The organism is Achromobacter sp. (assembly GCF_057314935.1).
In genome coordinates this window covers 1-43,628 of sequence record NZ_DBHKZA010000055.1, presented here as the reverse complement: position 1 = coordinate 43,628, position 43,628 = coordinate 1, and the positions used below count along the sequence as shown (strand labels likewise).

41 protein-coding genes are annotated in these 43,628 nt (G+C 67.3%); 21 read left to right on the top strand and 20 right to left on the bottom strand.

Annotated features, from left to right (window positions below; genetic code table 11):
* From ACO6D5_RS19850 to ACO6D5_RS19815, 8 genes are all read left to right on the top strand, one after another.
* The coding region (locus ACO6D5_RS19850) for a phospholipase D family protein (RefSeq protein ID WP_485826307.1) at nucleotides 1–1,305 on the top strand (1,305 nt) is incomplete at its 5' end.
* 83 nt (nucleotides 1,306–1,388) lie between these two features.
* Nucleotides 1,389–2,099, top strand: coding sequence for a 2OG-Fe(II) oxygenase (locus ACO6D5_RS19845; protein WP_485826306.1), 711 nt, complete (start codon nucleotides 1,389–1,391; stop codon nucleotides 2,097–2,099).
* A 2-nt stretch (nucleotides 2,100–2,101) separates the two neighbouring features.
* The gene (gene alkB, locus ACO6D5_RS19840; protein ID WP_485826305.1) at nucleotides 2,102–2,770 is read left to right on the top strand and encodes a DNA oxidative demethylase AlkB; all 669 of its coding nucleotides are present in this window, start codon (nucleotides 2,102–2,104) and stop codon (nucleotides 2,768–2,770) included.
* 103 nt (nucleotides 2,771–2,873) lie between these two features.
* Nucleotides 2,874–3,881: a formylglycine-generating enzyme family protein gene (locus ACO6D5_RS19835; protein ID WP_485826304.1), complete on the top strand. Its 1,008-nt coding sequence runs from the start codon at nucleotides 2,874–2,876 to the stop codon at nucleotides 3,879–3,881.
* Nucleotides 3,882–3,935: 54 nt separating this feature from the next.
* The gene (locus ACO6D5_RS19830; protein ID WP_006222559.1) at nucleotides 3,936–4,322 is read left to right on the top strand and encodes a VOC family protein; all 387 of its coding nucleotides are present in this window, start codon (nucleotides 3,936–3,938) and stop codon (nucleotides 4,320–4,322) included.
* A 19-nt stretch (nucleotides 4,323–4,341) separates the two neighbouring features.
* On the top strand, nucleotides 4,342–5,151 hold the full coding sequence (locus ACO6D5_RS19825; protein WP_485826310.1) for an AraC family transcriptional regulator: 810 nt from the start codon (nucleotides 4,342–4,344) through the stop codon (nucleotides 5,149–5,151).
* Nucleotides 5,152–5,249: 98 nt separating this feature from the next.
* Nucleotides 5,250–5,618, top strand: coding sequence for a cupin domain-containing protein (locus ACO6D5_RS19820; RefSeq protein ID WP_315844726.1), 369 nt, complete (start codon nucleotides 5,250–5,252; stop codon nucleotides 5,616–5,618).
* Between the two features lie 41 nt (nucleotides 5,619–5,659).
* A complete protein-coding gene (locus ACO6D5_RS19815) occupies nucleotides 5,660–6,406 on the top strand; it encodes an SDR family oxidoreductase (RefSeq protein WP_315844727.1) in 747 nt (248 codons plus the stop codon).
* Between the two features lie 22 nt (nucleotides 6,407–6,428).
* Here the strand turns inward: ACO6D5_RS19815 and ACO6D5_RS19810 are convergent, their stop codons facing one another.
* Nucleotides 6,429–6,962 carry an MgtC/SapB family protein gene (locus tag ACO6D5_RS19810; RefSeq protein WP_315844728.1) on the bottom strand — a complete coding sequence of 178 codons (534 nt, stop codon included), beginning with the start codon at nucleotides 6,960–6,962 and terminating at the stop codon, nucleotides 6,429–6,431.
* A 148-nt stretch (nucleotides 6,963–7,110) separates the two neighbouring features.
* On the opposite strand from ACO6D5_RS19810, the gene ACO6D5_RS19805 reads away from it, so the two are divergent.
* Nucleotides 7,111–7,893 (top strand): SDR family oxidoreductase, encoded by a 783-nt coding sequence (locus ACO6D5_RS19805; protein WP_315844729.1) that lies wholly within the window; start codon nucleotides 7,111–7,113, stop codon nucleotides 7,891–7,893.
* 24 nt (nucleotides 7,894–7,917) lie between these two features.
* On the opposite strand, the gene ACO6D5_RS19800 is transcribed toward ACO6D5_RS19805, so the two are convergent.
* Nucleotides 7,918–8,610, bottom strand: a complete 693-nt coding sequence (locus tag ACO6D5_RS19800) for an HAD-IA family hydrolase (RefSeq protein WP_315844730.1) — start codon at nucleotides 8,608–8,610, stop codon at nucleotides 7,918–7,920.
* Nucleotides 8,611–8,763: 153 nt separating this feature from the next.
* Here ACO6D5_RS19800 and ACO6D5_RS19795 point away from each other — a divergent pair, with 153 nt between their 5' ends.
* Entirely contained in the window at nucleotides 8,764–9,393 is a 630-nt protein-coding gene (locus tag ACO6D5_RS19795) for a 2OG-Fe(II) oxygenase (RefSeq protein ID WP_485826303.1), read from the top strand.
* Here ACO6D5_RS19795 and ACO6D5_RS19790 read toward each other — a convergent pair.
* From ACO6D5_RS19790 to ACO6D5_RS19780, 3 genes are read right to left on the bottom strand one after another with little or no spacing between them, the layout of a single operon-like run.
* Entirely contained in the window at nucleotides 9,332–10,342 is a 1,011-nt protein-coding gene (locus tag ACO6D5_RS19790) for an alpha/beta hydrolase (protein ID WP_485826302.1), read from the bottom strand. The two genes, ACO6D5_RS19795 and ACO6D5_RS19790, sit on opposite strands and share 62 nt — an antisense overlap.
* 2 nt (nucleotides 10,343–10,344) lie before the next feature.
* A complete protein-coding gene (locus ACO6D5_RS19785) occupies nucleotides 10,345–11,229 on the bottom strand; it encodes an alpha/beta fold hydrolase (protein WP_485826301.1) in 885 nt (294 codons plus the stop codon).
* A gap of 17 nt (nucleotides 11,230–11,246) precedes the next feature.
* Nucleotides 11,247–12,302: a sugar phosphate isomerase/epimerase family protein gene (locus ACO6D5_RS19780; protein ID WP_485826300.1), complete on the bottom strand. Its 1,056-nt coding sequence runs from the start codon at nucleotides 12,300–12,302 to the stop codon at nucleotides 11,247–11,249.
* 110 nt (nucleotides 12,303–12,412) lie between these two features.
* On the opposite strand from ACO6D5_RS19780, the gene ACO6D5_RS19775 reads away from it, so the two are divergent.
* The gene (locus tag ACO6D5_RS19775) at nucleotides 12,413–13,027 is read left to right on the top strand and encodes a TetR/AcrR family transcriptional regulator (protein ID WP_485826299.1); all 615 of its coding nucleotides are present in this window, start codon (nucleotides 12,413–12,415) and stop codon (nucleotides 13,025–13,027) included.
* A 12-nt stretch (nucleotides 13,028–13,039) separates the two neighbouring features.
* On the opposite strand, the gene ACO6D5_RS19770 is transcribed toward ACO6D5_RS19775, so the two are convergent.
* Nucleotides 13,040–14,023 (bottom strand): Bug family tripartite tricarboxylate transporter substrate binding protein, encoded by a 984-nt coding sequence (locus ACO6D5_RS19770; protein ID WP_485826298.1) that lies wholly within the window; start codon nucleotides 14,021–14,023, stop codon nucleotides 13,040–13,042.
* An 87-nt stretch (nucleotides 14,024–14,110) separates the two neighbouring features.
* Here ACO6D5_RS19770 and acnA point away from each other — a divergent pair, with 87 nt between their 5' ends.
* From acnA to ACO6D5_RS19755, 3 genes are read left to right on the top strand one after another with little or no spacing between them, the layout of a single operon-like run.
* Entirely contained in the window at nucleotides 14,111–16,735 is a 2,625-nt protein-coding gene (acnA, locus tag ACO6D5_RS19765; protein ID WP_485826297.1) for an aconitate hydratase AcnA, read from the top strand.
* Nucleotides 16,732–17,628 carry a GntR family transcriptional regulator gene (locus tag ACO6D5_RS19760; protein WP_485826296.1) on the top strand — a complete coding sequence of 299 codons (897 nt, stop codon included), beginning with the start codon at nucleotides 16,732–16,734 and terminating at the stop codon, nucleotides 17,626–17,628. The genes acnA and ACO6D5_RS19760 overlap by 4 nt, the downstream gene beginning before the upstream one ends.
* A 52-nt stretch (nucleotides 17,629–17,680) precedes the next feature.
* A complete protein-coding gene (locus ACO6D5_RS19755; RefSeq protein WP_485826295.1) occupies nucleotides 17,681–18,736 on the top strand; it encodes a lactonase family protein in 1,056 nt (351 codons plus the stop codon).
* Between the two features lie 21 nt (nucleotides 18,737–18,757).
* Here ACO6D5_RS19755 and ACO6D5_RS19750 read toward each other — a convergent pair whose 3' ends face one another.
* From ACO6D5_RS19750 to ACO6D5_RS19740, 3 genes are all read right to left on the bottom strand, one after another.
* On the bottom strand, nucleotides 18,758–21,232 hold the full coding sequence (locus ACO6D5_RS19750; RefSeq protein ID WP_485826294.1) for a TonB-dependent siderophore receptor: 2,475 nt from the start codon (nucleotides 21,230–21,232) through the stop codon (nucleotides 18,758–18,760).
* A 98-nt stretch (nucleotides 21,233–21,330) separates the two neighbouring features.
* Nucleotides 21,331–22,302 carry a FecR domain-containing protein gene (locus ACO6D5_RS19745; RefSeq protein WP_485826293.1) on the bottom strand — a complete coding sequence of 324 codons (972 nt, stop codon included), beginning with the start codon at nucleotides 22,300–22,302 and terminating at the stop codon, nucleotides 21,331–21,333.
* The gene (locus ACO6D5_RS19740) at nucleotides 22,299–22,820 is read right to left on the bottom strand and encodes a sigma-70 family RNA polymerase sigma factor (RefSeq protein WP_485826292.1); all 522 of its coding nucleotides are present in this window, start codon (nucleotides 22,818–22,820) and stop codon (nucleotides 22,299–22,301) included. Before ACO6D5_RS19740 ends, ACO6D5_RS19745 begins: the two co-directional genes overlap by 4 nt.
* A gap of 148 nt (nucleotides 22,821–22,968) precedes the next feature.
* Here ACO6D5_RS19740 and ACO6D5_RS19735 point away from each other — a divergent pair, with 148 nt between their 5' ends.
* A complete protein-coding gene (locus ACO6D5_RS19735) occupies nucleotides 22,969–24,612 on the top strand; it encodes an ATP-binding protein (RefSeq protein WP_485826291.1) in 1,644 nt (547 codons plus the stop codon).
* Between the two features lie 13 nt (nucleotides 24,613–24,625).
* On the opposite strand, the gene ACO6D5_RS19730 is transcribed toward ACO6D5_RS19735, so the two are convergent.
* The 4 genes from ACO6D5_RS19730 to ACO6D5_RS19715 all read right to left on the bottom strand — a co-directional run bounded on the left by ACO6D5_RS19730 (nucleotide 24,626) and on the right by ACO6D5_RS19715 (nucleotide 29,693).
* Nucleotides 24,626–27,088 carry a TonB-dependent siderophore receptor gene (locus tag ACO6D5_RS19730; RefSeq protein ID WP_485826290.1) on the bottom strand — a complete coding sequence of 821 codons (2,463 nt, stop codon included), beginning with the start codon at nucleotides 27,086–27,088 and terminating at the stop codon, nucleotides 24,626–24,628.
* A gap of 136 nt (nucleotides 27,089–27,224) precedes the next feature.
* Nucleotides 27,225–28,229, bottom strand: coding sequence for a FecR domain-containing protein (locus tag ACO6D5_RS19725; RefSeq protein WP_485826289.1), 1,005 nt, complete (start codon nucleotides 28,227–28,229; stop codon nucleotides 27,225–27,227).
* 11 nt (nucleotides 28,230–28,240) lie between these two features.
* A complete protein-coding gene (locus tag ACO6D5_RS19720; protein WP_315844746.1) occupies nucleotides 28,241–28,750 on the bottom strand; it encodes a sigma-70 family RNA polymerase sigma factor in 510 nt (169 codons plus the stop codon).
* A gap of 142 nt (nucleotides 28,751–28,892) precedes the next feature.
* The gene (locus ACO6D5_RS19715) at nucleotides 28,893–29,693 is read right to left on the bottom strand and encodes a LysR family transcriptional regulator (RefSeq protein WP_315844747.1); all 801 of its coding nucleotides are present in this window, start codon (nucleotides 29,691–29,693) and stop codon (nucleotides 28,893–28,895) included.
* 112 nt (nucleotides 29,694–29,805) lie between these two features.
* On the opposite strand from ACO6D5_RS19715, the gene ACO6D5_RS19710 reads away from it, so the two are divergent.
* Complete coding sequence (locus ACO6D5_RS19710; RefSeq protein WP_485826288.1) at nucleotides 29,806–30,540, top strand: SDR family oxidoreductase; 735 nt, start codon at nucleotides 29,806–29,808, stop codon at nucleotides 30,538–30,540.
* Nucleotides 30,541–30,544: 4 nt separating this feature from the next.
* Here ACO6D5_RS19710 and fhuE read toward each other — a convergent pair whose 3' ends face one another.
* The 4 genes from fhuE to ACO6D5_RS19690 form a co-directional block, all read right to left on the bottom strand.
* Nucleotides 30,545–33,025: a ferric-rhodotorulic acid/ferric-coprogen receptor FhuE gene (gene fhuE / locus ACO6D5_RS19705; RefSeq protein WP_315844749.1), complete on the bottom strand. Its 2,481-nt coding sequence runs from the start codon at nucleotides 33,023–33,025 to the stop codon at nucleotides 30,545–30,547.
* Nucleotides 33,026–33,107: 82 nt separating this feature from the next.
* Nucleotides 33,108–34,106 carry a FecR family protein gene (locus tag ACO6D5_RS19700; protein ID WP_315844750.1) on the bottom strand — a complete coding sequence of 333 codons (999 nt, stop codon included), beginning with the start codon at nucleotides 34,104–34,106 and terminating at the stop codon, nucleotides 33,108–33,110.
* Nucleotides 34,103–34,606, bottom strand: a complete 504-nt coding sequence (locus tag ACO6D5_RS19695) for an RNA polymerase sigma factor (protein WP_315844751.1) — start codon at nucleotides 34,604–34,606, stop codon at nucleotides 34,103–34,105. The genes ACO6D5_RS19700 and ACO6D5_RS19695 overlap by 4 nt, the downstream gene beginning before the upstream one ends.
* A 104-nt stretch (nucleotides 34,607–34,710) precedes the next feature.
* A complete protein-coding gene (locus ACO6D5_RS19690) occupies nucleotides 34,711–34,953 on the bottom strand; it encodes a hypothetical protein (protein WP_006222529.1) in 243 nt (80 codons plus the stop codon).
* A gap of 261 nt (nucleotides 34,954–35,214) precedes the next feature.
* On the opposite strand from ACO6D5_RS19690, the gene ACO6D5_RS19685 reads away from it, so the two are divergent.
* Entirely contained in the window at nucleotides 35,215–37,320 is a 2,106-nt protein-coding gene (locus tag ACO6D5_RS19685) for a PTS sugar transporter subunit IIC/EAL domain-containing protein (protein ID WP_485826287.1), read from the top strand.
* Here the strand turns inward: ACO6D5_RS19685 and ACO6D5_RS19680 are convergent.
* The gene (locus ACO6D5_RS19680; protein WP_006222527.1) at nucleotides 37,313–38,194 is read right to left on the bottom strand and encodes a prohibitin family protein; all 882 of its coding nucleotides are present in this window, start codon (nucleotides 38,192–38,194) and stop codon (nucleotides 37,313–37,315) included. The two genes, ACO6D5_RS19685 and ACO6D5_RS19680, sit on opposite strands and share 8 nt — an antisense overlap.
* A 296-nt stretch (nucleotides 38,195–38,490) precedes the next feature.
* Between ACO6D5_RS19680 and ACO6D5_RS19675 the strand changes: the two genes are divergently transcribed.
* Nucleotides 38,491–39,150, top strand: coding sequence for an aspartate/glutamate racemase family protein (locus ACO6D5_RS19675; protein WP_485826286.1), 660 nt, complete (start codon nucleotides 38,491–38,493; stop codon nucleotides 39,148–39,150).
* Between the two features lie 8 nt (nucleotides 39,151–39,158).
* Here the strand turns inward: ACO6D5_RS19675 and ACO6D5_RS19670 are convergent, their stop codons facing one another.
* Nucleotides 39,159–39,806, bottom strand: coding sequence for a DMP19 family protein (locus ACO6D5_RS19670; RefSeq protein ID WP_315846570.1), 648 nt, complete (start codon nucleotides 39,804–39,806; stop codon nucleotides 39,159–39,161).
* Nucleotides 39,807–39,989: 183 nt separating this feature from the next.
* Here ACO6D5_RS19670 and ACO6D5_RS19665 point away from each other — a divergent pair, with 183 nt between their 5' ends.
* Nucleotides 39,990–41,054 (top strand): M4 family metallopeptidase, encoded by a 1,065-nt coding sequence (locus ACO6D5_RS19665; RefSeq protein ID WP_485826285.1) that lies wholly within the window; start codon nucleotides 39,990–39,992, stop codon nucleotides 41,052–41,054.
* On the top strand, nucleotides 41,051–41,380 hold the full coding sequence (locus tag ACO6D5_RS19660; RefSeq protein ID WP_315846572.1) for a protealysin inhibitor emfourin: 330 nt from the start codon (nucleotides 41,051–41,053) through the stop codon (nucleotides 41,378–41,380). Before ACO6D5_RS19665 ends, ACO6D5_RS19660 begins: the two co-directional genes overlap by 4 nt.
* Nucleotides 41,381–41,395: 15 nt before the next feature.
* Here ACO6D5_RS19660 and ACO6D5_RS19655 read toward each other — a convergent pair whose 3' ends face one another.
* Nucleotides 41,396–42,628, bottom strand: a complete 1,233-nt coding sequence (locus tag ACO6D5_RS19655; protein WP_485826284.1) for an MFS transporter — start codon at nucleotides 42,626–42,628, stop codon at nucleotides 41,396–41,398.
* A gap of 145 nt (nucleotides 42,629–42,773) precedes the next feature.
* Between ACO6D5_RS19655 and ACO6D5_RS19650 the strand changes: the two genes are divergently transcribed.
* Entirely contained in the window at nucleotides 42,774–43,574 is an 801-nt protein-coding gene (locus ACO6D5_RS19650; RefSeq protein WP_088589478.1) for an AraC family transcriptional regulator, read from the top strand.
* Nucleotides 43,575–43,628: the final 54 nt, after the last annotated feature.

The following is a 43,628-nucleotide window of genomic DNA, read 5'->3' as shown; positions in this document are numbered from 1 at the left end:
GCCGAGCGCAGCCTGGATGTGCAGTACTACATCTGGCACGACGACATGACGGGCACGATGCTGCTGGAAGCGCTGCACGCCGCTGCCGACCGGGGCGTGCGCGTGCGGCTGCTGCTGGACGACAACGGCACGTCGGGCCTGGACACGGTGCTGGCCGCGATGGACGAACACCCCAATATCGAAGTCCGCCTGTACAACCCCTTTGTGCTGCGCTGGCCCAAGCCCTTGGGCTACGTCACGGACTTCAGCCGCCTGAACCGGCGCATGCACAACAAGTCCTTCACCGCGGACAACCAGGCCACCATCATCGGCGGGCGCAACGTTGGCGACGAATACTTCGGCGCCGCCAACGGCGTGCTGTTCACCGACCTGGACGTGCTGGCGATCGGCGCGGCAGTCAATGACGTGTCGATGGATTTCGACCGGTACTGGGCCAGCGAATCCGCCTACCCCGTGGACCGGCTGCTGAAGAAGCCCGAACCGGGCGCGCTGCAAGCGCTGGAGGCGCGCGCCAGCAAGGTGGAACGGTCGCCGGAGGCCGCCGCCTATGCCGACGCCATGAAGCAGTTGCCTTTCATCCGGCAATTGCTGCAAGGCGAGCTGACCCTGGAATGGGCGAACACCCGCATGGTCAGCGACGACCCGCGCAAGACGCTGGGCACCGCGCCGCCCGAAGCGATGCTGCCGCACCAGCTGCATGAAATCATCGGCACGCCCGCGACCGACCTGGAACTGGTGTCGCCCTATTTCGTGCCCACGGCCGCCGGTACGGAAGCCTTTGCGAAGATGGCCGAAAGCGGGGTCAAGGTCCAGGTGCTGACCAATGCGCTGGAAGCGACCGACGTCGCAGTCGTGCATTCCGGCTATGCCAAGCGCCGCAAGGACCTGCTGGCAGCCGGCGTGGAATTGTTCGAAATGAAACGCATGGCGGGCGAGGTCGAGCGCAACAAGAGCATGGGGCCCTTCGGCAGCTCGGGTTCCAGCCTGCATGCCAAGACTTTTGCAGTAGACGGGCAACGCATTTTCGTCGGGTCGTTCAACTTCGACCCCCGTTCGGCCAAGCTGAATACCGAACTGGGCTTTGTGATCGACAGCCCGACCTTGGCGGGCCGTATCGCCGACGCCTTCAAGAACGACCTGCCCAAGGTGGCCTACCGCGTCTGCCTGGACGACAAAGGCGACTTGTATTGGCTGGAACAGCGCAACGGGGAAACGATCCGCCACGATACCGAACCGGGCACGACGGCCTGGAAGCGGTTTTCCGTCTGGTTCGTATCACTGCTGCCGCTGGAGCCGCTGCTGTGAACCCGGCGCAACAAGCGGAGTTCGCCTAGGGCCGCGCAGGCGTAGACTGGGTTTTTCTTCTACGCCTTGCCTGCCCTGGCCTCATGGACATGCTGCCTGCCGCCCCCCTGCCCGACCTGGATTGGGCCCGGATCACCGAGTCGCTGGATGCGCACGGCAATGCCATCGCGCCCGGCCTGCTGACCCCCGCCCAATGCGCGGCGCTGGCGGCTGGCTACTCGGCCGCGGACGGCTACCGCAGCCGAATCGTGATGGCGCGCCACGGCTTCGGCCGCGGCGAATACAAGTACTTTTCCTATCCGTTGCCGCCGTTGCTGCAGCATCTGCGCACCGCCTTGTATCCGCAACTGGCGCCGATCGCAAACCGCTGGAACCGGCAGTTGGGCGTCAATGTGCAGTATCCCGCCGACCACGCGGCCTTCCTGCAGCGCTGCCATGACGCCGGCCAACGCCGTCCCACGCCCCTGATCCTGGAGTACGGCCCCGGCGACTACAACTGCCTGCATCAGGACCTGTACGGCGAACACGTGTTCCCGCTGCAGGTCGCGGTGCTGCTGTCACGCCCCGGCCTGGATTTCACGGGTGGCGAATTCGTGATGACGGAAACCAGCAGCCGCGAACAGTGCGCCCAGGTGCTGCCGCTGCGGCAAGGCGACGCGTTGATCTTCACGGTGAACCAGCGGCCGGTGCCCGGCGCGCGTGGTTGGCGCAAGACCGCCATGCGGCACGGCGTCAGCGCACTGCGCAGAGGCCGGCGCCACACGCTGGGCCTGATCTTCCACGACGCCCAATGATCATGGCGACGACTTTGGACTTGTTTGGCGATGACGACACCGCGCAAAGCGGACGCGAAGCGATCGGGCCGCAATCCTTCGTGCTGCGCGGGTTTGCGTTGCCCTTTGCCGAGGCGCTGCTGCAAGGCGTGGACACCGTCGCCGCACAGTCCCCCTTCCGGCACATGCAGACGCCGGGGGGCTACACCATGTCGGTCGCGCTGACCAATTGCGGGCAGTGGGGCTGGACGACGGATGCGCACGGCTATCGCTATACGCGCATCGACCCGCTGTCCGGACTGCCCTGGCCCGACCTGCCTTCGGCCTTCCTGCAACTGGCGCAGGCTGCGGCGGCCGAGGCCGGCTTTCCCGGCTTTCCCGGCTTTACGCCCGACGCCTGCCTGGTCAACCAGTACGAGCCGGGATCGCGGCTGTCGCTGCACCAGGACAGGAATGAACGCGACTACGGCGCGCCCATCGTGTCCGTATCGCTGGGCATGCCCGCCGTCTTCCTGTTCGGCGGCAACGAACGCCCGGACAAGACCGTGCGCGTGCCCTTGCTGCATGGCGACGTGGTCGTGTGGGGCGGCGTGGACCGGCTGCGCTATCACGGCGTGATGCCCATGAAAGACCTGCCGCATCCCAGGCTAGGCAGCCGGCGGATCAACTTCACCTTGCGCAAGGCAGGCTGAACTGCAAAGGCCCATATGCGGGTTCCCCGCGTCTGGCTGTCCGGACGCGGCCGCCCTACTATGTCGCACCCTTGGCCCTGCGCGTCCGCGCCTGCGACTCTCCATGCGTATCCGTCCCTGCCTGTTGCTTGCCAGTTTCCTGTTGCCGTCCCCGCTGCCGGCGGCCCCCGCCGCCCAGCCGCCCGCGCTGATCGAGAATACGCTGGGCATGGTGTTCGTCGCCATTCCCGCTGGCGCGTTCCAGATGGGCAGCGACGAATCGCCCGAGGCGCTGGCGCGCGACTACCCGCAATATCCCAAGGACCGCTTCGCGCAGCTGTTCGACGAAGCGCCGGTGCATACCGTGCGCATCACCCGGCCGTTCTACCTGGAACGCACCGAAGTCACCGTCGGACAGTTCCGTCGCTTTATCGAAGCCTCCGGGTACGTGCCCGAGTCCGAGGCCGACGGCACCGGCGGCTATGGCTACAACGCCGCCTACGATCCCGACAAGTCCGAACGCGGCGACGCCTTCGAAGGCCGCGACCGCCGCTACTCCTGGCGCAACCCTGGCTTTGCCCAGACCGACGACCACCCCGTCGTGAACATCAGCTGGAACGACGCCCAGGCACTGGCCCGCTGGCTGACCCAGAAGGAAGGCCACGTTTACCGGCTGCCCACCGAAGCCGAATGGGAGTACGCCTGCCGCGCCGGCACGCGCACCCGCTACCAGAACGGCGACGACCCGGCGGGCATGCCCGATGCCGGCAACGGCTTTGACGCCGACGCTGAACCGCTGTGGCCGAAATGGCAGGCGTTCGCCTCGGCGCGCCACGACGGTTACACCTTCACCGCACCGGTGGCCAGCTACGCGCCCAATGCCTTCGGCCTGTACGACATGCACGGCAACGCCTGGGAATGGGTGGCGGACTGGTACGGCGAGGACTACTACGCGCACTCGCCCACGGACGATCCGCAAGGCCCCGACAGCGGCAACGTGCGCGTGCGCCGGGGCGGTTCCTGGCACACCTGGGCGCTCTATACCCGGTCGTCCTACCGCAACTGGAACACCCAGGAAACACGCTACCCGCTCGTGGGCCTGCGGCTGTTGCGGGAGGCCGACAGCCGGTAAAGCGCCGCGACGGGTTAGCATAGCCGCACGCTTAACCTCAAAGAGAGTCCTGACATGCATTCGCTGGGCCGTCTCGTCCTTCTCGTGAACGACTACGACACCGCCATTTCTTTCTACCAAGACAAGCTCGGCATGGAGGTGTTCGTCGATATGCCCGTGGGCCAGCAACGGTATGTGCACCTGCGCCTGCCCGAACAGCCCGCGGTCGGCGTCTGGCTGCTGCAAGCCCTGACCCAGGCGCAACGCGACCGCGTGGGCGACCAGACCGGCGGCCAGCCGGTGGGCGTGTTCTACACCGACGACGTCGTACGCGACCACAGCAAGTTCGCCGCACGGGGCGTGCGTTTCACCAAAGAGCCCGTCCATGACGACACCACCGTCTACGCCCACTTCATCGACCTGTACGGCAACGAGTTCGTATTGGTGCAGGTGAAGAAGTAACCCCTGCCGCATGTCCGCCATGACCTTGGCCAAACCGAAGCAGGACTGGATACTGCGTGCCGCGCCCTCGGGCCATGTGGAGCGCATCGAGGCCTATTTCGGAGGTCATGGCTACGACATGCACCGCCACGACACGTACGCCATCGGGCGCACGCTGTCGGGCGTGCAAAGTTTCCACTACCGGCGCTCGTGCCGGCACAGCCTGCCGGGCGGCACCATCGTGCTGCATCCCGACGAGCCGCATGACGGGCAGGCAGGCACCGAAGCCGGTTTCCACTACCGCATGATCTATGTCGAACCCGCGCTGATCCAGCAGATCCTGGGCGGCCGGCCGCTGCCGTTCATCGCGGGCGGCATCTCTGCCGACCCGCGGCTGCATGCCGCCAGCGAGGCGCTGCTGCAATGTACCCGGGCAGCAATCGACCCCTTGCAGGAAGACGACGCGCTCTACGACCTGGCCCACGCGCTGTGCGCCGCCGCAGGCCGCCCCCCAGGACGCCGAACGGCCGATTACCCGGCTGCGGAGCGCGCCCGGCAGTTCATCCATGCGTCGCTCGGCCAGCCCATCACGCTGGACCAGCTGGCGCAGGCCGCGGGCAACGACCGCTGGCGCCTGTCGCGCGACTTCCGCGCGCTGTTCGGCACCAGCCCCTATCGCTACGTGATGTTGCGCCGCCTGGACCTGGCCCGCCGGCTGATCGCAGCCGGCCAGCCGCTGGCGGACGCCGCGGCCGGCGCCGGCTTCACCGACCAGAGCCACCTGACGCATCGCCATGTGCAGACCTACGGCATGACACCCGACCGCTGGCGGCGGATGCTGCACAGCTAGCCTCGGCCGTACGGCACGGAAAACCTGCAAGAACGTACAAGACGGCGCATGCGCTGCCGCCCTATGCTGCAGACGTCTTCCCTCGTTCAGGCCCCGCCATGTCCCCCATATCCTCCATCAATATCGCCGGCAAGCTCTCGCTATTCTCCGAGCACTGGCAGCCCAAGGTCATCGCCCAGATGAACGACTACCAGTTCAAGGTGGTCAAGGTGCAAGGCGATTTCGTCTGGCACAGCCATGCGGACACCGACGAAACGTTCATCGTCGTCAGCGGCCGGCTCCGGATCGAACTGCGCGACGGCCACATCGACCTGGGGCCGGGCGACATGACAGTCATCCCCAAGGGCGTGGAGCACAAGCCTTGCGCGCAGGAAGAAGCCCACCTGATGCTGGTGGAGCCCTGTGGCGTCGTGAACACCGGCGACGAGGGCGGCGCGCGCAGCGCCCCGAACGACGTGTGGATCTGAACCTGCGTTCTGCTAACGTGGCAGCCATGCAGGAGAAAACCATGTCCAAAGTCATGCTTGTTACTGGCGCAAGCCGCGGCATCGGCGCCGCCGTCGCCAAACTGGCTGCCCGCCGCGGCTATGCGGTCGGCGTCAACTACCGCACCCACGCGGACGCCGCCGAAGCCGTCGTGGCCGAGATCCGGCGCGAAGGCGGCCAGGCGCTGGCCATCCAGGCCGACGTCTCGCAAGAAGACCAGGTGCTGCGCATGTTCCACACGCTGGATGACCGGCTGGGCCGCCTGGATGCGCTGGTCAACAACGCCGGCATCCTGGAAAAGCAGATGCGCGTGGACGACATGGATGCCGACCGCCTGCTTCGCGTGTTGTCCACCAATGTCATCGGCGCCTTCCTGTGCGCCCGCGAGGCCGTGCGGCGGATGTCGCCGCGGCATGGCGGCCAGGGCGGCGCCATCGTCAACGTGTCCTCGGCCGCCGCCCGCCTCGGCTCACCCAACGAATATGTGGACTACGCCGCGTCCAAGGGCGCGCTGGATACGCTGACGATCGGCCTGTCCAAGGAAGTGGCGCCGGAGGGCATCCGCGTGAACGGCGTGCGGCCCGGCACCATCTACACCGACATGCACGCCAGCGGCGGCGAACCCGGTCGCGTGGACCGGCTGAAAAACGTGATCCCGTTGCGCCGGGGCGGCTCGGTGGATGAGGTGGCGGGCGCGGTGCTGTGGCTGTTCTCGGACGAAGCCGGCTATACCAGCGGCTCGTTCATCGACGTCTCCGGCGGCAGCTGACCAGCCGCGCGGGCGACCGCCGTCAGGCATTCCCCCCGGACTTCGTGCCGGGGGTGATCAGGTTCTTTTCCTGCCGCGACGAAATGCGCGCCTCGACCCGCCGCAGCACCGCCAGCACGAACAGCGCCATCAAAGTGCTGACCAGCGCCGTGGCCTCGCGGCCCATGCCCGCCGCCACGCCGATCGCGGCGGTCATCCAGATGCTGGCCGATGTGGTCAGCCCGCGGATTTCACGCTCGTCGCTCAGTTTGATGATCGCGCCCGCGCCCAGGAAACCGATGCCTGCGATCACGCCTTGCAACACCCGGCTGATGTCACCGACCTGCATGCCGCCCTGCAGCGGCACCAGCACGAAAATCGCCGCGCCCAGCGCCACCAGCATGTGCGTGCGCAGGCCCGCGGCCTTGCCGCTGCGTTCGCGTTCATAGCCCAGCAGGCCGCCCAATATCACGGCCATGCCCAGCCGCAGCACGATGCGCGTGGCTTCGCCCACATCAGGAATATCCGCGAATTCACTCCGCACGGTGGTCCAGATTTCCAGCCAGATTTCCGACATCGCCGCTTCCTTGTGGCACAGGTGGTTTCAGCATAGCAGGCGCGTGCCCCGATGCGCCATGGCGCCTTCAGGCTGGCATGCCGCCGGTAAGTGGTTTACAACCTAAGCGTGCGCCGCACAGGCAGGCGCGAATCGACAGGAGCGCTTCATGGATTTGCAGCTGGCAGGAAAACGCGTGCTCATCACGGGCGCGTCCAAGGGCATCGGCCTGGCGTGCGCCGTGGCTTTCGCACGCGAAGGCGCGGACCCGATCCTGGTGGCGCGCGACGACGCCGCGCTGCATCAGGCCACCGCCGCCATCCGTGAGCAGACCGGCCGCGCCGCGCAGGCTGTGGCCCTGGATCTGGCCCTGCCTGGCGCCGCGGAAAAGCTGGCCAAGGACACCGGCCCTATCGACGTGCTGGTGAACAACGCGGGCGCGGTGCCCGGCGGCGCGTTGGACCAGGTGCAGGACGAACGCTGGCGCGCCGGTTGGGATCTCAAGGTGCACGGCTACATCAATCTGGCCCGCCACTACTACCCCGCGATGCGCGAAGCGGGCGCCGGCGTCATCGCCAACATCATCGGCATGGCCGGAGCCGCGCCGCGTGCGGACTACATCTGCGGCGCCTCGGCCAATGCCTCGCTGATCGCGTTCACCCGCGCCCTGGGCGGGGACGCGCCGCGCCACGGGGTGCGCGTGTTTGGCGTGAACCCGTCGCGCACCCGCACCGACCGCGTCCTGACGCTGGCGCGCCAACGCGCGCAAGCCCGCTGGGGCGATGAAAGCCGGTGGCAGGAAACGCTGTCGGACCTGCCGTTCGGCCGTCTGATGGAACCCGAGGAAGTGGCCGACATGATCGTGTTCGGCGCGTCTCCGCGCGCCGGCTACCTGAGCGGCACCGTGATCGACCTGGATGGCGGCGAGCAATACGCCAACCACGCGCGCTAGGCGCGCGCGGGATGCCGGCGGCGCTTAGCGCGCGCCGGCCTGCCAGCCCGCCAGCAGCGCGGGCAGTTGCTTCATGTCGGTGAACACGTGGGCCACGCCCACGCCGCGCAAGGCCTCGGCCCCGCTGTGGCCGTTGGCGTCCGGGCTATAGCCGAACACCGTGGCGCCCGCCGCCACGCCGGCGGTAGCGCCCGTGACCGTGTCTTCCACGACCGCGCAACGCTTGGGATCCACGCCCAGCGCCTGGGCGGCGGCCAGATACACATCGGGAAACGGTTTGCTGCGCGGCATTTCATGGCCGCTGAACACGCGTCCGTCAAAGCACTCGGCAATGCCCACCTTCGCCAATTGCAGCTCCACCTTGCGGCGGTCGGCGCCCGAGGCCACGGCAATGCGTCCGTCCAGGGTCTGATGCAGCGCGCGCACGGCGTCCGGCGCGCCGGGGATCTCCAGCAGGTCGCGGTCCAACGCGGCATTGCGGCGCTGGCGGAACGCGTCGAACCACTCCGGGCCCAGCTTGACGCCGGTGCGCGCCTCGATCAGCGGCAGTTCGTCCCTGACGGCCTTCCCGGTAAAGATGCGCATCGTTTCGTCATGCGTGATGTCCCACCCCAATTCGTTCAGCATCTGGGTGAGCACGTGGCTGGTGATCGGTTCGGAATCAACCAGCACGCCGTCGCAATCGAACAGCACGGCGTCAAAAGGGAAATCAGTCATTGCGGGCGGCATAGAATGGGTTCATGAAGCCCACAAGCATACTTCAAGGCTCCTGGGCGCGGCCTCGCGCCCCGCAGCCGCGCAAGCAAGCAACGGAGTGGCGGACGCGCCGCGCGCCCCTATCCTGTGATGCCCAGAACGCCTAGCCCCGCCATGACGCCCGACCACGCCCCGCTTTCCCGCTACGACTGGGACCTTATCGCCCGCCAACTGGACGCCGAGGGCTGGGCGTTGCTGCCCGGCTTTTTCCAGGAGGACGCGGCGCGGTGGCTGGCGCGGGCCGACGCTGACGCCGCTGCATTCGATTCGCTGCGCGCGGACCTGTACCGGCAATTGCTGCCTGTCGCGCGATCCTGGGCCGCCGCCCTGCAACAGGACGAGACATACCCCGACGATTTCTCCGCCTGGATCCAACGCAACCGCGATGCGGGGCAGCCGCGGCGTCTGACAGCGCTGCATCGCCTGGCCGCGGACGCGTATCAGCCGCTGATTCAGCATGCCGACGGCACGCATGTGTTTCCCCTGCAACTCGTCGCCCTGCTGTCGCGCCCCGGCGCCGACTTCGCCGGCGGCGAATTCGTCATGACCGAACAGCGCCCGCGCATGCAGTCGCGTCCCATGGTGCTGCCCCTGGACCTGGGCGACGCGGCCGTGATCGCCGTATCGCATCGCCCGGTCCAAGGCGCGCGCGACATCTATCGGGTCACCTCCCGGCAGGCGGTCAGCCGGGTGCGCGCTGGCCAACGGATCGGCCTGGAGGTGCTGCTGCACGACATCCCGTAGCCACGGGCGTATCGCCTGCCCCCAGCGCGGCCAGCATCGCCTGCCCCGCCAGGTCGAACAAGCGCCTGGCCGCCGGCGTGAGGCCCAGCATGTGGATACAAGCGTGCACCATGCCCGGCAGGCGATGGTCCTGCGCCGCGATGCCGCCGTCGCGCAGCCGCTGCGCGTAGGCTTCGCCCTCGTCCCGCAGAGGGTCGTACTCGCTGACCAGCACAGTGGCGGGCGGCAGGCCTTTCACGGATTGCACCCGCAGCGGCGATGCGTAGGGCGATGCCCCATCCGCCTCGTTGACGAGGTACGTGAACCAGCAGTAGCGCATGATCTCTTCGGTCAGAAAGAAGTTGCGTCCATAGGTCTGGTACGACTGCGTCGAAAAGGCATGGTCCATCACGGGGTAGATCAGCAACTGATGCGCAATGGGTGGCCCGCCGCGATCTCGCGCCATGATCGCGGCGGCCGCAGCCAGGTTGCCGCCAGCGCTATCGCCGCAGACCGCAAGGCGCGAGGCGTCGATGCCCAGCCCCACGGCATTCGCGCTGACCCATTGCAGTCCGGCATAGACGTCCTCGGCCGGCACCGGAAACTTGTTCTCGGGCGCCAGCCGGTAGTCCACCGAAAACACCTTGCACTGCGTCGCGTTGGCCAGCGCGCGGCAAGGGTTGTCGTACAGATCGAGCGAACACTGGAACCAGCCGCCGCCATGCGCGAACACGATCGCGGGCAGCGCATCGTGCTGCGCCAGGCCGGCCGGCGTGTAAGCGCGGATCCGTAACGGATGCCCGTCCTGGCAGCGCGCCTCGTGGTCGGTCACGGCATCCACGGCCTCGGCCGTGCCCTGCAGCGCCCGCAGCCCCGTTTCGGTTGCGGCGCGGATATCTTCCAGCACCAGCGGCGCGGATGCGCTGGACAAACGCGTCAGGAAGGCGTTGATACGAGGATCGAGGGACACGTTCAATCCTCTTTCGACAGGAAGGCAAGCAGGTGTTCGGAGAACGCCTCATGGCATTCTTCGGTCACGAAATGCCCGCAGTCGGCAATGATGACGCCGGTCAGGTCGGTGGCGTTGTCGCGCATCGTGATCAGCGGAGCGTCCCGGGTCGCGTGTTCCGTGCCGATGGCCAGCGTGGGCATGCGCAGGCGGGCCTTTGACCGTTCCTGATTCTGGCGGATGGTCTCGGGTATGGCCCGGTAGTAGGCAAAGCCGCTGCGCAATGCGCCCGGGGCCGAATAGGCGTCGATGTACACCTCTGCCGCCACCCGGTCGCGCCGATGCGACCACTTGTCGAAGATGAAGCTCAGGTAGGCGCGCTCGCGTCCCGCAATCAGCGTTTCCGGCAGGTCTTGCAGCTGATTGAACAGGAAGTGCCACAGGAAGATGTTCTCTTCTGGCGGCACGAATATCGGCGGCGCGGGTGCCAGGCCCGGGATGACGGCTTCGGTCAGCGCCAGGCGGCGCACCGCAGCCGGAAAATCGCTGGCCATCGCGTAGGCGACCCACATGCCGATGTCGTGGCCGACAACCTGATAGGTGGCGTGCCCCAACTGGCCCATCAGACGATGCAGCACGCTGGCGACGGCGCCGGTGTCGTAGCCCTGGGCGGGGCGGCCGGAGTCGCCGGTGCCGGGCGGATCCACGGCAATGGCGGTGTAGCCCGCCGCCGCCAGCGACTTCATGATGTGGCGCCAGGTGAACCACGTCTGCGGCCAGCCGGGAATCAGCAAGACAGGGGGCCCATTGCCCGCGATGGCGCAATGGATGCGGTTGCCGTCGATAAGCGGGTACTGGTGCGACACGCCGTCGGCGGCGGTGAAGAAGGCTTCGGTTTGATGCGTCATGATGGAAGGCTCTGCGTTTACGCGATGCCCAGCAGGGCGTGGATCTGTTGCTTGTCGATGGCGGCGCCAGCGAAATCGTCGAACACCTTGGCGGTGACGGGGATGATGTGGCGATTGATGAATTCCACGCCTTCGCGCGCGCCCGCTTCCTGGTCTTTCAGGCAGCACTCCCATTCCAGCGTGGCCCAGCCCGCATAGTCGTAGTGCGCCAGCTTCGAGAAGATCGACTTGAAATCCACCTGGCCATCACCCAGCGAACGGAAGCGCCCGGCCCGGTTGATCCACGACTGGTAGCCGCCGTAGATCCCTTGGCGGCCCGTGGGATTGAACTCGGCGTCCTTCACATGGAACATGCGGATGTAGTCCTTGTAGATGTCCAGGTATTCCAGGTAGTTCAGCTGCTGCAGGACGAAATGGCTGGGGTCGAACAGCATGGCGCAGCGGGCGTGGCCGCCAACGCGTTCGTGGAACATCTCGAACGTGATGCCGTCATGCAGGTCTTCGCTGGGATGGATCTCGAAGCACAGGTTCACGCCTTGCTCGTCGCAGGCGTCCAGCACCGGCAGCCAGCGTTTCGCAAGTTCATCGAACGCCGTCTCGATCAGGCCCTCGGGACGCTGCGGGAACGGAAACAGGTAGGGCCACGCCAACGACCCCGAAAACGTGCCCATCTCGGTCAGGCCCAAGCGCTTCGAGGCGCGGGCCGAATTCAGCAGCCCCTGCTTTGCCCAGGCCGTCCTGGCCTGAGGATTGCCGCGCGCTTGCTCGGGCGCAAAGTTGTCGACCATCGCGTCGTAGGCGGGATGCACGGCAAGCGACTGGCCGAAGATGTGGGTGGTGAGTTCGCTGACGACCAGCCCGTGGGCCGCCAGCGTCCCGGTGACTTCGTCGCAATAGTCCTGGCTGGCCGCCGCCGTTTCCGCATCGAAGAAGCGCTGGTCCCAGGCCGGAATCTGCAAGGCCTTGAAGCCCACGCCCGCCGCCCATTCCGCGATGGCCGGCAAGCTGTTGAAGGGCGCCGCGGCGTCGCTGAATTGCGCCAGATGCAGACTGGGTCCTTTGATGGTCTTCATATCGAATCCTTAATTGTTTGTCGATCTACAAAGAATAGGCGAAAAACGAAATCGATGCAAATGCGATGGCGGGCGGTACACTGCATCCAGATCATTTCACCGAGACCGTGATGGCAGGCAGACCCAGAGAATTCGACCGCGACCTAGCGCTTCAGCAAGCCATGCTGGCGTTCTGGAAACAGGGGTATGAAGGCACCTCGATGGCGGATCTGGTAGCGGCGACAGGACTGGCGTCGGCGCGGCTGTACGCGGCCTTCGGGTCTAAGCAGGACCTGTTTCGCGAAGCCGTGGCGCGCTATGAAGCGGGCGACGGCGGGTTTGCCGAAAAGGCGCTCGAGGCCGCCGACGGCGTGCGTAGCGCCATCGAAACGCTGCTGACCGACGCGGTGCTGACCTACACCCGGCGTGGCCGGCCGCAGGGCTGCATGGTGGTCAGCGCCGCCACCAACTACGCCGCCGAGAACGAAGGCGTCATGGCATGGCTGACCACGCATCGCAAGGCCCGCACGCAAGGCATCATCGACCGGCTTGAATCCGCCGTGCACAGCGGCGAACTCAAGCCCGGCACGGACGTGCAGGCGTTGGGCGACTACTACGCTGTCGTGCTGCATGGCCTGTCGGTGCAGGCGCGCGACGGCGTGGGCAAAGCGCGCCTGCTGGCGATCATCCCGCCGGCGCTTGGCGCGCTGGATGCGGTGTTGCGCCAGGGCCTTTCCCGCCCCTAGCGCGCACCGCTCTCAGTTTTCGGCCGTGATGTGGCCATCGGCCACGACCTTGGCGAATACCGCCGTCTGCGCCTTGATGAAGGCGCGGAATTCTTCCTGGCTCATCGGCTGCACTTCGCCGCCCAGCTCGCGGATGCTGGCCACGAACTTATCGTCTTGCAAGGCGCGCCCGATGGCGGCCGCCAGCTTTTGCTGAACATCGGCCGGCGTGCCCGCCGCCACGAATACCCCAAACCAGTTCTCCAGCGCGTAGTCCTTTAACGGCGCGTATTCGGCCACGGCAGGAATGTCCGGCGCGAACGAGGCGCGCGTGGCCGACGTGACCGCCAGCGGCTTGACCTTGCCGCTCTTGATGAAGGGCAATGCGCCCGCCAGGCTGACGAAGGTCAGGTCCACGCTGCCCGCCGCCACGTCCACCAGTTGCGCGGACGCCCCTTTGTACGGCACATGCACCATCTTGATCCCCGCCAGCGACTGCAGCAGCTCGCCGTTCAGATGCTGCGGATTGCCCACCCCGCTGGTCGCGTAGGTCAGCTTGTCCGGGTGCGCCCGGCCGTAGGCCACCAACTGCTCCACATTGCTGACCGGCAGCTTGGGGTTGGCCACCAGCACGTTCGGCACGCGAGCGACCAGCGCGATCGGCGCGAGGTCCTTGTCCGGCTGGTATTGCATCTTGCCCTTGAAGACCAGCGGGTTGATGGCGGTTTCGCCCGCCGACCCGAGCAGCATCGTCGACCCATCCGGCGCCGACCGGACCACCGTCTGCGCGCCCAGCATGCCGCTGGCGCCGGGCTTGTTTTCCACCACCACGCCTTGCGGCATTTCGCTGCGCAGGCGTTCGGCCAAGAGGCGGCCCATGCCGTCCACCCCGCCGCCGGCGGCAAACGGCACGATCAGGCTGACCGGCCGGCCGACGTCGGCGGCCTGGGTGGAAGGGAATGGCGCCAGGGCCGCGGCCGTCAGCAGGGCGGCGGCAAGCAATCGGATTCGGGGCATGGTCTGTCTCCTGGTCGGCCTGTCCGGATGGCGGCCGGGTTTTTACTTAATTGCATTTTATAGATGCAATATGCAAAACTGGCAGCTATGGAAAACACCAATGCCTTGCTGCGCCACGCCCGCTTCACGCTGGACGGGGCCGCCTACACCTGCCTGGACCTGCCCGCCACGTTCGGCGCCGACTATTTCCGCCTGCCCGTCGTGCTGCGCCTGCTGCTGGAAAACGCGCTGCGCAACATGCAGGGCGACGAACGCGACGCCGCGGTCGGCGCGCTGTTCGGCTGGCTGGCGCACGGCACCAGCGAGGCCGAGATCGCCTTCCAGCCCGGCCGGGTGCTGATGCACGACACCACCAGCACGCCTGCGCTGGTGGATATCGCCGCGATGCGCGACGCCCTGGCCGAGGCCGGCGTGAACCCGGCCGTGCTGAATCCGGTGCTGCCGGTCGACGTGTCGGTGGACCATTCGCTAGCCGTCGAGGCCTATGCGCAGCCCGATGCCGCCACGCGCAACCTGGACCTGGAATTGCGGCGCAACGCCGAGCGCTACCGCTTCCTGCGCTGGGCATCCAAGGCCCTGTCGAACGTGCGCATCCACCCGCCCGGCACCGGCATCATGCACACGATCAACCTGGAGCAACTGGCCACCGTGGTCTGCCAAGGCGACGCCGGCGCCCTGCACCCCGACATGATGATCGGCACCGACAGCCACACGCCGATGGTCAACGGCATCGGCGTACTGGGCTGGGGCGTCGGCGGCCTGGAGGCGCAGACGGTGATGTTCGGCATGCCCACGCTGCTGCGCATACCGGACGTGATCGGCGTGCGCCTGACGGGTGCGTTGGCGGCGGGCGTCACCGCCACCGACCTGGCATTGACGGTGACGCAACGGCTGCGCGCCATCGACGTCTCGGGCGAGTTCGTGGAATTCTTCGGTCCAGGCGTCAGCACGCTGTCGGCCGGCAGCCGATGCGTGGTCGCGAACATGGCGCCCGAATACGGCGCCACGACCGGCTACTTTCCGATCGACGGCGAAACGCTTGCCTACCTGCGGCAGACGGGCCGCACGGAAGCCCACATCACACGTGTCGCCGCCTATGCCGAACGCGCCGGCATCGCACTGGATCCCGAGGCCTCGCCGCGCTACACCCGCGTGATCGAGATCGCGCTGGACCGCGTGCAGATGCACGTGGCCGGCCCCAGGCGGCCGCAAGACCTGCACCCCTACGGCCAGACCCGCGCCTTGTTGTCGGCGCTGGACTTCACGCCAGCGCCGGGCGCCGACAGCGGGCTGCCCCGCCACCCCATCGCCATCGCTGCCATCACCAGTTGCACCAACACGTCGGATCCCCGCCTGCTGATGGCGGCCGGGCTCCTGGCCCGCAAGGCGCGCCAGGCGGGCTTGCGCGTGCCGTCCTGGGTCAAGACGTCGCTTGGCCCCGGCTCGCCCGCCGCGGCCGATTACCTGGCCCGCGCCGGACTGCTGGACGATCTGGCCGCGGTCGGCTTCGACATCGTGGGCTACGGCTGCACCACGTGCATCGGCAACGCCGGCCCCCTGCCCGGCGCGGTGCAGGACGCCATGGCCGCCGGCGCGATCCACCCGGTAGCGGTGCTGTCGGGCAACCGCAATTTCACCGGCCGCATCCACCCCGACCTGGACCTGGGATTTCTGATGTCGCCCCCGCTCGTCATCGCCTTCGCGCTGGCCGGGGACGCCGAGCGCGATCTCAGCCAGGAACCGGTGCAGACCGCGGCCGATGGCCGCGCCGTGTACCTCGGCGACCTGTGGCCGGACGCGGCCGAGATCGACGCCGCGCTGGCCCAGGGCCTGCGGCCCGGCGATTTCCAGGCCGCCTTCAAGATCGCCAGCGCCAACCCGGCCTGGCAGGCCCTGCAATCACCGGACACGCCCCGCTTTCCGTGGGACCCGGCTTCCACCGCGCTGCGGCGTCCGCCGTTCGCCTCGATGCAGGCGGCCGGCCAGTTGGGCCGCTATGCCGCGCATCCGTTGCTGGTGCTGGGCGACGACGTGACCACCGACCACCTGTCGCCCGCCAGCGCCATTCCGCCAGACAGCCTGATTGCGGACTTCCTGGTGGCGCGCGGCGACGACCGCCGCGACCTGAACGTGTTCGCGTCGCGGCGAGGCAATTGGGAAGTGATGATGCGCGCGGCCTTCTACAGCAAGAGCTTGAAGAACCTGCTCTGTCCGGACGCGCCCGTGGGCCACACGCGGCATGCGGGCAGCGGCCGCGTGGAACCGATCTGGGAAGCCGCCGAACACTACCGCCAGGAACAGCAGCCCGTGGTGCTGCTGGCGGGCGCGCGCTTCGGCACGGGTTCGTCGCGCGACTGGGCAGCCAAGGGCCAGCGCCTGCTGGGCATCCGCGCCGTCCTGGCCGTCAGCTTCGAGCGGATCCACCGGTCCAATCTGATCGGTATGGGCATACTGCCGTTGCGCCTGCCCGAAGGCGTCACGCCCGCCACGCTGCGCGTGCAGTCCGGCGACCGCATCGAGATCGACGCGCCGGCCGACACCCTCGCGCCGCGCATCGCCGTGCCGGTACGCATCCTGCGGGCGGACGGCCGCGTCGATGCGCTGGCCGCCACCGCCGCCGTCGAGACCCAGCTGGAGGTGCGTTTGTTGCGGATGGGCGGCGTCATTCCCGCTATCCTATCGGATACCCTCCAGCCCTCCTCGCCCCCATGAGCGCGCAAACCAATACCGTCACGAAGATCCTGGACCTGATCCGGCAGGACCGCCTGCCCGGCGGCTCGCACCTGACCGCGCAGAAGCTTGCCGACCGGCTGCGGCTGTCGCGCTCTCCGGTCAACGACGCCCTGGGCGTGCTGGAGCAGCACGGCATCGTGGCGCGCCGGCCAAACCGCGGCTATTTCCTGCAGCAGGACTTCGACGCCCTGCCGGACGCGCACGCCGCCCTGGCTCCGCCGTCCACGGACGACATCGTGACGCAGAGCTATTTCAAGCTGGCCGACGAACTGCTGCGCGGCGAGCTGCCCATGCAATGCAGCGAGGCCCAGCTGCGCGTGCGTTATGCGCTGACCAACGCGCAGACGCAGGCGTTGCTGGCCCGCGTGTCGCAAGAAGGCTGGGCGCAGCGGCGGCCCGGCTACGGCTGGGAATTCTCGTCCATGATGACCACGCCCGACAGCCTGCTGCAGTCGTACCGGCTGCGCCTGGCGCTGGAACCCGCGGCGTTGCTTGAGCCGTCGTTCCGCATTGAAAAAGCCGTGATCGAACGCTGCCGCGCCGCGGAAAAGCATCTGCTGGACGGCGGTATCGCGACCGACACCGCCGACCAGCTGCATGAACGCGGCGTGCGGTTTCACGAGTCGCTGGTGGAAGCGTCCGGCAACCCGTTTTTCATCGACACGATCAAGCGCGTCAACCGGGTCCGCCGTCTGTTGTCGTACCGGTCCATGCAGGACCGCAGCCGCTACCAGCAACATTGCGACCAGCATCTGGCCATCCTGGACCTATTGGAGCGCGAACGCAACGAAGACGCCGCTGCCGCCCTGTCCAGCCATCTGCGCAGCACGCTGGACAACCTGGCCCGCATCAGCGGCATCCTGATTTCCTAGGCCCGGCGCCTGGCGCGCATGGCCGCTTTCTTTTCAAGCCGAGGATCGTTCCATGCACGTCTATATCGGTTCCCGCACCACGCGGGAACGCCATGCCCGTGGCGAAGGCATCAGCGTTTTCGACTACGCCCAGGAAACCGGCACGCTGGCCTTGACGCAAGTCGTCGGCGGCCTGGTCAACCCCTCTTATCTGTTGCCGCATCCGACGCTGCCCGTGCTGTATACGGTGCATGGCGACAGCCATGAAGTCAGCGCCCTGCATCGCGATCCCCGCAGCGGCGCATTGACGCCGTGGCGGCAACAGGGTTGCGAAGGCCGCAACCCCGTGCACCTGGCGCTGGGGCCGTCCGGCCGCTACCTGATGGTGTCGAACCATCTGACGGGCACGCTGGCCGTGCTGCCCGTGGACGGCGACGGCGCGTTGGCGCCGGTGGCCCAGACGGTGCCCCTGTCCGGCGAGCCCGGTCCGCACCGCAAAGAGCAGCCCTTCGCCAAACCGCACTACAACCTGGTGGATCCGTCCGGCCGCTATGTGGTGGTGCCGGACAAGGGCCTGGACCGCGTGTTCCTCTACGCCCTGGAAGAGGGAGGGATCAGCGCCGAACCCGCAAACGTCGCCGACACGCGCGAAGGCGCGGGCCCCCGGCACGCGGCCTTCCACCCCGCAGGCCGCTGGCTCTACGTCGTCAATGAACTGGACAACACGGTGGCCGCCTACACGCTGGCCGCCGGCACGTTGCAGCCCTTCCAGGTGCTACCCACGCTGCCCGACACCTATACGGGCAACAGCCGCGCCGCCGGCATTTCGCTGGATGCGCACGGCTGCCACCTGTACGTGTCGAACCGGGGCGACGACAGCATCGCCGTGTTCCGCGTCGACCCGGTCAATGGCCGCCTCGCGCCCGTGCAACACGCCCCATCCGGCGGCAAGACGCCGCGCTTCTTCACCTTGTCTCCCGACGGCCGCTTCCTGTTCGCGCTGAACGAAGACAGCGATACGCTGGTGCGCTTTCGCGTGAATCCGCAGGATGGCGCCCTGGCGCGCGATGGCTACGAACTGCGCGTGGGCAGCCCCGTGTGCATGGTGTTCGCCCGCCGCCGCACCTGATTGCCGGGCGGCGGACGGCCATCAGAAGTCCATCGACGCCGACAGCATCAGCGTGCGCGGCACGCCCTGCGATACCGTGCCGTACGACGCCACCCCCGACCAGTACGCCCGGTTCGTCACGTTGACGACGTTGGCGCGGAAGGTCACGTCCTTGCCCTGGATCTTCGTGGCATAGCGCGCGCCAACGTCAAACGTCGTCCAGGACGGCACCGACTGCGTGTTGGCCTGGTTCACGTATTCGCGGCCCGTGTACATCATGCCGCCCGTCAGCGTCAGGCCCGCCACCCACGGGGTGTCCCATTCCGCGCTGAGGTTGGCCGAGAACTTCGGCACGCCCACCGGCTGGTTGCCCACCGTGGCGGCATTGTTGGTGCGCGTCAGCTCGGCGTCCAGGTAGGTGACGCCGCCCAGCAGGCGCAGTCCGCGCACGGGTTCGCCGGACAGGTTCAGTTCCAGGCCCCGGTTGCGCTGTTCGCTGTCGGCGCCATACACGCCGTTGGTGAGCTGGCCGCTGGGCTTGGTGATCTCGAACGCGCTGAACGTCAGCATCGCGTCGTCCAGATCCACCTTCACGCCCACTTCCTTCTGCTTGGCCTTGTAGGGCTTGAACACCTGGCCCGCGTTGGACGCGGTGGCCGGCGCCACGTCGCCCTTGCTCAAGCCTTCGATGTAGTTCGCGTACAGCGACACGTTGTGCCAGGGCTTGATGACCAGGCCGGCAAGCGGCGTGGTGGCGCTTTCGTCATAGCTCACGGTGCGCACGCCGGTCGCGGCGTTGAAGTTGCGCGACTCGATGCGCTGCTGGCGCACGCCCAGCGTCAGTTGCGCGCGCTCGTCCAGGATGCTCATCGTGTCGGCCAGCGCCAGGCCGGACAGATCCGACGACGACACCTTGGGCACGTTGCCCGGCGCCGGGATGTTCTGCTCGGGGCGCGTGATCGGGTGGTAGATGTTGGACGTCAACGGCGTGCCGGACACGCTGGCCTGCAGGTTGCGGTCGCTGTAGAGCGAGCCCATGAAGCTGACCGCATGGCGCACCGGGCCGGTATCGAGCTTGGCGCGCAGCCCCGCGTTGTACGTGCTGCGCTCCACCTTGAAACGGAAGTTGTTGGGCGTGACCAGGGTGTCGCCGGCGCTATTGACGATGGTGGGCGTCTGGTCCGACAGGCGCGACACATCGGTGTCCGATCCGCCCGCGTCGGCGAACACGGTCAGGCGGTCGCTGACGTCATACTCCACCCGCAGCAATGCAGACTGGCCATCTGACTTCCACCACCCCCAGGGCTGCGTCGCATTGCGGCGGCCATCGGCGGCGCGCGGCACGTCGATGCCGGCGGCAATCAGGAACGGACGGGTCGGTGCGTCGACTTTTTCGTTTTGCGTCAGCAGGTCCAGCGACGCGCGCAGGCGTTCGCCCTGATAGTCCAGCGACAAGGCGCCGATGTCGGTGCGTGAATACAGGTTGTCCAGCGGCGTGTCGCCCTGGCGATGCATGCCGTTGACGCGCACGCCCCATTCGCCGTCGTTGCCGAAGCGGCGGCTCAGGTCCACCCGGGCGCCGAATTGCGAGTCTCCCACGTAGTCGGCGGACACGCGCGTCAAGTCCTGCGGTAACGAGCGCTTGGGCACCATGTTGATCACCCCGCCCACCCCGCTGTTGGGCGACATGCCGTACAGCAGCGCAGCGGGCCCCTTCAGCACTTCAACGCGCTCGATGTAGTCGGTGAAGACGTGATAGTTGGGCGCCACGCCGTAGACGCCGTCGAACGCGATCTCGCCCAGGTTGCCTTCGCCGATGGGGAATCCGCGGATGTAGAAGGAGTCCGTCACGCCGCCGATCTGACCCGTGAAGCGTACCGAGGGTTCGGCATTCAGCGCGTCCGCCAAGGTCACGGCCTGGCGGTTGGCCAGCAGCTCCGAGGTGTAGCTCGTCACGTTGAACGGCGTGTCCATCACGTCGCGATTGCCCAGCAGCCCCAGGCGGCCGCCGCGCGCCACCTGCCCGCCGGCGAATTCGGCCGGCAGGGCAGACGCGCTGACGCCCGACCCGGCGACCGTGATGCTGGGCAGCAGCGTCGCGGCCTCGCCTTCGCCTTGCGGCAGCTTGCGCAAGGAATAGGCGCCCGCCCCCTGTTCGGCCAGGGCATAACCCGATCCGCTCAACAAGCGCGCAAAGCCCTCGCGCACCGTGTAGGCGCCCGCCAGGCCTTCGCTGTGCTGGCCCGCCACCAGCGCTGGATCGAACGACAGCGGGACCCCCGCCGCGGCTGCGAATTGGGCCAGCACGTCGCCCAGCGGGCCGCCGGCGATCGCGTAGGACTTGCGCGCGGCCGCCGAACCGGCGCTGGTCGCGTCTGCGGCGGCGGCAGGCGTGGGCGCACCCGCCACGGCCAGCAGCATCAATCCCATGCCGGCGGCCTGCAGCATCGCCGCCAGCGGCGACGGGACGGCCTGGCTGCGGGGCAGGCGTGACGAACGGGAGATTCGGGAAACCATGAAACGATCCTTCGTAGGGGGCTGGGTGACGCTCGCATGTCGCGACGATTCACCCGGTACACCGGACGAAGCGGGAAAAAGTGTCAACGGATCCGCGATTAATTTGTAACGGCGGCGCGCGGCGCGACCGTGACCCAGAACGGCGTCACCCGGCTGATCCGCACGGGCAAGGTCTTTTCCAGCAGGCGCAGGCTGCCGTCGGTATCGGCCAGCGGGAACGCGCCCGAGACCCGCAATCCCGCCACGGCGGGATCGCAGCGCAGGACGCCCCGGCGATAGCGCGCCAGTTCGTCCACCAGATCGGCCAGCCGCCAGTTGCGCACGGCCAGCATGCCCTGCTCCCAGGACGCGGCCGCCGTCTCGGCCGCGGCCAGGGGTTCGACCTCGTGGGCGTTGAACACCGCCTGCTGGCCCGCCGGCACCACCACGGCCGCCGCGCCGGCGTCTTGCGGCTGGATTTCCACCGACCCGTCGAACACCGCCACGCGGATGCTGGCGCTTTCATCGCGCACCATGAAACGCGTGCCCAACGCACGGATCGTGCCCTGCGAGGTCCGCACGATGAAGGGACGATGAACCGGCGAGGGATCGCGGCCGGTCGTCAGCAGGATTTCGCCCGCACGCAGCCACAGCACGCGTTGTGCGGGGGTGTACAGGATATCGACGGCGCTGGCCGTGTTCAGCACCAGGCGGGTGCCGTCGGCCAGTTCCAGATGGCGCTGCTCGCCCCTTGCGGTGCGCACGTCCGCCGCCCATTCCCGCCACGGCAGCGTGCGCCATCCCGCCCAGGCTGCCGGCCCCAGCACCAGCAAGGCGCCCAACGCACGGATGGCCTGCCGGCGGCCCGGACGGTCCAGGCGGCGCAGGGTGTCACGCCCGATGGCGGGCGGCACCTGTCCAAAACCCCGCAGCATGTCCTCCGCCCGCTGCCAGGCCGCGCCATGCGCGGCGCTGCGGTTCAGCCAACGGTCGAACGCGGCGCGGTCGGCGGCAGACAGCGTTTCGGATTGGAAGCGCACCAGCCAGCCGGCCGCTTCTTCCAGGATCGCCGGGTCGATCACCGCGCTCATGCCTCGTGGGCCTGATAAGCGATCAGGCAGGCCGTCAGCGCCTTTTGCATGTGCCGCTTGACGGTCGCCAGCGACACGCGCAGCGCCTGCGCGATGTCGGCATACGCCATGCCGTCGAACTGCGACATCAGGAAGACCTCGCGCGTTTTGGCCGGCAAGGTCCGCAAGGTGGCGTCGATGGCGTGCAGCGTTTCCAGGATCAGCGCACGCGTTTCCGGCGACGGCACTTCCGGCGCAGGCAACTGCGCCACCACGGCCACGTAGGCGTCTTCGACCGCGCGCCGACGCCAATGGTCCACCACCAGGCCTTTGGCGATGTGGGTCAGCAGCGCGCGCGGTTCGGCGCCCACGCCATCCTTGCGGCGGCCGCTCATCAGACGCACGAAGGTGTCATGGGCCAAGTCCGCGGCGTCGAACGAGTTGCCCAGCTTCTTGCGCAACCATATCGATAGCCAGCCGTGATGGTCACGATAAAGCTTCGTGACGGTGTCGGCGGGCAGCAAATCGGATGGAGGCAAGGCACACCTCTGGGCAGTGCGTAAATGGGAACGATTTTTATTTTATCTTATCCCCGGCATGGTTCCACCCTCCCGCGGCGGGCCCCCTGTCGGATAAAATCAGCCACCCTCGACCATCGTCGCACCCACCATGCAGAATGACTCCTCCATGCCCTCATTCCTTGCCGGCTGCGGCGAGATGGGCTTGCGGGTTTCCACCTTCGACTGGGCCGCGACGCCGCTCGGGCCCATCACGGCCTGGTCCAGCGCCTTGCGCGTCGCCGCCGGCATGGTGCTGTCGTCCCGGTTCCCGTGCTGCCTGGTCTGGGGCAAGGAACTGATCACGCTGTACAACGACGCCTTCACGCCGATCCTGGGCACCAAGCCGGATGCGCTGGGCCGTCCGTTCAGTGACATCTGGAGCGAGGCCTGGCCGATGATCGGTCCCATCGCCGACCGCGCGTTCGCCGGCGAAGCCACCTTCATCGAAGACTATCCGCTACAGATCCTGCGGTCGGGCCAAGCCGAGGACGCCACCTTCACCTTCTGCTACAGCCCGGTGCGCGACGAGCGCGGCGTGGTAGTCGGCATGATGGACACCGTCATCGAGACCACTTCGCGGGTCAATGCGGAGCGGGCCCAGGCCGAAGCGCTGCTGCTGGCGGAAGACACCTTGCGCCAAAGCCAGAAAATGGAAGCCGTCGGCCAACTGGCCGGCGGGCTGGCCCATGACTTCAACAACCTGCTGATGGGGATTTCCGGCAGCCTGGAATTGCTGGGCATGCGGCTGGCCCAACAACGGCACAACGACCTGGAACGCCACATCGAGGTCGCCCAAAGCGGCGCCCGGAAGGCGGCCGCACTGACCCATCGCCTGCTGGCCTTTTCCCGCCGCCAGCCGCAAGACGCCAAAGCCGCCGACATCAATCGGCTGGTCGCCGGCATGGAAGACCTGGTCCGACGCACCATCGGACCGGGCATCACGCTGGATCTTGCCTGCGAACCTGGCGCGTGGCCCGCCTGGGTCGATATCCACCAATTGGAGAACGCGCTCCTCAACCTGTGCCTGAACGCGCGGGATGCGATGCCGGGGCAAGGCACGCTGGGCATCTCGACGCGCAACGTCACGCTGGATGCCGGACAGGCGGGCAGGCGCGCGCTGGCGCCGGGAGACTACCTGCGGCTGCGTGTCACGGACACGGGCTGCGGCATGGCGCCCGAGACGGTGCAGCGCATCTTCGAACCCTTCTTCACGACCAAGGCGGCGGGCCATGGAACGGGGCTGGGCCTGTCGATGCTCTACAGCTTCGTGCGCCAGTCCCGCGGCCAGGTCCAGGTCAGTTCGCGCCTGGGGCAAGGCACGGCGATGACGCTGTACTTTCCCCGCTTCCAGGGCGCCATGGACTCGGCGGAACAGGCCGCCTTCGAGGCGCCCCCGGCCGCGGTGCGCGGCGTAACCATCCTGATTGCGGAAGACGACGCCGCGGTCCTCGCCGTTGCCGCCGAGTCCCTGAAAGACCTGGGCTACGTGGTGGCCGAGGCCGCCGACGGCGCCGCAGCCTTGCGCCGCCTGGCCTCATCTGAACCCCTGGACCTGCTGATCTGCGACCTGGGCTTGCCTGGCGGCATCAACGGGCATCAAGTCGCCGAGGCCGCGCGCCGCTTGCGTCCAGGGTTGAAAGTGCTGCTCATGACGGGTTCGGGCATGGACGCCGTCGACGCGTCCGTCGTCGAGCCTGCCCAGCCCGTCCTGCCCAAACCCTTTGCGCTGGAAGACCTGGCGCGCCAAGTCCATGCGCTGATGCGCGGATAAGCCGCGCAGGCCATTACAGCTTGGGCGCGTAGCGCACCGTCAGCATCACATTGCGCGGCTCGCCGTAGTAGTTGTTGCTGGACAGCGTGTTATAGGACGGCACGTAGTACTTCTTGTCGAACACGTTATTCAGGTTCAGGCCGAAGCTCAATTCCGGCGTGGCCTGGTAACCCACACGCGCGTTCCAGACCGTGAACCCGGCCAGCTTGAACTCGCGGTCCGAGCTGATCGTGTCGGTCTGCGTGTTCACGCCGGCGCCCACGCTGACGCGGTTCATCATGCCCGGCAGCTTGTAGTTGGCCCACAGGCGCAGCATGTGCTTGGGCGTCCACGTGTTGAAGACCGCGCCCTGGTTGTCGGGATCGGACAGGTACTTGGTGGTGTTGTAGGTGTAGCCCGCGTACAGTTCCAGGCCCTTGACCACTTCGCCCGAGATCTCGGCTTCGACGCCCTGGCTGCGCACCTTGCCCGAGGCTCGCGAGCAATACCAGCCGTCGCACGCGAAACCGGCGTCGTAATCGTTGACCGCACGGTTCTTGTGGTCGTAGCGGAACACCGCCAGCGACGTATTGACGCGGCCGTCCATCAATTCGCCCTTGACGCCGACTTCGTAGTTGTTGCCCTCGATCGGCTTGAGCAGGCTGCCGTCCAGGCTGCGCTCGGTCTGCGGTTCGAACACCGTCGTGTAGCTGGTGTAGGCGGACCAGTTGTCGGTCAGCGAATACACCACGCCGACGTAGGGAATGAACTTGCCGGAAGTGGTCGACGTGGTGGTGGCGCCGCGGGCGGAATAGCCGTAGTCGTACCAACCCACGCGGCCGCCGCCGATCAGCGCCAGCGACTCGGTCGGTTTGACGCGCCACGTGCCGTAGAGGCCCTTCTGCCGGATGTCGTAGCTGCTGCGCGAGTCATAGCCGCTTGCCGCGGCGATGCTGTCGATGTCCTGCCACGGGCGATGGTGGTCGATATCGAATATGTTGCCGCCGGATTCCCACGCGCGCGTGAAGCGGTCGGCGGTGGTCAGCTTGGAATAGGCCGCGCCCACCACTACCTCCTGCTCCATGCCCAGCGCGGTGAAGTTGCCGCTGACCGACATGTCCAGCCCGCGCTGCTTGCTCTTGAAGTCCACGCCGAAGTTGCCGTAATCCATCCCGCTTCCGTCCGGCAGGATCGGACCGACGACGCGCTGGTGCACCGTCGTGTTCTTCTCGTTCATGGCCACGCCGGCCAGCCGGAACCGCCATGCGTCGTTGAAGCGGTGGGTCACGTCGGCATTGAAAATGGTCTGATCGTTCTTCGCGCGGTTCCAGGTCGAGCCGGTGAAGGTCGAGCGCGGCAGATCGATGTCGCCGCCGTCCTCGTAGCGCGGGTAGCCCACGAACATCGGCCGCGAACGGCTGTAGCGGTTGCTGATGCCGATGCCCACCGTGGTGTTCTCGGTCACGTCGTAGTCCAGCGCGGCATACAGGTTGCGCGTCTTGTCCCACGCATAGTCGATGAAGGAATGGCTCTGGTCTTCGTCCACCACCACACGGCCGCGCAAGGTGCCCGCTGCGTTCAGCGGGCCGCCCGCGTCCAGCTGCAGGCCGTAGTGGTCCCACGAACCGGCCTTGCCGGTGATGACCACCGACGGCTCCGCCCCGCCGCGCTTGCGCACCAGGTTGATCGCGCCGCCCGGGCTGCCCGCCCCTTGCAGCAGACCCGCCGCCCCCCGCAGGATCTCCACGCGGTCGTAGAACACCAGGGAATCCTGCTCCCAATTGCCCAGGCTGTAGCTGTTGCGCAGCAGCGCCACGCCGTCGTATTGCAGCAGGTCCACCGGGAAGCCCCGGGCGTTGATCGCCACGCCCGGTCCCACGCCCTGCACGCCCACCATGCCGGCCGTATTGTTGATGGCGTCCGGCAAGCTCGTCATGTCCTGGTCATCCATGCGCTGACGGGTCAGCACGGTGATGGATTGCGGGATGTCCTTCAAGGCCTGGGTCGTCTTGCCGATGGTAACGGCGGGCGACGTGTACGAAGCCGTTCCATCCGTGGTGGCGTTGTAGCTGCCCGTCACGGTCACGGGCGCAAGCGTCGCGGCCTGTCCCGGTGCGGCGGCTTGCCGCAAGCGGAAGCCGCCCTCGGGCCGCGCAACCGCCTGCAATCCCGTACCCGCCAGCAAACGCTCAAGCGCGGCGCCCACGGGATACGTGCCCGTCACGCCATCGGTCCGGGCGCTGGCCGTCAACGCGGGATCAGACGCCACCATGACGCCCGCCTGCACGCCGAATGCCCCCAGCGCCGCGCTAAGCGGGCCTGCCGGGATACTGAAGGCGACGCCCTGCTGACCGGTGGCCGCCTGGGCATGCACGGCGGACGGCCACGGCGCCGCCAGCACGGCGGCAGGCAGCGCAAGGCGCAGCGCGGCGCTCAGGCGGGTACGGGGCAAGGTAAGGCGGGCAAGGACCGCGGCGCGAGCAGGACGAGAAGACATGAAGGGATTCCCTGGCACATGAAGGATCGGCGCAGCCTCGGAGGGGATCGTCCGGGCTGCTTTCCTTACATGAAGCGCGAGGTCGGGATTTCCGCCGTTCCAGTTACAAACTAAATGCAAGATGCGAAAGCGCGGCTCACGCGAGCCCCATCGTGACCCAATAGCGCGTGTAGTGGCGCACGCGCACCGGCAGCACTTCTTGCAGCATGGCCAATACCTTGTCGGTATCGGCCAGCGGGAACGCGCCTACCACCCGCAGGGCGCCCGCCGCGTCGGAACAGCTCAACAGGCCGGGGCGATAGCGCCCCAGTTCCCGCAGGAAGTCCGACAAGGGCAGTTCATCGGCGATCAGCATGCCGGTCAGCCAGGCGGACGTCGCCGGTTCCAGCGGACCGGCCGCAAAGCCGCCCCCCGCCGAATAGTCGGCCTGTTCGCCGGCCGGCACGCGCCGGGGCGAAGCGGCGGGATCCAGGCCCCGCACATCCACCGCGCCCTCCAGCACCGCCACCCGCATCGCTCTGCCGTCATCCAGGTCGCGCACCAGGAAGCGCGTCCCTACCGGCGTCAGCACGCCGCTGCGCGTACGCACCGTGAACGGCCGGCCTTGCGGGTCTGGCGCGGTGGTCACAAGGATTTCTCCCTCCAGCAGCACCAGTTCCCGCTGGCCGGCGGTGTAGCGCAAGTCCACCGCGCTGCCGGTGTTCAACTCCAGCAACGTGCCGTCCGGCAGGGTCAGGGCCCGCCGCTCTCCGGTGCCGGTGCGCAGGTCGGCGGTCAGGCGACGGATCGTGCCGCGTTCGCCCACCGCCCACGCGCCCAGACCCAGCCCGGCGGCCGACACCATCCACCGGATCGCATTGCGGCGCGACTGGATCAGCGGCGCCTGCCGCAAGGTGCGCGCGGCCACGCCGCTGCCCGCCTCGCTCACGCCCAGCGCCACGTCGCGCGTCAGCGCGCTCATCCGCTGCCAGGCCAGTTCATGCGCGGGCTGCGCCTGGCGCCAGCGTTCGAAGCCCGCGCGGTCGGCATCCGTCGCGTCCTCGCGCAGGCGCGCCCACCAGTCGGCGGCCTGGCGGATGACCTTGGGATCGATCCGACCGGCTTCCGGCGCGTGCGGCCGCAGCAGCCTGGCGTTGTCCATCAGGCCCCGGCTCATCCGTAGACAGCCGTGTAGCAATGCACCAGCGCGCGCGCCAACGACTTCTGCACGGCGTTGGGCGTGAGTCCCAATTGCTGCCCGATTTCGGTGTAGGACAGCCCGTCGATCTGCGCCATCAGGAAGATCCGGCGGCTCGCCATCGGCAGGCTGTCCAGCAATTCGCAGACCTGTTCCAGCGCTTCCAGGATCAGCGCCCGCGCTTCCACCGACGGCTCCACCGCGACCGGCTGCAACGCCAGCGATTCGGCATAGGCCGTCTCCAGCGCCGCCCGGCGCGCGCGGCCGATCAGCAGCCGCGTGGCGATGGTGCGCAGATAGGCGCGCGGCTCGCTCAGCGGCTCGCGCACGTTGGCGCGGATCAGCCGCTCGAAGGTGTCGTGCGCCACGTCGGCCGCATCCGACGCGTTGCCCAGCTTGCGCTGCAGCATGCCCCGCAACCATTGGTGGTGGGCAAGATAGACGGTTTGCACCTCGGCGCGAGGGGCGAATGAAGAGGAAGGCATGACGTTTGCGCCCCGGCGTCGCCGCCAGATATCCACACACAATGAAAATGATTCGCAATTATAGTTATCTGCAAATCGTTTACAAGGCGGGAAGATCATCCCCGGGCGCCCCGGGCGGGCGAAACGGCCGGAGGCAGGCTGCCTACCCCGCCGCCCGCGCCCGCAACGCCTCGACCAGCGCGGCCAGCACGGGCTTGTCCAGCGCCTGCACGGCATAGCACAGGCCCACGCGACGGGACATCTCCAGTCCATCGATGGGCCGGCCGCTGACACCTGCCTGGCGCCGCACCAGGGATTCGGGCGCCACGCAGGCGCCCACGCCTGCCGCGGCCAGCTCCAGCGCCAGGCGCAAGGATCCGGCATGCGCGGCCGGCGCGCTGGCCGCCGCGCCGTAGTACGGCAGCAGACGTTGATGGGTCGGATGGGCCGGGCACACGATCCATGGCAGCGCGGTATCGGCAGCGCTGCCTTCCGGCACGGCCAGCACGTAGGGATCGACGGACAGGGTCAGGAACAACTCGTCTTCGCAGCGCTCGTCTTCCGTCGACAGGCGCGCATCGCCCACGCAACCTTCCGAGAGCTTCACGAACAAGGCCGGCACCGCCTGCCTTGCCGCCTGCACAAAGGCGGCCACATCCTGCCCGGCGATGTCGGCTTCGACGCCGATCTCGATTTCCGCCGCATTCGCGCCCTGCCGGAACTGCTGCGTCATGGATTCCGTTTGCGACAGGAGGCGGCGGGCCTGCGGGTACAGGATGCGCGCGTCTTCCGTGACCGAAACGCCGCGCGCCTGCCGTTCGAACAGCTGCGTGCCCAACAGGTCTTCCAGGCTTTTGATGGTGCCCGACAAAGCGGGCTGGCTCAGGTGCAGCCGCCGCGCGGCGCCGGTGATGTTGCGTTCTTCGAAGACGGCGACAAAGGCCTTGAGTTGACGGCTATCCATAAGTTTTCCCGATTGCTGCAAAAAGAATAAACCATTTTTCAGGCGAAACGTCCCGTCCTAGAATGATTTCCACTCTCTTCACATACCAAAAACCAATACCTGGAGCTCCACCATGAACACCCCGAACAAGCCGCTCGTCATCATCACCGGCGCCAGTTCCGGCATCGGCCTGGCCACCGCCCGCCTCTTCTCGGCCCACGGCCATCCGCTGCTGCTGCTGGCCCGCCGGCTGGAACCCATGCAGGCGTTGAACCTGCCCCACACGCTGACGCGTTCCGTGGACGTGACCGACCGCCAGGCGCTGGCGGCAGCGGTTCAGGAAGCCGAGGCGCGTTTCGGCCCCGCCGACGCCATCGTCAACAACGCGGGCGTCATGCTGCTGGGCGACATCACGCGCCAGGATCCGGAAGAATGGAGCCGCATGCTGGACGTGAACATCAAGGGCGTCTTGAACGGCGTGAACGCCGTGGCGACCGGCATGGCCGAACGCAAGCGCGGCACCATCATCAACATCGGTTCGGTGGCCGGCCGCAAGACGTTCCCCAACCACGTGGCCTATGTGGGCACCAAGTTCGCGGTGCACGGACTGTCGGAAAACCTGCGTGAAGAACTGTCGGCGCACAACGTGCGCGTGGTCACCATCGCCCCGGGCGCGGTGGAAACCGAATTGCTCGGCCATACCACCGACGAGAGCATCAAGACCGGCTACGAAGCCTGGAAGGCGGACATGGGCGGCAAGGTGCTTGCCGCTGAAGACGTGGCCAACGCCGTCCACTACGCCTATGCGCAGCCGGACGGCGTCTGCATCCGCGAGATCGTGCTGGCGGCCACCCGCCAGCAGGCGTGACGCCTCAGAACTTCGCGGTCAGGTTCACGAACACGCTTCGCGGTTCGCCGTAGTACACCTGGTTGCCGATACCGCCCAGGTAGTACTTCTTGTCGAACAGGTTGTTCAGGTTCAACTGCGCGGACAAGCGCGAATTGAAGTCGTAGCGCGCCATCAGGTTGTAGATGGCGTAGGCCTTCTGCTTGGCGGTGATGGTGTCGTCGCCCGCGCTGACTTCGCTATACGTCGAAATCTGCCAGTTGACGCCGCCGCCCACGGTCAGCTTGCTGAATGCGCCCGGCAAGCGGTAGGTCGTGAACAGCTTGGCCATGGCGCGCGGGCGTTCCGGGTTGACCGACACGCCCTGCGCATCGCGGCTGGTGTAGTAGGTGCCGCCGGCGTACGCGTTCCAGCCCGGGGCCAGTTGCCCGCTGACTTCCAGCTCGACGCCCTTGGTGGTGACGCCGTCCGCGGTCGTGTACGCCTGCTCGAACGAGCCCGGCACCAGCTCGTCGCCATCCAGCACGGCCACCTTGCTTTGCTTGACCTTGAACAGCGCAAGCGACGTGTTCAGCCTGCCGTCCAGGTATTCGCCCTTCACGCCTACTTCGTAGTTCTTGCCCTGCACCGGATCCAGGTAATTGCCGTTGCGGTCGCGGTTGTCCTGCGGCTGGAAGATATCGGTGTAGCTGACGTAGGCCGAATAGGTGTCGTTGATGTCGTACACCACGCCCGCGTACGGGATGAACTTGGAATCCTTCTGGTCGCGCGTGTCCGACTTGGATTTCCAGGTCGCGTAGCGGCCGCCCGTGATGGCGGTCAGGCCGTCGGCCAGCGACCAGCGGATGGCGCCGTACGCGCCTTCCTGGTGCGTGACGGTCGCGCGCAGGCTGGCGTCGGTCCAGGTGGGCTGCGCGAACGATCCATCCCACTGGTAGAAGTTGCCGGTGCTGGCCAGCGAACCGCTTTCAAACCCGTAGCGGTAGAAGTCTTCACCGTAACGGCTGCGCATCGCGCCCACCACGACCTCGTGCTTGCGGCCCAGCAGCGTGAACGGCCCCTTGGCCTGCACGTCCAGCGAGGTCTGCTGCGCGTACGAATTCCAATAACCCGGCAGCGCGCGCAGGCCGGTGCCGGTTTCGCGGTCCAGGTCGCCATACAGGTAGAGCAGCTTGGCGTCGTACTTGCTCTTGCGCTGGGACCAGTCCGCGCGGACCTCCCAGTCGTTGTCGAAACGGTGTTCCAGCGTGGCGAACATCGTCTGGTTGGTCGTATGCCAATAGGTCCAGTCCGCCGCCGTGGTCTTGGACCGCCGCCAATCGGTGGCCGTGCCATCGCTGAACACCACGGGCAGGCTGCCCCAGGTGGAACCGCGCGGACGCTTGTCCTGATAGTCCGCCCCCACGCTCAGCCGCGTATTGGGCGTCAGGTCGGCGTCGACCACGCCGTAAAACACTTTCTTGTTGGCGTGGTACAGGTCGATATAGGAATCGCGGCCCTGGTACAGCGCCACCATCCGCGCGCGCACGGTGCCTTCCTCGTTCAACGGCGTGGACATGTCGACGGTGCCGCGGTACTGGTTCCACGAGCCGAAGCCGGCGCTGACCGAACCCGTGAATTCCTTGCTGTTGGCGTGCTTGCGCACCAGGTTGATCGATGCGCCGGGGTTGCCCGCGCCGGTCATCAGCCCGGTAGCGCCGCGCACCACTTCAATACGGTCGTAGATGAACGAGTCGTTGTCGGATTCGCCATACATGGACAGGCCGATGGTGGTCGGCACGCCGTCGTACTGCAGGCTGTCGATGTAGAACCCGCGCGACCAGAAGTCGGTGCGGTCGGTGTCTTCGCTGACCACCTGCACGCCCACGACGTTGCCCATCACCTCGTCGAGCGATCGCAGGTTCTGGTCGTCGATGCGTTGGCGCGTCACGACGCTGACGGACTGCGGCGTCTCGCGCAGCGACAGGGTCAGGCCGGTGGCAGCCGAGGTGGCAGGTGTGGTGTACGAACCCGTGCCTTCGGTGACCGCCGGATCCGAACTGCCCATGACCGTCACCGGCGCCAGGCTCGTCACGCCGCCGTCGCGCGTCAGGATGATGCTGTCGCCCTGCCAGCGGTAGGCCACGCCCGTGCCCTGCAACAGGGTCCGCAACGCCTCTTCCGGCGGCAGGCTGCCCCGCAGGCCGCGCGCGTTCAGGCCCGCCACCACGTCGGGCGCATAGAACACGCGCACCTTGGTCTGGGCGGCCCATTGCATCAACGCGTCGCCCAGCGGCTGCGCGGCGATGTCGACGGACACAGCGGCGGCCTGGGCGCGCGCGGCATCCGGTGCGCCGGCCAGCGCCAGGCCCAGGGCCAGCATCAGGGTGGAAAGCATGAAGCGCGGGGCCGCGCCTGCGCGGCGCGTCGCCGCGATGGAATGACTGCTTGCGGGAATGGTCACGAATACCTGCTGTTTCGGTTCGACGGAGGGGATTGCGCGCCCGGCAACGGGCGTGCGGCGCATGCGCCTTCCTTCGTAGAACGCCTCAACCGCAGATAAACCTGAATCTCATTCCCATTTATTTTGTAACAGCGCCGGGTGGTGCTCAGTTCGCGCTGATGTCGATGGGTCCGCCGGGCCGCGGGGTCAGGCGCACCGGAGCCACCGCCGGCAAGGCGTCGACCAGCGCCTCGGGGCGGTCCAGCGAGAACGACGCCGACACGCGCAGGCGGCCCGCCTTGTCATCCGCCAGCCGCAATGGCGTGGCCAGATAGCGGTTCATTTCGCGCACCACCTCGGTCAGGGGCGTGTTCTTGAACACCACGCGCCCGTCGCGCCAGGCCGTGGCAGTCTGCACATCGGCGGGCGCCGGCACGCCGATCGCGCCGCTGCCCGGCACCCGGATGCCGTGGCCCGCGCGCAGCACGGCGCGGCCCAGGTTCCACCAGTGCCCGCCCGATACCTGCACCGTGCCGGACTCCACCAGCACGGCCACCTGATCCGCATCGCGGCGCACGTCGAACACCGTGCCCGTCACGCGCACCACGCCGCTGCCGGCGTCCACGATGAACGGGCGCGCCGGGTCTGCGCTGACGGTGAAATTGATCTCGCCGCTTTCCAGCTCGACGTCGCGGCGCCCCGCGTACAGCTTCACCTGGGCGCGGGTGCCGCCGTTGATCTCAAGGACCGATCCATCCGGCAAGGTCATCTGGCGGCGCTCGCCGCGTTCCGTGCTGACCATCGAGGTGAACGACGGCGCCTCCACGGGCAGGCTCCACCACACGCCCAAGGCCACGACCGCCAAGCCCGCACAGGCTATCGCCACGCGCAGCACGAACGCGCGCTCGCGGCGCAGCCGCGGCCGCGGGGGCACCGCCCCGCCCAACAGGCCCTGCACCTGGTCTCGCGACAATCCGGCGGCCGCCGCGCCCAATTGCTGCATGCGGTCGAATTCGCGCGCGGCATCGGGATGGGCACGGCGCCACCGGGCGAACTCGCGGCGGTCGCGCCGCGTCAGCTCGCCCGAGTGCCAGCGCGCGAACCACCACGCGGCGGTGGCCGGCTCGCGCGCTGCGTCGCGGTCGTTCGGAAAAGGCATGGTCATGGATTGTGTTCGCGCAGCCGGTCGCGCACATGTTCAATGGCGCGCATGACATAGCGCTCGATCATATTCTTGGACAGGTCCATATGCGCTGCCACCTCGGCCTGCGTCCAGCCCTCGATGCGGTTCAGCACGAAGGCCTCGCGGCACTTGGGGGGCAATTCTGCCAGGACTTTGGCCAGATCGTCTGCCAGCCGTGACGCGCGCACCGGCGCGTCCGGGTCGTCCTGGACCAGCTGGTCGGCCTCGCCCAGTTCGTCCAGCGGTATGTGCTCAGCGCGGTCCTGCCGTCGCCAGCGGTCGATCAGCCGGTGCCCGGCCGCCTGGAACAGATAGCCGCGCGCCTTCAGCGCGACGCTGGCATCCGCTTTCAGCAGGCGCTCGATGGCGTCATGCGCCGCGTCTTCGGCGTCGTGCCGGTTGCCGGTTCGCCGGCTCCATACGCCCACCAGCTCGTCGTAATAGGCGAGCCAGCCGGTGCGGGGCGAGGAAGGGCGGGACATGGACCAATCGGATGGCGGAAAGCGGCAGGGCTGCGAATTTTACAAATAATTCTCATTATCGCAACTGCACCGTCGTACGTCCGCCACAACCGGCGTCCGCCCCGCTAGTAATCCATGGGGCAATGGCTTTGCGCCGCCCGGATTTCCTGTATGTGGCGTTCGGCTTCTTCCTTCTCGGCCGCGGGCGGCAATGGCCGCCAGCTCACCATGTTGCCGGGTGTCTTCACCGGCATCCAGCCCAGCACGCTGTACAGCGTGATGGCAGTGCGTCCCGTGTCGAAGCGTGTTTCGTAATAGCCCTGCCGTTCCGGCGCGGTATCGCCGGACGTCCAATCCAACTGAGACATCCATGTCTCCTCATTGAAGCTTATTGGCTGGTGCGCCTACCCCGCGAATCGGGCATGCAACCGCTTGATCGTATAGCGCTCCGTCGAGCCTGTACTGCCACCTTGCGCCCGCTTTGCATTTCTTGACAGAGGGGAATCCCTAGGATTTGGCGGCATATCGATTGCTAAACCGGGAAAACAGCGGCTAGGATGTAGCAAAATATTCTTACAAACACGGGACCGGGCACGTGTCCGTCCGCTCGGGGCCTTGGGCAGACCTCCATGCCGAAATCGATCCTGCCGCGCAACCCGAAAGATCGGCTGGCCTCTCTGGCAGGCGCCAGCGCGTTGCGCGCCATACGCGAAGGCCTGCTCTGGACCTTGCCGTGCCTGCTGGTCACCGCCCTGTTCCTCGTCCTGTCCGTGGTCGCCCGCCAGTTGGGCATGCCCGCCGCGGTGGTCGAGCTGCTGACCGGCGTCCACGACAAGCTGTCGGGCATCATGCCGATCCTGGCCGGCACGTCCATCGGCTACATGCTGTCGTTCCGGCATCGCCTGCCCCATCTGCCCACCGCCTTCCTGTGCCTGTCGTACGTGGTGATGGCCGACGGCCTGATGGCGCCCTATCCGCAGGCGGCGTCAACGCTGGTGCTCTTCATCGCCATCGTTTCGCCCTTGCTGACGGTGCCACTGATGGCCTGGCTGCACCGGCGCCCCTGGACACGGCTGGCGCCTGACGGGCTGATCAGCGAAAACGTGCGCGACACGCTGAACATGGTGGTGCCCGGCCTGCTGACCGCGGGCGTGGTGCTGGTTGCGCTGTCCGCCGCGCTGCGCATTCCCGGTGTCGCGCAATTCAACATTCCGTTGAACTTCGCCTCGCTGGACAATCCATTCACCTCCGGCGCGCTGATCGCGGGCCTGGACTCCCTGCTCTGGTTCTTCGGCATCCATGGCTACCACGCGATGGCGCCCGTGATGGACGTGATGGATCAGGCGGCCATGCTGAATGCCGTGAGCCAGGCCGCCGGCTATGAAGGCATGTATGCGTTGAACAGCACGCTGCTGGGCGCCTTCGTGTTCATCGGCGGATCGGGCGCGACGATGTCGCTGGTGATCGCCATCCTGGTGTTCTCGCGCAGCGAGTCGCTGCGCGTGCTGGCGCTGGCCAGCCTGCCGGTATCGCTTTTGAATGTGAATGAAATCCTGCTGTTCGGGCTGCCCCTGATCCTGAATCCGCGCCTGCTTGTCCCTTTCATCCTGGCGCCCGTGACCAATGTGGCCATCGCGCTGGCGGTGGTGCAGCTGGGCTGGTTGCCCAGCGCCACGACCGAGCTGCCCCTGACCTCGCCCGTCCTGTTCAACGCCTATGTCGCCGCGGGCGGCAGCCTGGCCGGCGTGGCGCTGCAACTCGTGCTGGTGGGCATCGGCATGTGCCTGTACGCCCCCTTCGTCGTCGCGCAGGAGCGCCAGCGCCAGGAAAGCGCGACGGTCTACTTCAAATCGCTGGATACGACCTTTCCCCGGTTGCAGGAAGAATCGCTGCTGTATGCGCACGATCCCATCGTGAAGATCTACACCGACCGCGCGCACCGGGCCACCGAAAACGCCCGTATCCGCGAAATCAGCCAATACGATTTCTACCTGCAGTTCCAGCCGCAGGTTTCACTGCGCAGCGGACTGTGCACGGGCTGCGAGGCCTTGCTGCGCGCCACCGGCCCGGAAGGCACGCAACAGGCGCCGATGGAATTCCTGCGGTGGCTGGCGCAGGCCGGCCTGATGCGCGAGGTGGACCTGTGGGTGGCCAGGCAGGCGGTGCTGCAATGCCTGCAATGGCGCAAGCGCGACTTCGTGCTGCCGATGACCATCAACGTCACGCCCGGCACGCTGACGTCCGACGACTACCTGGAGAAACTGATCAAGGTGCTGGCGCAAGCCGGCGGGCAGATATCCGTGGAGTTGACGGAAGACGCGCTGGTCGAAGACGCGCAGGCGCTGCATATCGCGTTCGACCGCCTGCACGCGATCGGCGCACGGGTCTACATCGACGATTTCGGCACGGGATATTCCGCCCTGAGCTACCTGCACCAATTCCAGATCGACGCGGTCAAGATCGACCGCAGTTTCGTGATCGCGCAAGGCTCCGACCGAGGCGCGCTGGTCATGAGCGGCCTGCTGCGGTTTTGCGAGGCCTTGAACCTGCAGATCATCGTGGAAGGTGTAGAGACGGACCAGCAGCTGATGGCGCTGGATTCCCCTGCCGAGATCATCGTGCAGGGGTGGTACTACAGCAAGGCATTGTCGGGCGACAAGCTTGTGGACTTCGCGCGCCGGCGGCAGGCAGTCCCGCCCATGCCGGCGCAGCCGTATACGTCAGCGCCTATTTGATGCCGATGAACGGCAAGGCGGCGCCCGGCACCTGCGTGGCCGGCAGCACGCCGTCCCATTTTTCGACCGCGTTCAGGCTGACCAGATTGGTGTTGGCGGCCAGCGCCTCGGCCTTGGCGCGGATCGACGCCGCTTCGGCTTCGCCGCGCATGCGGATGCCATCGGCTTCGGCCGTGAACTGCTGACGGCGCGCATCGGCCTCGGCCTTGGCCTTGACCACCTGGATCTCGGCGTTGATCATCGCCGTTTCCTTCTGCTGGCGCGTGGTCTCGATCTGCACCTGGGCCAGCATGCGTTGCTCGATGGAGTGCTCATAGGCTTGCGAGAAGCCCACTTCCTCGATCTGCACCCCCACCACCTGCACGGGCGCGCCTTCCATCGTCTTCAACACGGCGTTGTTCACGTCCAGGCCGAGCTTCTGGCGTTCCTGGATGGCGCGCACGGCCGTGTACTGGCCGAACACGTTCTTCACGGCGTCAGGCGTCTTGCGTTCCAGCACGCGCATCTGCAGGTTGCCGATGGTGCCGTATTCGGAATACAGCTCGGCCACATGCTCGGGCGGCACGCGGTACGTGACGGACACCCGCAGGTGCGCCGGCTGCTGGTCGTAGCTGTAGGCCTCCAGCTTTTCGAACACGAAAGTGTGGTCGCGCACGGACACCGTCATCACGTTGTCGATGAACGGCGTCTTGAAGTCCAGGCCCGGTTCGGACACGCGCACCAGCTTGCCGTTGCGCAGCACGACGCCGCGTTCGCCCTGGTCCACCTGGAACCACGAACCGAACGCCAGGAACAGGATCAGCAGGAAGAGAATGCCGGTGCCAATGGCGACCTTGATGCTGCGCGGCTTGACCGCGCCGATCGTCTTGACCATCTGAATGTCTGTCGGCTTCACTTGGAGTCCCTATCTGTTTTTGAACGTTTACGGTCCGAGAGCACGGCCGCGATGCCGCGGGCCAGCAAGTAGGCGACCACTGCTGCGCCAACCAAGATCAGGAAATACCTCATCGAGCGTCCCCCCCGGGAAAGAAGCATCGGATTCTAGCCCGAGCCGGGGACGGATAGAGGGCCCTATCGGGATCGAGTGTTGCCAGACTTTGCAGAACGTTGCTGAGCATTCGGACTCTGCTACGCTTGGCCGTTTTTCCCCCTGCGAAAGGGACGTCGCTCATGCGCATCGCCTGCCTGCATACCGCCCACAGCAATATCGCCGTCTTCGACCACGCCGCGCAGGCCGTATTCGGCAATCCTGCGCGCGCCACGCTGCAACATCATGTACGCGCCGACCTGCTGGAAGCCGCGGAACAGGCCGGCGGCATGACGGACGACATCGCCGGCGCCACGCGCATGGCGATACAGGCGTTGGCGGCATCCGTGGACGCCGTGCTGCTGACCTGCTCCACGCTGGGGCCCGTCGCCGACCAATTGTCGGCGACGCTTGCCGTCCCCGTGCTGCGCGTGGACCGCGCGCTGGCACAGGAAGCCATCCGCGGCGGCCGGTCGATCGTGGCGCTATGCGCGGTCGCGACGACGATGGCGCCCACCCGCGCATTGTTTGACGCGCTGGCCCGAGACTCGGGCGCGACGGTGGATGTGCGCCTGGTGGAGGGCGCCTGGGACCACTTCAAGGCAGGAGCGACGGACGCCTATCTGCGCGCCATCGCGAACGCCGCGCAGGACGCCTACGCGCAGGGCGCGGATACCGTGGCCCTTGCGCAGTCCTCGATGGCCGGCGCGGCCGCGTTGGCCGCTACACACCAGACGCCGTTAAGCAGCCCGGCCGCCGGTTTGCGCGCGGCGATGGCGGCAGCGGACACGACGAAGGCCTGAGGCCGGATTCAAGGCTGGGGATTCGCCCCGTAAACCTGCAACCCCAGCCGGGACAAGCGGTCGGGATATTCCCAGAACGCGTGGTCCAGCGTCTCCATCTCTTCCTGCTCGGCCTCGGTCATCGCGCCGTAGATGTCGTTTAACTGCACCACCTCGGGCGAGGCTTCGAAGCGGTCGATCAGCCCGCGCATGCGCGACAGCACCGCCAGCATGTGCGTGGCGCCCACCTTGCGAAGCGCCTGCAGGGCCAACTGGCAGGTCGGGTCGCCCCAATTGCACAGGAACTGCATGAAGCCGCCATTGTTGATGTCGGCTTCCATCCGCCATAGCGCCACCAGTTCCTGGTCAGCGAGCGACAGGCGGTCCAGCTTCCATTCGGCCGCGGCCAATTTCGCCATCGCCTGCTCGTAGCGCTGATCCCACAACAGATCGTGCACATTCAGCATGCCCTCGGCCGAGGGCTCCAGCAGCGCGGGCCAGACCACGCCAAAACCGTCGTCCACCAATTGCCATTGCCCGCGTTCTGCGGGTGTCGCGTTTTCCAGGCGGATGTGGCGTTTGATCGGTTCGCGCAGCGTGTGGCCGCTGGCCAACGTCAGCAGCAGATGCGTGTCGGTCAACGCAATGGATTGAATGCGGTACGGAGTCAATGACATGTCAAAACCGAAGAACAAGAACCGGCGAACCTTACCGGGACCGCGCATCCCTGTCGAGGCGCCCGCGCGTAGGCAGCGCTCGCATCAGGCCGCACACTGTTACGTCCTCGGGCCGAAGCCTTCTGCTACCGTAGTCTTGCCTGCACCGTGCCACTGGCCCGGCTCCCACGACAGAGACCGACTATGCCACGTCCTTCCGAGTCCGCCCCCCTGATCGGCGTGATCCCGCCCTACGTGCTGGACCGCCTGGCGCAGCATGCCGACGCCCGCGTCAGCATGCCGGCCGTCAAGACGCTGATCATCGACCAGCAACAGCGCAGCTTGCGCGAAATGGCGGAACAGCCGCCACGCGCCACGCTGGCCCCCACCCGCGACGCCGCCCCCGGCGGCACGCCGCAACGTGCCGTGCATGACGCCGACAACACCACCACCCTGCCGGGTACGCTGGCGCGCGCCGAAGGCCGCCCGGCCAGCGGCGACGTTGCGGTGGATGAAGCCTATGCGCATCTGGGCGCCACGTACAAACTGTTCTGGGACATCTACAAGCGCCACTCCATCGACGGCCACGGCCTGCCGCTGGTGGGCACCGTGCACTATGGCGAAGACTATGACAACGCCTTCTGGAACGGCGCGCAGATGGTGTTTGGCGACGGCGACGGCGAAGTCTTCAACCGCTTCACGATCGCCGTCGACATCATCGGCCATGAACTCACGCATGGCGTCATTGATTCCGAAGCCGGCCTGCTCTACCAGGGCCAGTCCGGCGCGCTGAACGAATCGCTGTGCGATGTCTTCGGCGCGCTGGTCAAGCAGTACGCGCTGGGCCAGACGGCCAGGCAGGCGGACTGGCTGGTGGGCGCCGGGCTATTCACCGAAAAAGTCAGTGCCCGCGGACTGCGCTCCATGGCCGAACCCGGCAGCGCCTACGATGACCCGCTGCTGGACAAGGATCCGCAACCCGGGCACATGCGCGATTACGCCGACACGCCGCGCGACAACGGCGGCGTGCACATCAATTCCGGCATCCCCAACCGCGCCTTTTTCCTGTCCGCCACGACGCTGGACGGCCCCGCATGGAAAGGCGCGGGGCAAGTCTGGTACGACACGCTGTGCGACAAGCGCCTGCGCCACGATGCCGACTTCAAGGCCTTTGCCGCCCTGACGCTGACGGTGGCCGCCGAGCGCCACGGCGCGGCCGTGCAGAAAGCCATCGGCCAGGCCTGGGCGGCCGTGGGAGTCCTGTCATGATCGAGCTGCCTCCGCTGGACCTCGTGCTGCTGGTGCGGCTCAGCCGCGAAGGCGGGCTGGCCTACCTGCCCGGGTTTTCGCAACCCCGCAGCATCAATCTGTCGACGTGCCCCCCCGGCGTGCGCCAGGACGTGTGCGACGCCCTGCAACGCGCCGCCCCGCTGGCGGTGGCTGAATGCGCCCAGGGAGGCGGCGACCGGCGCTACTTCCACATCGAAATGGTGATGGACCGCGACGACCAGACGGCCGTCAGCTTCGACGTGCCGGAAACGGATGCGCCCGAAACGCTGGTGCGCCTGTGGAAGGCCCACGCCGAACCCATGTGATCGCCGGGGCGCGCGTCAGTGCGCGGCTGGCACCGGCCGCGCGGCGTGCTCGCGGAACCCGCCGATCTGCATCGCGCGTCCGGCATACAGGCCGATGACGGCCATTGCCACGCACAAGGCGGCGCATGCGCCCAGCGCCACGCTCCAGCTGCCCAGGCGGTCATGCAGCGCGCCCACCACGGCCGGGCCCGACGCCGCAAACAGATAGCCCACGCACTGCGCCATGCCCGACAGCGCCGCAGCCTGCTGCGCGTGGCTGGCGCGCAAACCCACGAACGCCAGACCCAGGATGATGCCGCCGCCCGTGCCCAGGCCCAGCAGCACGATCCACAGCGTGGCCCAGCCGGGTGCGGCGATCAGTCCGGCCAGGGCCACGAACGACGCCGCCGCCGAGCAGAACGCCGCGCCGCGCTGGTCCTTCAAGCGGCGCACCACCGGCGCCAGGAACAAGGCGGGGCCGGCCGACATCAGTTGCAGCAGCCCGTGCAGCGAGCCCGCCCGCTCTGCCGAGTACCCGGCATCGAGCAGGATCGCGGGCAGCCAGCTCACCGCGACGTAGAACACGAAAGAATTGATGCCCAGGTAAAGCGTCACCTGCCAGGCCAGCGGCGAACGCCACAGGCGGCCGCCGTGCGGCGCATGCGTGGTCGTAGAGGCCGGCGCAGTGTGATTGGACAGCTGCGGCAGCCACAGCAGCAGGCTGGCGACGGGCACCACCACCAGGCACAGCGTTGAAAAGCGCCATCCGCCCATCGACAGGTTGGCCAACGGGATCGCGATGGCGGATGCCACGCCCGCAGCGATGCTCATGGTCAGCACGTACGCCGACGTCAACCCGGCCACGCGCTGCGGAAAGTCGCGTTTGACCAGGCTGGGCAGCAGCACGTTGCCGATCGCGATGCCCGCGCCGATGATGGCCGTGCCCGCATAAAGCCCCCAGGCCCCGCCCAGCGTGCGCCCGACGATGCCCAAGGCGATCAGCAGCAGCGCGCCGAACAGCGCGCGCTCCAGCCCGAAGCGGCGGGCCAGCCCCGCCCCGAACAGCGACACCACGGCGAACGCCAGCAGCGGCAAGGTGATCAGCATGCCGGCGGCGGTCGACGACAGGCCCAGTTGTTCGCGGATCATGCCGATCAGCGGCGCCACGCCGGTGACCGGCGCGCGCAGCGCCATGGCGATGCAAAGCATGCCCGCGATCAGCAGCACCGGGCGGCTATTGGGGCGGATGTGGGAAGGAATGTGAGTCATGGCGGCAATCTGTGAAATCCAAAGCCAATGCGGAAAAAACCCGCATTTCAGAGGTCATAGCTTACGCACGCGGCGCTTTACCGAATTTCGAGACAATGACAAACTATCCCTGAATTCTGCCAACCTACCCCCTCGGCGTCGCCCCATGCATCACGCCCATTCCCCGCCGCCCGCCTTCGATCCCAACGCCGCCGCGCAGTGGACCTTCGCCATGCCGGTCCATGCGGCCGAGCAGGACAGCGAGTCGCCCACCCATCATCACCCCATGGGCCAATTGGTGCTGTCGCTGCGCGGCGGGGTGACCTGCTCGGTCCCCCAAGGGCTGTGGATGGTGCCGCCGCAATGCGGCGTGTGGATTCCGGGCGGCGTGCCGCACAGCAATCGCGTCACGGCAAACGGACAGGTCTGCTTTCTGTTCGTCCCGGCCGGCACGCCCGGCCTGCCTTCCGCCTGCTGCACCCTGGCGATCTCGCCCTTGGTGCGCGAGCTGATCGTGCACCTGGCCGACCTGCCGCCCTCCGATACCACCACCGCCGCCAACCGCAAGCTGGCGGACGTGCTGGTGGAACAGCTGTCGCGCATGCCCACCGAGCACCTGCACTTGCCGCTCTCGGACCACCCTCGCCTGCGCCAGATCGCCAGCGCCTTGAACGCCGATCCCGCCGACCGGAGCACGGTCGCGGAATGGGGCAAGCGGGTGGCCATGAGCGAACGCACGCTCGCGCGCCTGGTGCAGCAGGAAGTGGGCATGAGTTTCGGGCGCTGGCGCCAGCAACTGCACATCATCCTGGCCTTGCAGCGCCTGTCCGCCGGCGTGTCCGTGCAACGCACCGCCGAAGATCTGGGCTACGAATCGGTCAGCGCGTTCATCACGATGTTCAAGAAGACATTGGGCAAGACGCCCGCGCGTTACTTCGCGGACAAATCGGACGCGATGGGCGGATAGTCCAGCTCACCGGACTTCATCTCGCCGCGGACGCGGGCCTCGCGCATTTCCGCC

Coding starts and splice junctions, on each gene's coding strand:
- ACO6D5_RS19650 (WP_088589478.1), top strand. CDS start 42,774: ATGCATCACGCCCATTCCCCGCCGCCCGCCTTCGATCCCAACGCCGCC.
- ACO6D5_RS19735 (WP_485826291.1), top strand. CDS start 22,969: ATGCCCTCATTCCTTGCCGGCTGCGGCGAGATGGGCTTGCGGGTTTCC.
- ACO6D5_RS19720 (WP_315844746.1), bottom strand. CDS start 28,750: ATGCCTTCCTCTTCATTCGCCCCTCGCGCCGAGGTGCAAACCGTCTAT.
- ACO6D5_RS19700 (WP_315844750.1), bottom strand. CDS start 34,106: ATGACCATGCCTTTTCCGAACGACCGCGACGCAGCGCGCGAGCCGGCC.
- ACO6D5_RS19730 (WP_485826290.1), bottom strand. CDS start 27,088: ATGTCTTCTCGTCCTGCTCGCGCCGCGGTCCTTGCCCGCCTTACCTTG.
- ACO6D5_RS19670 (WP_315846570.1), bottom strand. CDS start 39,806: ATGTCATTGACTCCGTACCGCATTCAATCCATTGCGTTGACCGACACG.
- ACO6D5_RS19725 (WP_485826289.1), bottom strand. CDS start 28,229: ATGGACAACGCCAGGCTGCTGCGGCCGCACGCGCCGGAAGCCGGTCGG.
- ACO6D5_RS19800 (WP_315844730.1), bottom strand. CDS start 8,610: ATGACTGATTTCCCTTTTGACGCCGTGCTGTTCGATTGCGACGGCGTG.
- ACO6D5_RS19830 (WP_006222559.1), top strand. CDS start 3,936: ATGCATTCGCTGGGCCGTCTCGTCCTTCTCGTGAACGACTACGACACC.
- ACO6D5_RS19710 (WP_485826288.1), top strand. CDS start 29,806: ATGAACACCCCGAACAAGCCGCTCGTCATCATCACCGGCGCCAGTTCC.
- ACO6D5_RS19820 (WP_315844726.1), top strand. CDS start 5,250: ATGTCCCCCATATCCTCCATCAATATCGCCGGCAAGCTCTCGCTATTC.
- ACO6D5_RS19835 (WP_485826304.1), top strand. CDS start 2,874: ATGCGTATCCGTCCCTGCCTGTTGCTTGCCAGTTTCCTGTTGCCGTCC.
- ACO6D5_RS19680 (WP_006222527.1), bottom strand. CDS start 38,194: ATGGTCAAGACGATCGGCGCGGTCAAGCCGCGCAGCATCAAGGTCGCC.
- ACO6D5_RS19770 (WP_485826298.1), bottom strand. CDS start 14,023: ATGCCCCGAATCCGATTGCTTGCCGCCGCCCTGCTGACGGCCGCGGCC.
- ACO6D5_RS19805 (WP_315844729.1), top strand. CDS start 7,111: ATGGATTTGCAGCTGGCAGGAAAACGCGTGCTCATCACGGGCGCGTCC.
- ACO6D5_RS19685 (WP_485826287.1), top strand. CDS start 35,215: ATGCCGAAATCGATCCTGCCGCGCAACCCGAAAGATCGGCTGGCCTCT.
- ACO6D5_RS19745 (WP_485826293.1), bottom strand. CDS start 22,302: ATGAGCGCGGTGATCGACCCGGCGATCCTGGAAGAAGCGGCCGGCTGG.
- ACO6D5_RS19810 (WP_315844728.1), bottom strand. CDS start 6,962: ATGTCGGAAATCTGGCTGGAAATCTGGACCACCGTGCGGAGTGAATTC.
- ACO6D5_RS19845 (WP_485826306.1), top strand. CDS start 1,389: ATGGACATGCTGCCTGCCGCCCCCCTGCCCGACCTGGATTGGGCCCGG.
- ACO6D5_RS19815 (WP_315844727.1), top strand. CDS start 5,660: ATGTCCAAAGTCATGCTTGTTACTGGCGCAAGCCGCGGCATCGGCGCC.
- ACO6D5_RS19825 (WP_485826310.1), top strand. CDS start 4,342: ATGACCTTGGCCAAACCGAAGCAGGACTGGATACTGCGTGCCGCGCCC.
- ACO6D5_RS19750 (WP_485826294.1), bottom strand. CDS start 21,232: ATGGTTTCCCGAATCTCCCGTTCGTCACGCCTGCCCCGCAGCCAGGCC.
- fhuE (WP_315844749.1), bottom strand. CDS start 33,025: ATGCGCCGCACGCCCGTTGCCGGGCGCGCAATCCCCTCCGTCGAACCG.
- ACO6D5_RS19695 (WP_315844751.1), bottom strand. CDS start 34,606: ATGTCCCGCCCTTCCTCGCCCCGCACCGGCTGGCTCGCCTATTACGAC.
- ACO6D5_RS19775 (WP_485826299.1), top strand. CDS start 12,413: ATGGCAGGCAGACCCAGAGAATTCGACCGCGACCTAGCGCTTCAGCAA.
- acnA (WP_485826297.1), top strand. CDS start 14,111: ATGGAAAACACCAATGCCTTGCTGCGCCACGCCCGCTTCACGCTGGAC.
- ACO6D5_RS19795 (WP_485826303.1), top strand. CDS start 8,764: ATGACGCCCGACCACGCCCCGCTTTCCCGCTACGACTGGGACCTTATC.
- ACO6D5_RS19690 (WP_006222529.1), bottom strand. CDS start 34,953: ATGTCTCAGTTGGATTGGACGTCCGGCGATACCGCGCCGGAACGGCAG.
- ACO6D5_RS19715 (WP_315844747.1), bottom strand. CDS start 29,693: ATGGATAGCCGTCAACTCAAGGCCTTTGTCGCCGTCTTCGAAGAACGC.
- ACO6D5_RS19755 (WP_485826295.1), top strand. CDS start 17,681: ATGCACGTCTATATCGGTTCCCGCACCACGCGGGAACGCCATGCCCGT.
- alkB (WP_485826305.1), top strand. CDS start 2,102: ATGGCGACGACTTTGGACTTGTTTGGCGATGACGACACCGCGCAAAGC.
- ACO6D5_RS19675 (WP_485826286.1), top strand. CDS start 38,491: ATGCGCATCGCCTGCCTGCATACCGCCCACAGCAATATCGCCGTCTTC.
- ACO6D5_RS19665 (WP_485826285.1), top strand. CDS start 39,990: ATGCCACGTCCTTCCGAGTCCGCCCCCCTGATCGGCGTGATCCCGCCC.
- ACO6D5_RS19655 (WP_485826284.1), bottom strand. CDS start 42,628: ATGACTCACATTCCTTCCCACATCCGCCCCAATAGCCGCCCGGTGCTG.
- ACO6D5_RS19760 (WP_485826296.1), top strand. CDS start 16,732: ATGAGCGCGCAAACCAATACCGTCACGAAGATCCTGGACCTGATCCGG.
- ACO6D5_RS19660 (WP_315846572.1), top strand. CDS start 41,051: ATGATCGAGCTGCCTCCGCTGGACCTCGTGCTGCTGGTGCGGCTCAGC.
- ACO6D5_RS19780 (WP_485826300.1), bottom strand. CDS start 12,302: ATGAAGACCATCAAAGGACCCAGTCTGCATCTGGCGCAATTCAGCGAC.
- ACO6D5_RS19785 (WP_485826301.1), bottom strand. CDS start 11,229: ATGACGCATCAAACCGAAGCCTTCTTCACCGCCGCCGACGGCGTGTCG.